Genomic DNA, 57,671 nt, shown 5'->3' with positions numbered 1-57,671 from the left:
CCTTTGCGAGGGGTACAGCGGTGGCCTTGGAGACGAACGGAACCGTCCGGCTCGCACGGGGATTGGCTTCCAGGACGTAGAGCACGTCGTCCTTGAGGGCGTACTGCACATTGAGCAGACCCTTGACGCCGATGCCCTTGGCGAGCGCGATGGTGGAGCGGCGCACGGCTTCGATGTCGCTGCGGCCCAAGGTGATCGGGGGCAGCGCGCAGGCGGAGTCACCGGAGTGGATGCCTGCTTCCTCGATGTGTTCCATCACGCCGCCGAGGTAGACCTCTTCGCCGTCGCACAGAGCGTCGACGTCGATCTCGATGGCGTCTTCCAGGAAGCGGTCGACCAGCACCGGATGGTCCGGGTTGAGTTCGGTGGCGCGGGAGATGTAGCCCTCGAGGGACTGCTCGTCGTAGACGATCTCCATGCCGCGCCCGCCCAGCACGTAGGACGGGCGGACCAGGACCGGGTAGCCGATCTCGTTGGCGATCTTCTTCGCCTGCGCGACCGTGGTTGCGGTGCCGTACTTGGGCGCGGGCAGTCCGGCGGCGACGAGCACGTCACCGAATTCGCCACGGTCCTCGGCCAGGTCGATCGCGGCCGCGGAGGTTCCGACCACCGGCACGCCTGCATCGGTGAGGCGCTGCGCCAGACCCAGCGGAGTCTGGCCGCCGAGCTGCACGATCACACCGGCGACGGTGCCCGACTCGGCTTCGGCGTTGTACACCTCGAGGACGTCCTCGAAGGTGAGCGGCTCGAAGTAGAGGCGATCGGCGGTGTCGTAGTCGGTCGACACGGTCTCGGGGTTGCAGTTGACCATCACGGTCTCGTACCCGGCAGCCGAAAGGGTCTGTGCCGCATGCACACACGAGTAGTCGAACTCGATGCCCTGACCGATGCGGTTCGGGCCCGAACCCAGGATGATGACCTTCTCGCGCTCGAGCTGCGGCGCGACCTCGGACTCCGCACCGGGGTCCAGCTCGTAGGTGCTGTAGTGGTACGGGGTCTTGGCCTCGAACTCCGCGGCGCAGGTGTCGACGGTCTTGTAGACCGGGCGCACCTGGAGACGGTGACGCAGCGAGCGCACGCCCGCCTCGCCCGCGAGCTCGGGACGCAGCGCCGCCAGCTGACGGTCGGACAGTCCGTAGTGCTTGGCGCGACGCAGCAGATCCTCGTCGAGGACGGGCGCGTCGAGGACTTCCTGACGCAGCTCGACCAGGCCGAGCACCTCGGCGACGAACCACGGGTCCACGCCGGAAGCCAGCGCGACCTCTTCGACGCTCGCGCCGTAGCGCAGCGCACGCTCGACCTGGTAGATGCGGCCCTCGGTCGGCACACGCAGGTCGGCGAGAATGGCTTCGATCGCCTCGCGCACCGACGCCGGATCACTCGGATCCTTCGGGGCCCACTGGCCGTCGTCGGTGGTCCAGAAGCTGGCGGCCTTGGTCTCGAGCGAACGCAGCACCTTGCCGAGGGCCTCGGAGAAGTTGCGGCCCATCGACATCGCCTCGCCCACCGACTTCATGGTGGTGGTCAGCGTGGCATCCGCGCCGGGGAACTTCTCGAAAGCGAACCGCGGAGCCTTGACGACGACGTAGTCGAGGGTCGGCTCGAAGGAAGCCGGGGTCTCGCCGGTGATGTCGTTGACGATCTCGTCGAGGGTGTAGCCGATGGCCAGCTTCGCGGCGATCTTGGCGATCGGAAAGCCCGTGGCCTTCGACGCCAGCGCCGACGAACGCGACACACGCGGGTTCATCTCGATGACGATCAGACGACCGTCCTTCGGATCCACCGCGAACTGGATGTTGCAGCCGCCGGTGTCGACGCCGACCTCGCGCAGAATGGCGATGCCGAGATCGCGCATCTTCTGGTACTCGCGGTCGGTCAGGGTCATCGCGGGGGCGACGGTGACCGAGTCACCGGTGTGCACACCCATCGGGTCGACGTTCTCGATCGAGCAGACGATGACCACATTGTCGTTGCGGTCACGCATGAGCTCGAGTTCGAACTCCTTCCAGCCGAGGATGGACTCCTCGATCAGAACGTTCGCGGTCGGCGACGCGGACAGGCCGCCACCGGCGATGCGGTCGAGGTCTTCCTCGTTGTAGGCCATGCCCGAGCCGAGGCCACCCATGGTGAACGACGGACGTACAACCACGGGGTAACCGAGTTCGGCGACGGTCGCGCGCACCTCGTCCATCGTGTAACAGACTGCGCTGCGGGCACTCTCACCGCCGACCTTGGCGACGATGTCCTTGAACTTCTGCCGGTCTTCACCGCGCTGGATGGCGTCGAAGTCGGCGCCGATCAGCTCGACGTTGTACTTCTGCAGCACACCGTTCTCGTGCAGCGCGACCGCGGTGTTGAGCGCGGTCTGCCCACCGAGGGTGGCCAGGATGGCGTCGGGGCGTTCCTTCTCGATGACCTTCTCGACGAACTCCGGGGTGATCGGCTCGACGTAGGTGGCGTCGGCGAACTCCGGGTCGGTCATGATGGTCGCCGGGTTGGAGTTCACCAGCGACACGCGCAGTCCCTCGGACCGCAGCACCCGGCACGCCTGGGTGCCGGAGTAGTCGAATTCGCACGCCTGGCCGATCACGATCGGGCCAGAGCCGATCACCAGAATGTGCTTCAGATCCTCGCGGCGAGGCATCAGGCTCCTTCCATGAGACCGGCGAAACGGTCGAACAGGTATGCGGCGTCGTGCGGGCCTGCGGCGGCCTCGGGGTGGTACTGCACCGAGAAGGCGCGGCCGTCGATCAGCCGGACCCCTTCGACGGTGCCGTCGTTGGCGCAGATGTGGGAGACCTCGGCCTTGCCGAACGGGGTGTCGAACACCTCGCCGCGCTCGCCCTCGAGGGCGAAGCCGTGGTTCTGGGCGGTGATGGACACGCGACCGGTGCCCTCTTCGATCACCGGGATGTTGATGCCGCGGTGGCCGAACTTCATCTTGTAGGTGCTGCGGCCCAGTGCCCGGCCCAGGATCTGGTTGCCGAAGCAGATGCCGAACAGCGGGATCCCGCGTTCCAGGACACCCTGGGTGAGCGCGATCGCGCCGGTCTGGGTGGCCGGGTCGCCGGGGCCGTTCGACAGGAACACGCCATTGGGGTTGAGCGCGAGGATGCCGTCGATCGAGGTGTTGGCCGGGACCACGTGGGTGCGCACGCCGCGCTCGGCGAACATGCGCGGGGTGTTGGTCTTGATGCCCAGGTCGACCGCGACGACAGTGAACTTGTGGTCGCCCACCGGTTCGATCGTGTACATCGCGTCGGTGCTGACCTCGTCGGCGAGGTCGGCGCCCAGCATCGAGGACTGGCCGTTGACCCGGGCGAGGAGTTCCTCATCGGTGGCCAGCGCGGCACCGGAGAAGATGCCCGCCTTCATCGAACCGCGGCTGCGCAGGTGGCGGACCACCGCGCGGGTGTCGATCCCCGCGATGCCGACGACGCTCTGCTTGTCCAGCTCTTCCTGCAGCGTGGTGGTCGCGCGCCAGTTGGAGCTGACCCGCGAGGGGTCGCGCACGGCGTAACCGGCGACCCAGATCTTGCCGGACTCGTCGTCCTCGTCGTTCCAGCCGGTGTTGCCGATCTGCGGGGCCGTGGCCACCACGATCTGGCGGGCGTAGCTGGGGTCGGTGAGGGTTTCCTGGTACCCGGTCATCGCCGTGCAGAACACGGCCTCACCGAGTGTCTGGCCCTGCGCGCCGAAGGCGGTTCCGCGGAATACGCGGCCGTCCTCGAGCACCAAGGCTGCCTTTGCTGCTGTGCTCATTCATCGTCTCCCGTCGTCACCCTGGTCGCATCCGCAGTCCATGCCGGGTACACCGTCTTGTCGTCGCCGCGGAAACCGGTATCGATCTCGGTTCCGCTCGGCAGTGTCCAGCGAATTACCAGCACACCATTTTCCGTCATCACTTTGCCCGCGTGGCCGCGCTCGGTACGCACCGCGCTCACGGATTCCTGCGGAATCCAGATCACCGTGGCGCCGTCGCGTTCGAGCAGAATTCCGCGTTCGAACCGCGTCAGTTCGGCGGTCGCCCGGAATCCCAGGTCACCGACCGCGATCCGGTCCTGCCAGCTGGGCGCGATGGTGCTGCCCAGGTACATGCCGGTGGTCGGTTCCAGTAGTTGTGCGCCCAGTTCGGCCGGCACCGTCGGCAGTTCGCCGATGCGTGCCTGCTGTCGCGTGGCCTTCTTCTGCCATGCCCGGTACATCAGCCACAGGCACACAATGAAAAATGCCAGCAGCCCGACTACCCACAGCGTTCTTTCCACGTCCTGGCCTCCCTAGATCCCGACCGCCTTGCCCTCGCGGGCAGTTACCCGGCCGCGCAGCACGGTGGCTGTGACCTCGGCCGGGAACGTCATGTCCTCGAACGGTGTGTTGTTCGAGATACTCGCCAGCTCGGCGCCGCGCACCGTCCACTCGGCGTCGGGGTCGATCAGCGTGAGGTTGGCCGGTTCACCGACGGCGATCGGACGGCCGTGGTCGTCGAGGCCGACGATCGCGGCGGGCTTCTCGCTCATCACCTTCGCGACACCGCGCCAGTCGAGCAGGCCCGGCTGCACCATCGTCTGCACGATGATCGACAGGGCGGTCTCGAGGCCGAGCATGCCGGGGCGGGCGGCCGCGAACTCGCAGCACTTGTCCTGCTCGGCATGCGGGGCGTGGTCGGTGGCGACGCAGTCGATGATGCCGTCGGCCAGCGCCTGACGCAGCGCGGCCACGTCGGAGGACTCGCGCAGCGGCGGGTTCACCTTGTTGACCGCGTCGTAGGTTTCCAGGCGCGAGTCGTCGAGGAGCAGGTGGTGCGGGGTGACCTCGGCGGTGATCGAGATGCCCTGGGACTTGGCCCATTTCACCAGTTCGACGGTGCCAGCGGTGGAGGCGTGGCAGATGTGCACGCGGGCGTTCGCATCGCGAGCGAGCAGTGCGTCGCGGGCGACGATCGACTCCTCGGCGGCGCGCGGCCAGCCCTGCAGGCCCAGGCGCGCGGCGTTGGGGCCTTCGTGCGCGATGGCGTTCTTGGTCAGGCGCGGCTCTTCCGCGTGCTGGGCGATGAGCACGCCCAGGGAGTTCGCGTATTCGAGGGCGCGGCGCATGATCAGCGGGTCGTCGACGCAGTGGCCGTCGTCGGAGAACATCCTGACCTGGCCGATACCGGCAGCCATCGTCCCCATCTCGGCGAGCTGCTTGCCCTGCAGGCCGACCGTGACGGCGCCGACCGGGAACACGTCGACGAGGCCGACTTCCTGGCCGCGACGCCACACGTGGTCGGTGATCACGACCGAGTCGGCGACCGGGCTGGTGTTGGCCATCGCGAACACCGCGGTGTAACCACCCAGTGCCGCTGCGGCGGAACCGGTTTCGATGGTCTCGGTGTCTTCGCGGCCGGGTTCACGCAGGTGCGTGTGCAGGTCGACGAAGCCGGGCAGCAGGATCTGGCCGTTGCCCTCGATCACCTCGGCGTCATCGGAAACCGTGATGCCGGTACCGATTTCGGCGATGATCGTGTCGCGCACCAGGACGTCGACGGGGTCGCCTTCGCCGTAGGGCTTGACGTTCTTGATCAGCAGCTCACTCATACCGTTTCCTCCTGACCGACGAGCAGCCGGAACAACACGGCCATCCGCATGTGCACACCGTTCGACACCTGCTGCAGCACAGCCGATTTCGGCGAATCAGCGACCGCCGAGGCGATTTCCATGCCGCGCAGCATCGGACCGGGGTGCAGCACCACGGCGTCGTCGTCGAGCAGTCCGAGCCTGCGCTCGGACAGTCCGTAGTTGATCGAATATTCGCGGGCCGACGGGAAGAACCCGCCGTTCATCCGCTCCGCCTGCACCCGCAGCATCATCACCGCGTCGGCACCGGGCAGCTCGGCATCGAGCGACGTCGAGACCCGGCAGGGCCACGCCTCCACGCCGATCGGCAGCAAGGTGCGCGGGGCTACCAGGACCACCTCGGCGCCGAGGGTGTTGAGCAGGGAGACGTTCGAGCGGGCGACCCGGCTGTGCAGGATGTCGCCGACCAGCACGATCCGCTTGCCCTCGATGTCGCCGAGGCGCTGACGCAGGGTGAGCGCGTCGAGCAGGGCCTGGGTGGGGTGCTGGTGGGTGCCGTCGCCGGCATTGATGATCGACGGGGCGACGCGGTTCTCCTCGCGCGCCCACTGCTCCATCCAGCGCGCGATCTGGTGCGCGGCACCCGAAGCCGGGTGGCGCACGATCAGCGCGTCGGCGCCTGCCGCGTGCAGGGTGAGCGCGGTGTCGCGCAGCGATTCACCTTTGGAGACAGACGAACTCGACGCGCTCACGTTGATCACGTCGGCGCTCATCCACTTGCCCGCGACCTCGAAGGACACGCGGGTGCGGGTGGAGTTCTCGTAGAACACCGTCATCACGGTGCGACCGCGCAGGGTCGGCAGCTTCTTCACCTCGCGGCCCAGCAGGGCCTGTTCGAAGCGCTCGGCTTCGTCGAGGAGTTCGGTGGCGGCGCCGCGATCAAGATCGGCGACCGTCAGCAGATGCTTCACTCTTGGCCCTCCTGATGCAGGTAGACACCGTCACGACCGTCGTGCTCGACCATCAGCACCGAGATGTCCTCGGCGCGCGAAGTCGGCACGTTCTTGCCCACGTAGTCGGCGCGGATCGGCAGCTCGCGGTGACCACGGTCGATGAGGACCGCCAGCTGCACGGCGCGGGGGCGGCCGAGGTCGCGCAGGCCGTCGAGGGCGGAGCGGACTGTGCGGCCGGAGAACAGCACGTCGTCGACGAGCACGACCAGGGAGTTCTCGATCCCGCCGTCGGGCACCGAGGTGCGCTCGAGCGGGCGATGCGGGCGACTGCGCAGGTCATCGCGATACAGGGTGATGTCGAGGGAGCCGAGCGCGGGACGCACGCCCGAGAACTCCTCGATCTTGGCCGCCAGCCGATTGGCCAGGGTGGTGCCGCGCGTCGGGATTCCCATGAGAACCACCCGCGGTGCGTCGGCGTCGCCGGAATCCAGGGCGGTCTTCTCGATGATCTGATGCGCCATCCGCGCTACCGTCCGCTGCACATCCGACGGGGACAACAGCTCGCGTCCGGCATCCACCCACTCCGGGGTGTGCCGCTGCGATGTCTCACTCGCGCCGGATCTGGCCGCCCGTTCGGGCACAGCCATGCCGACCTCCTTCCCCGCCTCACCGGACGGTCCGTTAAAGGATGTCTAACTCGCCCGCCAGCCTATCAGCGCCCCGAGGCGCCTTTGACCAGGTAGGCCCACCTGTGAGCACGACCACGGGCCACTCGCCGACGGGCGCCGGGGTGTCGGTGATCACATGCGCGCCGAAAGTCCAGTGAGCGCATGCATTTCACCGCCACGGCACGGCACGTCGACCGCCTCGACCCGAACCGATCCGTGATCGCATTCACGTCGACGACCATCCGGAATTACGTTGCCGGGCATCGCCGGATTCCGCCATCATCGGACATGGCCATCGACATGAGCCCGTGCCCCGCAGCGACACCGCCTGAGCGGATCGATCTGGGCGATGTCTTGCTGCGCCGGTGGCAGCCGAGCGACCTGGACCGCCAGTTCGCGGCGCTCACCGATTCGCATGCGCATCTGCGTCGGTGGATGCCGTGGGCGCAGGAGCCGCCGACGCTCGACGGGCAACGCCGATTCCTGCGGATCTGTGCCGCACACTGGCCGACGCCCAGCGGTGGCTACCTGTACGGGATCTTCACCGCAGCGGATGAGGTGGTGGGCGGTATCGGGCTGCACGACCGGATCGAACCCGGGGCGATCGAAATCGGTTACTGGGGCCATGTCGCTCATACCGGCCGCGGAATCATCACCCGCGCCGCCCGCGCCCTGACCGACGTGGCACTGACTCTCCCCCACATCGCGCGCGTCGAAATCCGTTGTGACGCAGAGAATGCTCGTAGCGCGGCAGTGCCCCAGCGGCTCGGATACGAACTGGTCAGTACCGCCCCACGGCCGCGGGCGGCGCCGGGTGACTCGGGTATCGGCATGGTCTGGGCAACAATGTCTCGACCGACCGGGTGGCTTGTCGAGGGGTAGGCCGCGGACTAGACTGTGACGCGCACCACATCGCGACGGCGGGTTCGTGCCGCCGCCCAGAGCGGTCGTGACCCGATCGGAGCGCCGGGTCACGATGTTCGATCACGACCCCCCGTTTGCCGGGCCGGGCCTTCAGACACTCCACCCCCGCTCGACCGCGCAAGGAGATGGCCGTCATGACGGTTGCCGTCGAACTCGAATTCACCGGCTCGACTCTCGAACAGTACGACCAGGCCCTCGCGAAAATGGGCTTCGTGCACGGCGGCTCCGGCGGCCCCGGCCTGCTGTTCCACCTGGTCAGAAAAACCGACACCGGATTCCACGTCACCGACGTCTGGGAATCCCCCGAGCAGTTCCAGAGCTTCGCCGAATCGACCCTCGGCCCCGTCGGCATGGAAGTGGGCATGCCCAACCAGCCCACCATCGAAGTCCACGAAATCTACAACTACCTGGCCCAGGACCGCAGTTGAGCGTGCACACCACACCGAAGTCTGCACGCAGCGCAGGATGCCGCTAGCGCTCCTGTTCCAATTCGACGAATTCGCCGGGAACCCGGTACCCGATCGCCCGTCCAGGGCCTTCGAATACCGCTACGAGCGGATGAGCGGCATCGTCGCCGATCAGCCCCTCGTCCACCAAAGTCAAGGCAATCCGCTGAGCCGGTAGCGAAAACCGCCGCAATGACCGCTCCTCGGAAAATCCGGCGCGCTCGTAGATTACAGCGCGTGCCACAAAGCCACCGCTCCCCGCCGCAAGCAAGATGACATCCGCCTGCAATTCATAGCCTCCCGTCCGCAGGTCGCTCAGCAACCGTTCGTATGCGGCGAGGTTCCAGTTACCTACACCATCCGAGCCGATGTCGGGCAACCGTGTACTTGCGGCAACAAGGGACTCCGAGGCCTCCTCGTCACCAAGTCTCGTCTTCGCCATCAGTCGGTAGAAGTCACTTTGAGTCAGCAGCACAAGCCGAGCGCCGGTTCTCTCGATTGCCTCTGCCACCAATTCCGGACGAACGCCCAATGTTCGCTTACTCGGCTTTTTGAGAACAATCCTCCAGTCTTCCTTGACATCATTGGTGACGAGAATGAACGCTTCACAACTAGACAGGCCCGAAACATGGCGGAGCGTCTGCTCCCACAGCAGAAAGTCGCCCGTGCCACGCTCCTGCAACTGATCCGCTTTATCTCGGACATCCATGTACCCAGGAGGAATCGACCGCTTGGACCTCTCCAAACCTTGGCCTATCATATCTTCTTCGTCATCACCGAGAGATTTTCCGATTCGATTGTCAAGAATGACCGACAATCTGGTAAGCACCGGATCCGCACTGGTATCATCCAAGATTTTGGTAATTTCCAGCGGCGCACCACGCGCTTTGCCGATCGCGTCTGAAAGCTCACCCAGTTGCCGTTCGATCATATCTCGTATCGACTGGATATCTTGCGGACGCTCACGGTCGGGGCGAAGAGAATTCACAATAGCGAGAAGCTCGTTGCGAACAGCGCCGATCGGCGATGCAGGCGGGCTTATATCTGCGATTACGGAATGACGATTACGCCAGAACTCACGCATCACCTGATGCGGAACCCACAAGCGGTCCCGCAACGATTCGAGCACGTCGAGAGCCAGACGGCGTGCCGATTCCTCGAAGGAATAGATATCAAGCAACACGTTCGTATCCACCACGACCGGCGCACTGGCCAGTAGAGCTAGCACTTCCGGCTCAGTCGGGTCGCGGTATCCTTCAAAACCTTCGTAGATGCTCACGCCTGCCCCGATAGCCTTTCCCGAAGTCGCACGCATTTGGTGAAGTCCGAACCCATTGTAGCCGAACAACATTGGGGCGTCGCCGCCGTCCGAGGATGGATGAGGACGGGGCCGAGCACACGCGAAGACCAGACCCATCGGCACCGCGTGTCGGCGTGAAAAACTAGGCCGACCAGCGAATCTCGCAACAGATCAGATTTTCACGATCTGCGGGTGCACCGCCCATCCACTCGCCGCAACATGCGGCATCGGCTGGTCAGCTAACGGCGATTCCCGGTCCGCTGTATTCGGTTGCGGCGACGGGCGTTTACCGGGTGCAATCGAGATCATGGAATCTACGGCGTTGAGTGGGCGGGTCGCGGTGGTGACCGGGGTGAGTCGGCGGGGCGGGATCGGGTTCGCGGTGGCGCGGCGGTTGGCGCGACAGGGGGCCACGTTGTTTCTCACGCATTGGGCGCCACATGATGCGGAGCAGCCTTGGGGTGCGCAGGACCCGGGGGATGTCTGCCGCGAACTGGGCGAGATCACGCGCGTTGCCGATATCGCCGTCGATCTCGCCGCGCCGACGGCCGCACAGGCGGTGATCGACGCGGCGGTCGACGCTTTCGGGCAGGTCGACATCTTGGTCGCCAATCATGCGCGCAGCGGCGGCGACGGGGATCTTTTCGAGATGGATGCCGAGATGCTCGACGGGCACTGGGCGATCGACGCGCGATCGGTGCTGTTGTTGACGAAGGCTTTCGCACAGCAATACCGGGCCGAGGCGCATCCCGTGCGCGACCGGGGGCGAGTCATCTGGATGAGTTCGGGTCAGCACCTCGGGCCGATGCGGTCGGAAATCGCTTATGCCGCAGCGAAATCGGTTCTGGCCGGGCTCACGAGCACCGTCGCGGCCGAGTTGATCGAGCGCGGGATCCTGCTCAATACGGTCAATCCGGGTCCGGTGGATACGGGGTATCTGACTGCGGCGACGGCGGATCGGGATCTCGCGGTGATCGAGGAAGTGCGGTCAGCGTTTCCGCGCGGTCGCGTCGGGGCGCCGGATGATCCGGCTCGGCTGATCGCCTGGCTCGTTTCCGATGAGGGGCGATGGCTGGTCGGGCAGGTGATCGACTCCGAGGGCGGGTTCCGGCGGTCACCGTGATCGGCGCTCGCGGTGTGTGCCACCCCATAGCCCCAGCTTCTATACGTAGCCGTATATCTGGCGATATTCTCGGACTTGTACGGTGCCGTATATCTGGTGGGAGTCAGCCATGGAACAGTCGAGTTCGAATCGGATGATCAGGTGGGGAGGCCGGTTGATCGCGCTCATCGGCATCGGGCATCTCACGCTCGGGATGCTGGCCAGCTGGTCCTATTTCGATGACTGGCTGTCGTTGGCACTATGGGGGCGCTGGTGGGAGGACACCGATGCGGCGCATGCGTTCTGGGGTAACCCCGCCGGTTTCGGCTGGCCGCTGTTCGTGGTCGGGGTGACGGTCGTCTGGATGGATCGCAACGGGATCGTTCCGCCGCCGTTCCTGGGCTGGATGGTGTTCGGCTGGGGCGTGTTCTGCTCAATCGTTGTCGAGCCGACTCCGGGACCGTTCGTGGTGGTCGGCGCTGCCCTGCTTCTGCGCGGAATCCGCAGTGCCAGTGCGCCTGTCGACGCGCCGTCGCCGGATCTGGCATCTCGAACGTGATCAGAGTGGCGCGGGCGGTTCCGGCGCGGCCTGACGGGTAGGTATCGCACTGATCGTCAAGGCCAGCATGACCAGTGCGATGCCCGCCAGTTCCAGCGCTGTGGGCCGCTGTGCGAGGGCGATCGCGCCGACGACGGTCGCGGTCGCCGGCAGCAAAGCGAGCAGCAGAGCGAAACGCGCACGGCCCACCGCGGTGAGAACCACCTGGTCCAGCGCGTAGGGCACCGCGCTCGACAGCACGCCGACGCCGAGTCCGAGCAGCCAGGTGCGTGGGTCGGCGAACACTCCGGCGTCGATCGCCAACTGCGGGATGAGCACGAACGGCGCCAGCAACACCGCTGCGGCCGCCATGCCGACCGCGAGGGAATCCTGGCCGTCACCGGTGTCGGCGACGCGCTTGCCGACCAGGATGTAGGCCGCCCACAGCACCGCCGAGGCGAGGGCGAACGCGACACCGACCGGCTCGACATCGAGTTGCACACCGGCCAGCAACACCACCCCGACCGCCACCAAGGCCACGGCGATCAGATCGCGAGCCCGTCGCGAACCGAGCGTCGCCACGGCGACCGGGCCGAGGAATTCGATGGCGACGGCGGTGCCGAGCGGAATCCGCGCGATCGCCTCGTAGAACACGATGTTCATCCCGACCGTGACGATGCCGAAGCCGGCCGCCGTCACGATCCCCCGCCGAGTCCAGCGGGTGCGCCACGGTCGTCGCCACGCCAGCAGTGCCACTCCCGCGGCGGCGGCGCGCAGCCAGGCGACGGTGGACGGTTCGGTGGTGTCGAACAGGAAGACACCGAGCGCCGCGCCCACATATTGCGAGGTCGCGGCGATGATGAACACCATCGGCACCGACCAGCCGGGCAGCGCGTGCTTCGTCGGCCCGCCGGTCGTCGAGATCGCATTCATCCCAGGATTAATCCACAGCCGATCGAGGATTTCAATGCGAACCCGGCCCGGCCCGAACGATCAAGGGCCGGACCGTGATTCGCCTGACGTTCCGTCACGTGGCGACCGGGTTCAGGCCGACCTACTTCGATCGCATCGATTCCGGAATGCCGAACCATTTCGCCAATGCCGTGCGCAGTTCGGATTTCGCGGTGTCGGAAGGTTCGTCGATCGTTGCGGCCCAGGCGAGATGACCGTCCGGGCGGATCAGCAGAACATCGGCCGGACGATCACCGGTCTTCGCCGTGTGGATCGCCACGCGCGGTGCCCACTCTTCGGCGACCTCACGCAGGTCCGTGCGATCGGCCAGATCGAGGAAGATCGGCCGTGCGACGTGCATGAGTTCGGCGACGTCGGTGACGCCATGATCGGTGTGCAGCGGCAGGTCGGGCACGAAAGTGCCGGTGAGAGAATGTGTTCCGGTATTCGGGTAGCGCAGGTCGGTGCCCGCGACGAGAGCTCCCATGCGGCGCAGCGCGGGTTCGTCGGAGAGCAGCTCGGTGAACACCGCGCGCAGCGCCTCGGCGGCGGGGTCCTGGCCTTGGCGAAGGGCCGCCTGGGCGCGGGTCTGCAGTAGCGCGCGACCACCGGCGAAGTGGCGTTCTTCGTGGTAGGTGTCGAGCAGGTCGGCCGGTGCCCAGCCGTGGATGTCGGCGGCGAGTTTCCAGGCGAGGTTCACCGAGTCGGTCATGCCGAGGTTCATCGCGGCACCGGTGGCGGGCAGCAGGTGAGCAGCATCGCCGGAGAGGAAAACCCTACCCACGCGGTAGTTTTCGGCCTGGCGGTCCTGGAACTGATAGCGCGACAGGCGCGTCGGTGCGCCCAGCGGAACCTCCGCGCCGAGCACGCGCCGGACGCTGTCGCCGAGTTCGGTCATGGTCAGCGGTTCGTCGTTGTCGTATTCGGTGTTGTCGTTCTCCGTGGTCTGGAAGAACATCACGCGCGACTCGGGGCTGACCGCGCCGAGCGCGAACACGCCGCAGTCGGTGTGGGTGAATCCCGGCGCGATCCGGCCGAATCCCGGCACCTCGATTCCGCCGTCGTCGAGCACGGTCACCGATTCGTGCACCGCCACCGCGGCCAACCGGTTGACCTCCGGATACGTGCTGCCAGGGAACTCGATGCCCGCGAGTTCGCGAATCCGGCTGCGCCCACCGTCGCAACCGACCAGGTAGCGAGCGCGCACTCGGTACGGCCCGGTGGGTCCGTTCACCTCCACGAGCACCGCGTCGTCGGTCTGCTCCAGCGCGACGACCTCGTGCCCACGGCGGATCTCGGCGCCCAGTTCGACGGCGTCCTCGGCCAGGAGTTGTTCGACCTGCGCCTGCGGAATCGCCATGGCGTGCAACGGGGTTTCGTCGAGGCCGGTGAAGTCCAGATACACCCCGCCGAACGGGAAAATCGGCTTCGGACTGGCGTCACCGCTGGCCGCGCTCATCCGATCGAGCAGCCCCCTGTGCCGCAGCACATCCAGAATCCGCCCACCGAGACCGCTGGCCTTCTGCGCCGTCCCCGGCCGCTCCCGACGTTCCAGCACCAGCGGCCGAACGCCAGCTCGCCCCAACTCCCCCGCGAGCATCAGCCCGGCGGGTCCAGCGCCGACAACGATCACGTCGGTGGTCATCTCTTGCATCGTGTGTTACTCCCGAATATCGCTGGTCCCTGTGTGGCCCAGCGATTCTGCAGTACTACCCGGGCCTTGCCGCAAGCCCCCAGGTCGGTTATAAGTTGGATACGGAAGTCAGTCGTGCCGCTCAGGGAGCGCGCAGAACCGAACGAACCAGTTCCTCGATCCCCGATCGCAAGCGGTCGACCTCCCCTGCCCTGGCCATCTGCTGAGCGAGTTCCCCGCCGACTGTCGACAGCAACAGCGCGCCCACGGTGTCGGCGTCGATGTCGGGGCGGACCTCACGCAAGAGCGCGCCGATGTGCTGCGCCCAGAACGTGTGGAATTCGGCGCTGCGGGGATGTGGCGGCATCGCCTGATAGGCCGCGATCAGTTCCACATCATCGGTGACCAGGCTCGTCATGGCGTCGAAGAAGGCGAGTAGCCGGTCGGTCGCCGGTGCACCCGGCCCCAGCGGCGGCGGACCGCTCGAGACCGCCGCCATCAACTCGACAGCGCCCTCGGCCACGAGCTCGTAGAGCAGGCCCGCGCGACTTCCGAACCGGTGGAAGATGGTGCCCTTCCCGACGCCCGCTGCTGCCGCTACCCGATCCATCGTCACCCCGGCCGCGCCGTGTTCGGCCAGCAACGCGGCGGTGGCATCGAGGATCGCTCGACGGTTGCGTGCGGCATCGGCGCGCTCGGCGGGACGTCGGTCGGTCATCGCACCGCTTTCTCGGCACCAGGCCGATCCGTTGACAAGTTGACCGGCGGTCCATATCGTTCGAGACATCTTGACCAGCAGTCAACTTATGGAGTTCTGATGCAGGCAATCGTAATGACCGAGACCGGCGCACCCGACGTTCTGGTGGCGCGCGAAGTCGACGAACCTCGCCCCGGCGACGGACAGGTCCTCGTCCGAGCGGAGGCGGTGCCGGTCCTATACCCGGAGACCAAGGTCCGGGCAGGCACGTTTCCCTTTCCCGCACCGCTGCCCGCAGTCTTCGGGTTCCAGGCAGCGGGCACGGTGGTCGAGGTCGGAGCGGGCGTCGATGCGGGGTTACTCGGCACACGAGTCGTCGCGTCAACGCCCGGCTTCGGCTCGTACGCTGAACTCGTTGTCGCCGAAGTGGATTCGCTAACGACTATTCCGGACAACCTGAGCACCGAACACGCTGCGGCGGTGCTGATGCCGGGTTCAGTGGCACTGGCTTTGATGCACACGGCAACAGTCGCCGTCGGCGAGACGGTCCTGATCGAGGCCGCCGCGACCGGTGTCGGCAGGTGCCTCACCCAACTGAGCGCCGCCGCGGGCGCGCGCGTGATCGGCACCGCGGGCGGGCCGAAAAAGGCCGAACTGGCACGCGACAACGGCGCGCACCATGTGCTCGACCACACCGCACACGACTGGGCCGCCGAACTGGCCGATATCCTCGCAGGCGACACGGTGGACGTCACGTTCGATTCCCTCGGCGGCGATTCGCTCTCCCCCCTGCTCGATCTCATCACGCCCCTTCGTGGCCGAATCCTCAGCTACGGCTGGCTGGACGGCGCACCGGCGCAACTCAGCGTTAGCGATCTGATCTTGCGCGGACTCACGTTGTCGGGTTGCGCGGGTACCGCTTGGCTCGACGAGGTCGCTCGTCAACGATCCGCCGCGTTGGAAGCTGTGGCGCAAGGCCTGCTGACACCCTTGGTCGACTCGGTTCTCCCCCTCGCCAACGCGGCGGCCGCGCACCGAATGCTCGAGGAGAGGATCGCATTCGGTGCCGTCCTGTTGCGGCCATAACGGATCTGTCGGCTCGTGGACGTGGATCGACACGGAGGCCGTGCCGCCTCGAGGTCTAGATGTCAGGCGGTGCCGAACGGGTTGTCGATGATGTAGCGCCAGTGGCCGTCGGCGTCGCGGCGGGCTACGTCGGTGGCGGTCCCTGTGAGGTGGATCGGGGTGCCGTCGGGGCCGGAGCCTTCTATTTCCCAGTCGACGATGAGCAGGGCGGTATCTCCCGCGACGTAGGTGTGGCGGGGGCTGACCCGGATCGGCAGGCCCAGAGCGAGAAAATCGGCGTTGGCTGCTCGTAGCGCGAGGCCGGCGACCTGGCTGCCCGGTTCGGGCACGAACACGGCGTCGTCGGTGTAGACCTCCGCGAGCGAGTCCGGGTCGCCGGTGTTGAAGCGGTTCGCGAATACCGCGGGGTGTTGCGTCGGGTCGGTGGTGAGGGCGAGGGTGGGTGGGTGGTGAGAACTGATATGGGTCATAGCGACAGCCAACTCGGGCCGCACGTAGGCAACCAAACGGTGACCGACGTGGACTGGGACGACGAGCTCGTGCCCGACGACGGTGGGCGGACTCGTGCGCCGGAACTCGACTGCCCGGTCGAGGTCGCGCTGGCGGCGATCTCCGGCCGCTGGACGACCTTGGTACTGCGCGAACTGATGAGCGGGCCGCTCTCGTTCGGCGAGCTTCGAGACCGGCTGCCCGCCCTGAGCGCCAAAGTGCTCACCGACCGTCTCCGCGAACTCGAGGCCCGCGACTTGCTCGAGCGACGGACACTGCGCGGCTTTCCCGTACGCACCAGCTATGACCTCACCGCATGCGGGCAGGCGCTGCGCCCCCTTCTGATCGAGCTGTATCGCACCGGCAACACCTTGGCTGTCCTGCGGCAAGATCTTGGCAGATGAGGTCGATCCGGTTGTCTCCCACTGCGTATGGCGCTAGGTGGTGATGTGTTCCGGGCGGAAACCCAGTCCGATGAACCTGCCCATGAGGTGGCGTAGGGGTGGGAGGGCACGAAAGCTTTGAAGGCGAACGGTGTGTGGTCGGCGGTGTTGTCGGCCAGGTCGGCGGGTAGAGGCCGCGCAGGATCTTGGTCCGGAATGCCTGGGTCACCTTGACCGGTAGTTCTTGCCTGGCCTGCACTGCGGCGAAATTGTCCTCACTCACCTCGACGCCGCGGCGCAGGACTGGAGCAGCAGGCGTCGCCGAGGCGGAGTTGCCCCGGCACCGAACGTCCACTCGTAGCCGATTACGTTACGTTTCGGAGTTGCCGGATCCGAGGAACGAGACCTGGCCGGCGTCGGCCTGGTCGAGGACACAAGCTGCCGGCGCCCCTTACAGGTAGCGAGGTGCGCGCATGATGTCCGATACGGCGTGGAGCAATGCAACTACAGCGTGAGCCCCGAGCTCAGGTCGGGCGTTGAGATCGGCGTACATCAGGGATTCAGGGCTGGCCGCTATCAGGCGTTTGGTCCGCAAGGCCTCGAACCCGAGCGTGATGCCGATGGTGTCCTCGGTCAGAGGATCACGAATATTGCCTTTGCTCCTAATCGCCCCAGGCTCGGGAACTGCGATCACTCCATCGCTGACCGCCCGCCGAAGCACCGCGTTGATCACCAACTCGAACCAAGGCTGGTCAGGGGCGTTCATGCCCAGGGCAGCACGCCACGGAAGATATGAATCCGCGTGCAGCGGAATCGTTGTCAGCTCCTCGTCCACCCACATTGCAGCCCACTGATGAGCATCCGCACCAACGGTGAATACACGCGGATCATCGAGCATCTTCTGCTCTTCGTGCTTACATCGCCGCGCTTCTTCGGCGTAACGACTCGACGGCCGGAAGGGTTGGAAGCGCACGACGCCAGGATACTCGGCGGGCCAACTGGGCTAGGCGCCATGGAACGCTCGTTCTTGGTGACAGATTTCCTGATCAGGTGACAGACAAGGTGGTCAGCCACAGCGCGCTCGGGCGGTATCTCCCGACTCCCCGGGGGCATGTATCGAACATACATTCGAACACCCGCTAGAATGGCGGTCATGTCGCTGCCCCTGCAAGGTTCACTGTTCGACGGTGATGCGGTTGCCCTGGGTGCGATCGGGGCGATTCGGCGCACCCAACTCGATGCGACGGCCTGGGTGGACGCGCTACCCGGGTGGTTGAGTGGCGCGAGCGAGCTGTTCGATCGGCTGGCGGAGCGGGTGCCGTGGCATGCGGAGCGCAGGCCCATGTACGACCGGGTAGTGGATGTGCCGCGGTTGGTGTCGTTCTTCGGGGAGAACGATCCGCTGCCGGATCGGATTCTGGTCGAGGCACGGGCGGCGCTGACCACGCATTACGAGACCGAACTGGGCGAACCGTTTCGGACTGCCGGGTTGTGTTTCTATCGCGACGGACGCGACAGCGTGGCCTGGCACGGCGACACCATCGGCCGCGGCGCCACCCACGACACGATGGTCGCGATCGTGTCGGTCGGAGCAGCGCGGTCCCTACTGCTGAGGCCTCGTGGCGGCGGGGCGAGCGTGCGATTCACGGCGGGGCACGGGGATCTGCTGGTGATGGGTGGCGCGTGTCAGCGCACCTGGGAACACGCGGTGCCGAAAACCGCGCGCCCGGTCGGACCCCGCATCAGCATCCAGTTCCGGCCGCGCGGCGTGCGGTGATCCGACCCACACCTCTTGACCTGAACCATTGTTGAGGGTCGAGAGTTGTTCACATGAGCGCGAACCTGATTCAGCCCCCGGTCATCGACGACGAGACCGTGGACCACACTGCCGATATCGCCGCGATTCACCGGATCATCACCGACACGCAAACTGCCTACAACACCAACGACGCCGAGCTCATGACCGCACAGTTCACCGCCAACGCCGTAGTGGGCAATGCCGTCGGCATGCTGATCAGCGGACGCGATGCGCTGCTCGAAGCGAACCGACGCGGGTTGGCCGGATTCCTGAAGGATGAATTCGTTCGGTACGACGTCGTCGACGTGGTCTTCTTGCGGCCCGACGTTGCCATCGCCCACAAAACAGCACGTGCCACTACCGCCGACGGCACCCTGATCGACACCGAACCCGCGATGGTCGCCCTCTACGTGCTGGTCAAGCAGGACGGGCAGTGGTGGACCGCAGCCCGACAGAACACGCTGGTGCCGTCAGCAGAGTGACCGAGGCGCCCGGTCGAGAACTGAGTCTTGTCGGTGCACCGCAATAGGATTCGTCGATCGGGGAGCCACGTATCTCGACTGCGCTAACGCAATGGGCCGCGACGTTCGGTGACAACAGGGCGGCGGGATAATGGCCGTTACTCGCAATACTCGCCGGGCCGCCGACGGAGCTCCCACGGCGAACTGGCTACGGCGGTAGGCGGATCGCTGCGAGTTAGCTGGCTGACCAGTGACATTCGCTGGTACGAGGAGTTCGTGGCGGTAACCGGAACCGGTGGTTGGGGGCGTCGGGTTTGCGGCGACGTGGCGGATTGTCGGTGGCTGGTCGTAGGATTCGGGGATGGGGAGTTCACTTGTGCCGCATGTGCGGGCATCGAATGCGTTGACGGGGCGATGGTGTGCGACGTTCGGGAACGAGGACGCGGTGGTGTCGGGGGCGGGGTTGTGGCCGTTGCTCGCGGTGTTGGCGGGGGCCGCTTCCGGGCGGGCGCGGGATGAGCTCAGTGCCGCGGTAGGGGTTTCCGCAGATCAGGCGCATGCGGCCGGGCTGGATATGTTGAAGTCGCTGGATACTTCGCGGGAGGTGTCGACGGCGATCGGGGCGTGGGTTCGGACCGGGTTGACTCTGCGGGAGGAGTGGGTTCGCAGTATGCCGGTGGGGACCGTTGGCGCGCTGGGCGATCAGGCGGCACTCGATGCGTGGGCACGTGAGCAGACCCGCGGGTTGATCGAAAAGTTTCCGGTGCCGATCGCGGAGGAGACCGTGCTCGCGCTGGCGACCGCGTTGCTGGCGCGTACCCGTTGGGCGACGCCGTTCGAAGAGGTCATGTACGCCCCCAAATCCGGTCCGTGGCAGGGACATCGGGGCCCCGGCCTGTACCGGACGAACCGTGCCGACGACAGTGTGTCGATCCTCGACGACGAAGTCACCCGGGTGATCGTCACCGGTAACGGCGAACTCGACGTACATCTGCTGGTCGGAACGGATCCACGTTACGGCCTCCCCGTCGGCCTCGCGGCCCTGGACGGGACCGCCGACGTACGCACCGAACTGCCGGTCGGCACGATCGCACCCTGTCTGTCGGTGAGTCGACGGGAAACCTACACTCGCGGCGATTCAGTGGTACTGACGCTGCCACCGTTCGAAGTCGAAAACTCCCACGACCTGCTTCACCACACTGCCCTGTTCGGGCTGCGCACCGCGACGACCGATCCCGGTTCGCATTTCGCCGGACTCGCCGAGGATCCGCTCACGCTGGACGCCGCAGGCCAGAATGTCATCGCGCGATTCGACGCGGGCGGTTTCGAAGCGGCCGCAGTGACCGCGGTGGCGATGACCCGGGGCGGCATGCCGCAGAAGACCTGGTCGACAATCACTTCGGTGGACATCGACCGACCCTTCGGCTTCCTCGCGGTGGACCGGCCGACGGGACTGGTCCTGGTGGCGGGTCAGGTCACGAAGCCACCGGCGGAATGGATTCGGCGGGTCAGAAAAGGACGGGCGGCAGGTCGAAACCCGGGGGCGCCGTGGTGAGTTCGGTAATCGACATTGCCGAAGCCGTTGCTCAGCAACAGGATTCGGTTTCGATGCGGCCAGTGGAGGCCGTATCCTGGTAGAAGTCCGCAGTCGGGTGCACAGGGGGTCGTGGTGATCGTCGTTGTCGCGGACGAGAGCGATCTCGAGGGCGCAGAGCAGATCGTCGGCGAAGCCGTCCGTGATCAGGCGTTTCAGGCAGGCGGCATTGTTGTTTTCCGCTGCCATGTGCCGGAGAGCCGGGGCGGATCGGTCGAGGTCGACGCGCTGGTGTGCACGCCGCAAAGTGTCACCATCGTGGAGGTGAAGGGGTTCACCGCCCGCCAAGAGGGCACCCTCGCCACGCCGCCGAACGGGCCGTGGACCATCGACGGCGAACCCGCCGCGCTCTATCACGCGGCGCGGGTACCGAATCCGTTCGTCCAGGTGCGCCGCCAGGTCTTCGCCGCGAAGAGTCTGCTGCAGCAGACCGGGATCTTCGGCTGGGTGAACGCGGTGATCGCGTTGGTCCCCCAGCCCGGCGCCGAGATCACCATCGAGGAGACCCGGATCGCCGACGGGTATCGCGCGGTACTGGTCGATCGAGATGATGCCTCGGCCCTGCACGACTACTTCCAGGCGGAGAGCGGGCGCACGGTCCGCCTCAGCGTCGAAGATGTCACCCGGGTGTTCGCGGCATTGAACCTGGACCATCAGCTGCCGTCGTCGAATGAGCTGATGGCACAGGGTTTTCCCGCCGCGCTCGATCCAGCCACCACGAGCCGTCCTGCTGCGCCGACAGCGATCGATCCCAGCGCAACCTCGGTATCCGGTTCGGGCGCAGGGGGTTCCGGCGCTGCGCCGAGTTCCGGTGCGTCGGGCAGTTCGTCGCGGGTCGGCCAGGCAGCTACCCCGGCGTTCCTCGCCGCTATCGATCGGCTTGCTCATCGGTCACCGGCGGCAGTCGCGACGTCATCGACCGGGCCGGACGAGTCACGGGAATCACCCACTCCGAGTGAAGAATCGAGCCGCGAGCACACCACCACCTCGGCCAGCATCCCAGCTTCGCTCACAACGGCAGGATCGGCACAGGAAACCACGGAACCCTCTGTCGCCGAGTATGATTCGCCGATTATGCAGCCCTCCACCGGACCGGACGAGCCTGCCCCGGACGAGGAAGGTCCCGGCGGCTCCGAGCGCCAGGAGCCGTCACCCGACGATCGTTCGGGCGACGAACCGGTCGGCGCTGCCTCGAGTCTTCCGACTGCCGCCGACGACATCGCTGACGAGTCGGCAGCGCATCAGGACGATGGTGCGGATCACTCACCGAGTACAGTCGTTCGCGCGACTTCACCTGAGGAGGGGCTCGACCCACCGCTCAGGAGCGAGCCCGAAAACGCTGTCTCGCTGAGCAAGTCCCCCGATCGGCCTGGACCACCACCGATCGACGATTCTCGAATCGATGACGACGAACCCGCGACGAGCGCTGACAGCACAGAGCATCACCACGAATCGTCACCGGAGGAATCCGCTGCGCCCGCGAAGGGATCAGGTGCCGCAGTCGGTGTCGGAACAGCGATCGGTGTCGGAACAGCGGTTGCCGCTGCGCGGTCGGCCTCCGAATCTTCCGGCACCGCCCCGCGGGTGAGCGCCACCCCGGTCAGCGCACCCGCCTATCACTCTTCTGAACAACAAGTGCCCCAGCAGAACTCGGAGCACTGGACCGATTGGGTCGAACGGGACCGAACGACTCGACCAACGCTGCTGCAAAGATGGCGAGCGAAGGGCTCGGCGCTGCGAAACGGCTGGCACAACCGCCCCGTTCAGGAGCGCCGTGCGCCGAGGCGGGGCATCCGGGTCGGACCCGGTGTCGGGTTGCTGCTGTTCATCGCACTGTTCGGCGCCGGCTTCTTCGCGATCACCGCCGTGCAGGCGAGCCAGTTCGAAATGTCGGACTACGACCGGATGTGCGGCGAGGACAAGAAACCGTTCCCGAATGCGGCGCCCTACGATCGCGACGGCGCAAGCCCTATCTATCTGTCGGGCCACCTCACCACCATGGTCAACCCAGGCGACCCCACCGCATGGAATCCGAGCGACCCGTCCACCGTGCAGCTCATCGCCTGCATGAAACAGCTGGAACTGCGCGACCTCGTCCAGACCTGCCAATACGGCCCCGGACCCGGCGCACCGATAGGGCGCACCGTCAATCTCTTCCGCGCGACCTACGAGATCGCCGTCTACGAACTCCACACCGGCCGAGAAGTCGCCAAGGCGACCATGCTCGGCGAACGCTATTCCGACAACCCGTCCAACACCGACCCGGACCGCTGCCGAGCCGCCGCCGACGCCCCCGACTACCTCGGCCGCCGCCTGGGCCAACCATCAACGGCCCAGCTCACCGGCTTCCTCGCCCCCCTGGTCCACGCCGATCGCACCACCCCTTGACCTGAACCCCACTCGAGGTAGCAAGATCACCTCGTGCCCAGCGCACACCCGACACCGCGCCCACCCAGCGCCGGTCGAGCCTCCGCCGGTTCCCTCGTACACCCACCGGCGGAGGCCGTCGGAGTCCCAGCAGCCCACCGGTCAGTGATGTGCGGGCCCGATTGCGACAGTGGCAAACTGACCGGGTGGAACAGCCGAACCTCCCGCGGGAACAACAGACCTGGCAGCCACCGCGACCAGGCGATCAGTGGCAGCCACCCCGCGGTCGTCGCAAACGCCCGGGTTATCGGGAACAACAAGCCCGCAACGCGCGCATGTTCGGCGGTAGGCGCAAATGGGTTCTGCTCGCGCTGGCCGCTGCCGTACCGATCAGTGCGGTCGGGCTCGTGGCGTGGGGTCTGCTCTTTCCGCGATCGGATGCGGAGCGGACCGGCGATTGCGGGTACTACACCCGTGCCGCACGAGGCGGCTGGGACTTCCATCGCCGCGCATGCACCGACCCCGACGCGGTGTTGCTGATCACCAACGGGTGGAGTACTCAGAAATGCGCGACGGGCGACATGCCCTTCGCCCGAAGTCGACAGAAGAACACGAGAAGTCCGACGAAATATCTCTGCACTCACCTCAATGCGAAAGTCGGTGAGTGCGTCAACGATCCGGGCAACGTGAACGCCCACCTCTACCGCATCCGCAAAGTCCCCTGTGGCACAGGGGTGTTCGAGGTCGACACCCGTATCGATGCCAATGATTCGAAGGTCTGCGACGCATCACGGAAGAGGTTTCGCGAGACGAAGGCGATTACACACGCCTCGCCTGCGGTCTCGTTCTGCCTGCACAAGATCTGACGTCACGCAGTAGGGGTATTCGGTTCCTCGGTCGGCTGTCCGCTGGTTCCCAACTCGAGGGCACGATTGACCTTCGTCTGGGCACGGAGCAGGTCCTCGGCCACGATCCGCAGAGTGTGCGGCTCCTCGAGGCCGCGGGCACGAATCAACTCCGTCACCGTTTCCAGACGCAGCAGCGAGGCGGCGATGTATCCCTGCAGGACCGCGATTCGGTCGGCGGGGATCGTCTGAATCGTCCTGCTCGCCAACGATTCCAAGTCGCGCTGGGCTTTGAGCGTATCGGAGGTGAGGACCGCGAAAACGCCCCAGAGGTCATCGACCGTTTCACCGGCGATCTGCGCGCGCAGCGACTCATAGGTTTCGTTGCGGCGCGCCGAGGCTTCTCTCACATCACGCAATGCGTCGCTGAGGTGCGATTTCATCCCCGGCGGTATGTGGTAAACAGGATTGATTTCAGCTGTCCCGATCCGCTCGGCGACCCCGCTCACGATCGCCAGCGCGTCGTCGAGATCGGTGAGCGCCACGCGCAGCAGCGGCGCTGTCGCGTGGAACCGGGGCTCCATCGCCTGCAGATCGTAGAACTCGTTGATCCGCTTGCCCGCCACTGCGATGTCGCGGCTCAGCAGCGCGATGTTCTCGTGCAGGCCCATCGCGTGTAGTCGCTGATCGACTGCGGCGTCCAGTGCGGCAACCACATTTGGATCTCGCGGTTCGTGGATGTGATGCACAGCCGAAGCGACACTCGACCGCGAGAATGCTTTGGTAAAGAAGATGCTGCTGAAGGACAAGGACATACCGAGTACGAACTCTTTGTCGACCTCGAAGATCTTTTGCACGCTCCCGCGAGCCATGATCAAGATGGCGAACACTACCGCCAAACCTAGTGCAGCCCATAGGTATTGCGCGCGCGTCATATGCATGCTGCTCAGCGTCTGGTTGTCGCTCATGATCTCCCCCACTGCTGCGGTCGAGCGGCGACCGCGACTATCTCCCTCGCATCATCCTGCACGCCACCGTGATTCGCACCGCCAATGCAAAAACCTCCGAAAAACGGCAACAGCCGCGCATCCGGGGGGGATGTGCGGCTGTTGGGCAACGGGATTCAGGCCGAGATGGTGATGTTCCATTCGTGGATCGTCAGTTCCGAGGCTCCGGTGGTGTGGAGCGGGTCGGAGTGGGCGATTGTTGTTGCGGTGGTGAGGGTTTCGGCCAGGATGACATAGGCGCCGCCGGTGCCGTCGGTGAAGCCACCGCTTTCCTGGAGGCGGCCCTCGGCGAGCAGGTTCTGGAGGAAGGTGCGGTGCGGTTCGATCACCGAGGTGTCGAACTTCGGGGTGCGCATCGCCATCACCAGGTACTTGTTCGCCACGTTCAGGACTCGGACTCGTCGCGGGCGGACTTGACCGCTGCCGTTGCCGCCGCGGCGGCGCGGACCTGGGGTGCCACCTGCACGACCTGGCCGAGCACGCCGTTCACGAACGACGGGGAGTCGTCGGTGGACAGTTCCTTGGCCAGCTCGACGGCCTCGTCGACCGCGACGACCGGGGGGACGTCGGTGGCGTGGAACAACTCCCACACCGCGATCCGCAGAATGGCCCGGTCGACGGCGGGTAGCCGCTGCAGGGTCCAATCCTGGAGGTAGCCCTCGATGGTGCCGTCGACCCGGTCGAGGTCGTCGGCGACGCCCTCGACGAGGGTGGTCGTGTAGGCGTGCACGGGGGCCACGCTCTGGTCGCGGGTCGCGAGGTCAGCGCGATCGGTGAGCAGCACGGAGACGTCGACATCGCGCGCCTCCGCCTCGAACAGCAGGTCAACGGCCCGGCGGCGCGCCTTGTGACGCGCGCCGAGCTTCTTGAACGAGCCCTTCTTGTCTGCCGGGGAGTCGGTCACGATCAGCCGTTGACGCGGCCGAGGTAGCTGCCGTCGCGCGAGTCGATTTTCAGCTTGTCACCGGTGTTGATGAACAGCGGGACATTGACCTCGGCGCCGGTTTCCAGCGTGGCGGGCTTGGTGCCGCCGGTGGAGCGGTCGCCCTGCAGACCGATGTCGGTGTGCTGCACGACCAGCTCGATGGTGACGGGGAGCTCCACGAACAGCGGCGCCTCCTCGTGCACGGCGACCTGCACGCCCATGTTCTCCAGCAGGAAGCGCGCACCGTCACCGATGGTGGCCTCCGGGATGGAGATCTGGTCGTAGGTGTCACCGTCCATGAAGATGTAGTCGGTGCCGTCGTGGTACAGGTAGGTCATGTCGCGACGGTCGACGGTCGCGGTCTCGACCTTGACGCCCGCGTTGAAGGTCTTGTCGACGACCTTGCCGGACACGACGTTCTTCAGCTTGGTCCGCACGAAGGCGGGGCCTTTGCCCGGCTTCACGTGCTGGAATTCGACGATCTGCTGAAGCTGACCGTCGATCTTCAGCACAAGGCCGTTCTTGAAGTCGCTGGTGTCCGCCACTGTCTTCGGATCTCCTCGTTCGTATTACTGCGTACTTGGGGGTTACTGCGTTCTGCGCGCCGACGTCAGTCGACGATGATCAAGTCCTTGCTGGTGCGGGTGAGCAGTTCCGGGCCCGCTTCGCGCACCACGAGCGTGTCCTCGATCCGGACCCCGCCGCGGCCGGGAAGGTAAACACCAGGTTCGACGGTCACCGCCACACCAGCAAGAAGTGTACCGGTACTCGTTTTCGCCACTCCGGGTGCTTCATGGATCTGCAGCCCGACGCCGTGTCCTAGTCCGTGCACGAACTGCGGACCGTACCCCGCGTCATCGATGATCATCCGGGCCGCGGCGTCGACGTCGCTGGTCTGCGCGCCCGGTTTCAGCGCTTCGGTTCCCGCGCGTTGCGAGCGGGCGACCAGTTCGTAGATCTCGCGCTGCCAGTCGGCGGGGGGCCCGAGGACCAACGTGCGGGTCATGTCGGAGTGGTAGCCGTTGACTGTTGCCCCGAAATCGAACTTCACGAAGTCGCCGGTGGCAAGGACGGCGCCGGTGGGGCGGTGGTGCGGGATCGCCGAGTTGGCGCCCGCGGCGACGATGGTCTCGAAGGAGATCGCGTCGGCGCCGTGCTCGAACATCGCCCATTCGAGGTCGCGGGCCACCTGCTTCTCGGTGCGGCCGGGACGCAGCAGCCCACGTTCGAGCAGGGTCGCCAGTGCCTTGTCGCCAGCTGCGCACGCGGCGCTGAGCTGGTCGACCTCGTAGGCGTCTTTGACCATGCGCAGCTGCTCGACCAGGCCCGAGGTGGGGACGAGCTGCAGGCCGGTGCGCAGTTCCCCGAACGTGGTGTGCTGATCGACGGTCACCACATGGCTTTCGAAGCCGACGCGGCCCAGCTGCCACTCCCCGGCCAGCTCGAGAATGCGGCGCGCGGTGGCCCGGCAGATCTCGGCCTGCAGATCGGGGACCTGCTCGGCGACCTGTGCGGAGTAGCGGCCGTCGGTGCCGATGACGGTGCGGTCCTCGGCGCCGCGCATGTCCCAGGAGTGCACCAGCACAACGGCATTGGATCCGGTGAAGCCGGTCAGGTAGCGGATGTTGACCAGGTCGGTGACCAGCAACGCGTCGACACCGTTTTCCACCAGCAGACTCCGCAGGGCGCCACGCCGGGCCGCGTAATCGGGAGCCGTGTATTCAGCACACATGTGTCAACGCTACCGCTGAACCCGCGACACGTCGGCACGTGCTGCTGTTGATTCCGTGTCGGCGGGCAACTGGATACGGCTTTGTTCACATGCGCGGAAGTTATCCACATTCTCTGGTGAGGCCCACTTTTGGTGGTCGCGGCGCAGCACGATCGATGGCATGACCACTGCCGCGTTCTGTTGCCTCATCGCCTGGTGCTTGTTGCTCGGCGTCATCGATATCCATGCCCGCCGCCTGCCCAACGCGCTGACCGGCGTCGGGGCGGCCGCGGTGTTCCTGTTCGCTCTCTCGACCGGGGAACTGGGGACCGCGGTGATCGGGGCCGCGCTGTTGACGATGCCGTATCTGGTGGCCCATCTACTCTCCCCTGCCGCGCTCGGGGCGGGTGATGTGAAGCTCGCGGTGGCGCTCGGTGCCGCCGCGGCGATCGCCGGGCCGCCCGCATGGGTGTGGGCTGCGATCGCCGCACCGGTGCTCACCGCGGCCGCCGCGGCCGTGCTGCTCGGCAGTGACCGATTGCGGGCAGCGCTCGGTCGTGATTCGGGGCGGGTGCGTGCGGCGCCGGCACGACGGCTGGTTCCGCACGGTCCGGCGATGTGCCTGGCCACGGTGACCGCGATGGCATTGGCATGATCGGCGATGCGACGCGCCGGGACGAGGTCGGTGACGCGATGTCGTCGACGGTCCGCAGCAGGCCGGTTCGGCCGGATCAGGGCGGTGGCCGCCACCGCGCGGCCGTGCGCGGCGAGGACGTGCCGCTCGTCACGTCGGCCCGCATTCCCGGTTACACGTGTCGACATGGGAAGATGGTCGGCGTGTTGCGCTGGATAACTGCCGGAGAATCCCATGGTCCCGCTCTCGTCGCCCTCCTGGAAGGGATGGTCGCCGGAGTCGAGGTGACATCGGACGATGTCTCCGCACAGCTCGCCCGCCGCCGGCTCGGTTACGGGCGCGGCGCCCGGATGAAGTTCGAGGCCGACAAGGTCACCCTGGTCGGTGGCGTGCGCCACGGCCGCACCATGGGTGGACCGGTCGCGATCGAGATCGCCAATTCCGAGTGGCCCAAGTGGACCGAAGTGATGTCGGCCGATCCGATCGACGAGACCGAACTGGCGGGCATGGCGCGCAATGCGCCGCTGACCCGGCCGCGCCCCGGTCACGCCGATTACTCCGGAATGCTCAAGTACGGCTTCGACGACGCCCGCCCGGTGCTCGAGCGCGCCAGCGCCCGCGAGACCGCGGCGCGGGTCGCCGCGGGCACCATCGCGCGTAACTTCCTGCGTCAGGCCTTCGGCGTCGAGGTGATCTCGCATGTGGTGTCGATCGGCACCGCGGCCAACACCACCGGTGTCACGCCCGGCGCGACCGATCTCGACGCGATCGATGCCAGCCCGGTGCGGGCGTTCGACGCCGACGCCGAGGCGGCGATGATCGCCGAGATCGAAGCGGCGAAGAAGGACGGCGACACGCTCGGTGGCGTCGTCGAGGTGATCGTGGACGGCCTGCCCATCGGGCTCGGCTCGTTCGTCAGCGGCGAGCAGCGCCTCGACTCGCGCCTGGCCGCCGCCCTCATGGGCATCCAGGCGATCAAGGGTGTCGAGGTAGGCGACGGGTTCGAGACCGCGCGTCGCCGCGGCAGCCTCGCCCATGACGAGATGCGTCCCGGCCCCGACGGTGTGCTGCGTTCGACCAACCGTGCGGGCGGCCTCGAAGGTGGCATGACCAACGGCGAAGCACTGCGGGTGCGTGCCGCGATGAAGCCGATCTCGACGGTGCCGCGTGCGCTGTCGACGGTCGATATGTCCAGTGGCGAGGAAGCCGTCGCCATTCACCAGCGCTCCGATGTGTGCGCGGTGCCCGCGGCGGCCGTTGTCGCCGAATCGATGGTGGCGCTGGTGCTGGCGCAGGCCGCGCTGGAGAAGTTCGGTGGCGACTCGCTGGCCGAGACCGTCGACAACATCACCAGTTACGTCAAGCGGATCGGCAGCCGCCCACACGTGCCCGCGGACAGCCGTACCCCGTGACCGAGCAGGGGCAGCAGGGGGCCGCGCCGGAGAGCGACGCGGACCCCTCACCGGCGACCGTCGAGCCGAGTGCTCCGACAACCGGGCAGGCCGTGGTGTCAGCGACCGAGCAGCCCGACGCGGCAGACGAAGCTCGAACACCCACGAAGGCTGACGTTCAGGCAAACATCGACGCCGACGCTGGGGCAACCGTCACGCCCGAAGCTCCTATGACCGTCGGCTCCGAAGCTCCGGGCACGGACGCCGGGCTCACACCGGTGGCGCGGGTGGTATTGGTGGGGCTGCCCGGCTCGGGGAAGTCGACGATCGGGCGCAAGCTGGCCAGGGAACTCGGGGTGCAGCTCTACGACACCGACGCGGGGATCGAGGCCGATACCGGGCGCACCATTCCCGATATCTTCGCCACCGACGGCGAGGTGGAGTTCCGCCGGATCGAGGAAGAGGTGGTGCGCCGCGCCGTGCTCGGGCACGACGGGGTGGTCTCCCTCGGTGGTGGCTCGGTGCTGTCCGCGCGGACCAGGGAGCTGCTGCGGGACGCGATGGTCGTCTACCTGGAAATCAGTGTGTCCGAAGGGGTTCGGCGCACCGGTGGCAGCAGTGCCCGGCCGCTGCTCAACGGTGTCGACCCGGCTGCGAAGTACCGGGATCTGATGCGTGAGCGGCGCCCGCTCTACCGGGAGATCGCGTCGGTGCGGGTGCGTACCGACGGGCGCAGTCCTGGTCGGGTGGTGCGGATGATCCTGGCCAAGCTCGGTCTGGAATCGGTGCGCACCGATCTGCAACCCCCGCGCGCCAACACTGGAAATACTTCTTCCGCTTCAGGTTCGGTCACGAGCAGGTCGGGAACGGGTAGTAATCGGTCCAAGAATCGGCGTCGCGCCAGAGCGCGCGCCGCCGCCGCACGCCGAGACGGTGTCGAGCACAGCGTGACGGCAGTCGAGCGGCGCGGCAGCACCGACAACCGGAACCGTTCGGCGACAACACAGTCCGCGACCGAGGGCGGCTCGGTCGACGACACCACGAGCGCCGCTCGCACCGCCGGTCCGGCGCAGAGCGAGGCGCGCGCGGCCGGGAGTAGACGATCCCGGCGTACCAGGTCGCGCCGGGGAGGCGCCCGGATCCGATCCGCGAGCAGCGCCGCCACCCGGGATACCGACGGCGCGTCGAGTGCGGTGTCCGAGAAACCGCAGAGCCACACAGGTTCGCGGGCGGACAGCCGAGCAGGCAACGCCGAGAACCAGCAGCGTAACCGTGTTGGCGCCGAGGCTCGGCCGAATACTCGCAGCACCGACGCCGACCAGAAGGCTGGTAGTCGAGCAGACGAGGGCAACGCGGCCACAGCAGGCCGAGCGGGTAACCGCAGCGGCGCCGCCGGAAGCCAAGCGCGTGATCGCAGCGCGGCCGCCGGCAGCCAGGCGAGCAATCGCAGCTCGACCGCAGGAGGCCAGGCGAGCAGTCGCCGGGCTGGTCGCGGGCGGCGGTCGGCCAGTCGGGCGGCAGGTGCGCCGGGACAGGTCGGTCGCCGTGGTGGCGAGCAGGCTGGGTCCTCGACCGCGGTGCCTGCGGAACCCTCGGTGGACAACCGGAACGGTGTGCCGCAGCAGGTTCAGCGGGGCGGGCCGTCCGGTGATGCGGAGCGCGGGGCGAATTCCAACGAACGCAGGCGGCGCGGGCAGCCGCGTCGGCGTGGCGGGCGACGTAATAACAGTGACCAGAAAGAATCGGAGCAGCGCACGTGACAGAGCCGAACATCATCCAGGTTCGCACCGCCGACCCGTACCCGGTGATCATCGGCCGCGGGCTGCTCGGCGATCTCGTCGAAGCGGTCAACGCGGGCGGTGCCGTGCGGACCGTGGCGATCTTCCATCAGCCGCCGCTGGCCGAAACCGCCGAGGCGGTGCGTAAAGCGCTGGCCGACACCGGGATCGACGCGCACCGCATCGAGATCCCCGACGCAGAGGACGGCAAGGAACTGGCCGTGGCCGGGTTCTGCTGGGAGGTGCTCGGCCGGATCGGCCTGACCCGCAACGATGCCATCGTGAGCCTCGGCGGTGGCGCGGCCACCGACCTGGCGGGCTTCGTCGCCGCCACCTGGATGCGCGGGGTGCGGATCGTGCATGTGCCGACCACGCTGCTGGCGATGGTCGACGCGGCGGTCGGCGGCAAGACCGGCATCAACACCGAGGCCGGCAAGAACCTCGTCGGTAGCTTCCACGAGCCCAGCGCGGTGCTGGTCGATCTCGCGACTCTGGAAACGGTGCCGCGCAACGAGATCGTCGCCGGCATGGCCGAGATCATCAAAGCCGGTTTCATCGCCGATCCGGTGATTCTCGACCTCATCGAAGCCGATCCCGAGGCCGCCCTCGACCCGACCGGCGAGGTGCTGCCCGAACTGATCCGCCGCGCCATCCAGGTGAAAGCCGACGTGGTCGCCGCCGACCTCAAGGAATCGAGCCTGCGCGAAATCCTGAACTACGGCCACACCCTCGGCCACGCCGTGGAGCGCCGCGAGCGCTACCGCTGGCGTCACGGGGCCGCGGTATCCGTCGGGCTGGTCTTCGCCGCCGAACTGGGTCGGCTGGCCGGACGCCTCGACGACGCCACCGCCGACCGGCACCGCACCATCCTGGAGAGCGTGGGCCTGCCCGTCAGCTACGACGGCGACGCCCTCCCCCACCTGATGGACGCCATGCAGACCGACAAGAAGACCCGCTCCGGGGTGCTGCGTTTCGTGGTCCTCGACGGCCTCGCCAAGCCCGGCCGCCTCGAGGGTCCTGACCCATCACTGCTGGCAGCGGCCTATTCGGCCATCGCCCGCGAAGCCACCCCTGGCGGTCCGATCCTGCTCTGATCGACTCGTGCGTGCCCGGCACTCGATGCCGGGCGCGCACGAGTCGACTCGGGTTCGGCCGACTGAGGAAGATCCGGCCGGTGAGCGCGGCCGGGGTTGTCCACCCGCACAGCGGAACTCACGGTGCTCGGCAGGAAACCGGTTGGTACAGTCCGCGACATGAGGGACGTTCGTTTCACACGTAGGACGGCGCTGCGCGCAGCCGGAGCCGGGATAGCGGCAGGCGCGTTGGGGATCGGGTCCGCGGGCGCGGATCAGGGCAAGACCGCTGTCGTGATCGGCAGCGGGTTCGGCGGCGCGGTCGCCGCGTACCGCCTGGGGACGGCGGGTATCAAGACGATCGTGTTCGAGCGCGGTCGGCGGTGGCCGATCACCGCGGCGGGCGACACGTTCTGTTCCAGCGCCGCGCCCGATCGCCGCGCCGCCTGGTTCAGCGACTCCCCCGTGTTGTCGCCGGTGCAGCAGACCACACGGATCGAACGCTATGCCGGCGTCCTCGACGCGGTCCGTGGCAACGGCCTGGTGTCGCAGTACGGCGCCGGAGTCGGTGGTGGTTCCCTGGTTTTCGGCGGGTTCCTCGCCCAGCCGCGCCGCCGCGATTTCGAGGCCACCTTTCCTCGCGAGCTCGATTACACCGAACTGGCCGACGTCTACTACTCGCGCGCGCGCAAGAACCTGGGCGGTAGTCCTCTGCCCGCCGACATCCTCGCCACCCCGGAGTACCAGGGTGCCCGGTCCTGGCTACAGGACGTCGCCGACGCGGGTATGGAGCCGCACTTCTTCGACTTCTGTATCGACTGGGACATCGTGCGCGCCGAACTCGCTGGCGAACGGATCCGCTCCATCGCGATCGCCGAGATGAACAACGGCACGAATTCGGGCGCCAAGAACAGCGTCGACCGCAACTACCTGCTGTGGGCCGAGCAGACCGGCAACGTCACGGTCAACCCCCTCCACGAGGTCACCGAAATCCGGGAATCCGGGCGGCAGTTCACGATCTCGGTCCGCCAGATCGACGAATTCGGCACCACGTTGGGGAACACGCAGGTCGTCGCCGACTACCTGTTCATGGCGGCGGGCTCGTATTACACGCCCGCGCTGCTGGTGTCGGCGAAGGCCAAGGGGCACCTGCGCAACCTCAACCAGCATGTCGGCCAGGGCTACGGCACCAATGGCGACTTCCTGTTCAACCGTCTCAACAATCGACGCCCGTACGGCGCGACCCACGGTGGCCCCGGTGTCGCGCTGGTCTACGACGACACCCATGAGCGCGGCTCGATCTCGATGGCGTGGCAGGCGGTGCCGCCGGTCAGCGGAATCGACCTGAACAGTCTCACCACCCACCTCGTCATCACCGACCCGCACCACCGCGGTTCCATCGACTACAACGCCGCGCTCGGTCGAGCCGAATTGAACTACCCCTGGCCGGAAGGCAATGAGGCAGACCTCCGTTCGCAGTGGATGGCGAGCAAGTTCAAACAGCTCGCCGATGATCGCAACGGCTTCGCCGCCAACGGCATTCCGGTGTGGCCCCGCCAGATCGGGATGGGCAGCTACTCCAGCTACCACGGCCTCGGCGGCATGGTGATGGGCAAGGCCTGCACGACCGAGGGCGCGGTGCACGGGTACGACAATCTGTTCGTCGTCGACGGCTCGTTGTTGCCGGGCTCGGCTGCCCTGGTCAACCCGTCGCTGACCGTGGCCGCGTTCGCCGAGCGCTGCATGGACAAATTCCTGGCAGCAGCCCGCTGATTCAGTGAGAAGGGGCCGCGCGGCACAAAAGCGCGGCCCCGGCCCTACGCAGCCGACAGGCAAACCTGAAGCGAGAGAACCGAACTCAGCTCAACTCGCCGAGGCGAGCTCCGGTTCGCTTGCGGCAGAGGTGGATTCGGTCGAACGCCGCGAGTGGCCGAAAGCGATTCCGGCCATCGCGGGCAGGAACACCAACAGCAGGATGAACGAGGCCGCGGAGGTCACCTCATAGAGCAGACCAGCATCGCCGAGTTCGATTCCGGGCACCTGGTCGAGCACCCAGCTCACTGCCGAACTCGCAAGGCCCGCACCGAAACCGGCGGCCAACCAGCGGACAGTGAGGCCGTCGTCGCCCGCGCGGCCGTCACGCACGCCCCAGGCGACAACCACCGCGATGATCGCGATCAGGCAGGCAGCGCGCCAGAAGGTGCCGTAGGTGGGCCACGAGGCCATGGCGAAACCGAGCAGCACGCGCAGGGCGACGACCAGCGCGCCGAGGACGGTGGCCCGTAACACCCAAGCGGTCATGGACAACACCTTAGCGACACAAAACTAGAACCGGTATCAATTCCTGTGAATCGGACCGTGCCCACCCTGCTCCCGCAGCGCCTAAGCGACCGCGGCGGCCATCGCGGCGCGCGGCGCGGGTCGGCCGGTGAACTGCTCGACCTGTCCGTATGCCTGGTTCAGCAGCATCTGAAAGCCGCTGACCACGGTATTTCCGGCGGCCTCGACAGCGGTCGCGAGGGGGGTCGGCCATGGGTTGTAGATCGCGTCGAGCACAACCGGCGCGACGGCGACGGACGAGGCGATCAGCGCGGCCGCCTCGGCCGGCACCGTGCTGACCACTGCGCCGGCCGACTCGCACACCGCACGAACCCGCACGGCGTCGAGCGGGGCGACCGTCGCCCGCATTCCCAGCTGGTCGGCCAACTCGAGCGCACTGCGCGCCCGTCCGGCATCGCGTGCGATCACGGTCACCGATTTCGCGCCCAGTTCCGACAGTGCCAGCAACGCCGGCCTGGCCGTGCCGCCGGCACCGAGCACAACGGCCTCGTCGATCCTCGACACACCACCGCCGCGGAGCGCACCGAGGACGCCGTCGACGTCGGTGCAGTCCGCGCGCCACCCGGTGTCGGTGCGGACGAGGGTGTTGGCCGAGCCGACCAGCACGGCGCGGTCGGTGCGCTCGGACGCGTACGCCAGCGCGGCTTCCTTGCCCGGCATCGTCACCGACAGCCCGACCCATTCCGGGCCGAGACCGTCGACCAGGGCGGGCAACTGCTCGCCGGTGCACTCGATGCGATCGTAGGTCCAGTTCAAGCCGAGCGTGCGGTACGCGGCCAGGTGCAGTTGGGGCGAACGTGAGTGCGCGATCGGTTTACCGAGCACCGCCGCTCTGCGCGTGTCAGCCACCGTAGGGCTTCGAGCTGTCGAGGATTCCGCTGTTCTGGGCCTGAGTGACCAAGCGCAGATGTTCCTGGTAGCTGTCGGTGAACCGCGTCGTGCCGTTCTTGTCGACGGTGACGAAGTACAACCACGGCCCCGGCTCCGGGGTCTCCATCGCACGCAGCGCGCCCACCGACGGCGCGGCGATCGGCGTTTTGGGCAGGCCGGTCATCGCATAGGTGTTCCAGGCGTTCTTCGCGGCGCGGTCGGCGTTCGTGGTCGCCACCTCGGTGCTGTCGAGTGTGTAGTTCACCGTCGAATCGAATTGCAGCATCTGGTCGACGTGCAGTCGGTTCACGATCACCCGTGCCACCTTGCCCATGTCCTGCGGTTTCGCCTCACGTTCCACCAGCGAAGCCGCGACCAGGATCTCGTAGGGCGTCAGCTTCGTGTCGCCGCCCGCCTGCAGCAATCCGGTCGCCTCGTAGCTCTGCACGCTCGTGGTCACCAATTGCCGCAGGATTTGTTCCGGGGTTCCGCTCGGATCGAAATCCCACGTGCCCGCCGCGATGAGCCCTTCCAACTGCCGTGTCCGGTCGGGGCAATCGCGGACCGACTGCATCGCCCAGGCAGGCACTCCGAGGGCGGCCAGGTCCAGACTCGCGCCCGCGGCGTCGAGCTGTTCGTAGGTCACGCACCGGGGTTCGGGGCCGATGCAGCTGGCTTCGGCGATCTTGCGGTAGATGCCGTCATATCGACCACCGGTGGCGTAGTCGTGCTTGTCGTGGAGCAGACGCCCCTCCGAGACGGTGACATTGCCGACCCGCGACTTGCCACCGACCAGCGCGGTGACCGCACTGGCGGCCGGGCTGTTCGCACCGATCGCGTAGAAACCGGGCTGCACGCTGTTCATCGCCGAATTGCGCACTGCCGCTTCGTAGAAGGCTTCGGAGCTGGCGACCACACCCTTGTCGTGCATGGCATCGGCGATCTGCGTCGCCGTGTCGCCGGAGTGCACCTGGACCACCACGGGCGCACCGGGCGGCCCCGCGAAATCCTCGGCGGGAGTGAGGCTGCCCATCAGCTTGTAACCCGCAAAACCGGCAGCCGAGACAACCAGCACAACGAAAACCGCGGCGATCACCCACATATTGCGGCGGCGCTTCTTGCGCTCGGCCGCCTTGCGCGAGGCGATCCGAGACTTGGCACGTCCGGACTGTTTGCGTCCGGCCGGTTTCCGTCCCGATGCCGGGCGCGCACGCTCGGCCGCGGCGGCGCGCTGGCCGATCCGGCGCGGCGCGACGACCGGCTCGGGTTCCGGTTCCGGCTCGAGCGCTTCCTCGACGACCTGGTCGTCGTAGACCTCGTCCTCGTAGCGCGGGATGACGTCGGTGCCGTCCTCGTCCCACTCGCCGCGGTCGGGCGCGGGGCGCTCGTCGCCGCGCACCGTGCGGGCGTCGATGCCCCAGTCGTCGCGGCGCGGGTAGCGCCGGTCAGCTTCTCGCGCTCGGTAGCGCTCCTCGGCCCTGGTCCATCGGTCGGTCATACATCGTCTCCGACCGCGTTCGCCGGGCCTGTTGCGTCCTTCAACATCGAACTCCGCTCGTCCAACCATCCTTGCAGGATCGACACGGCTGCCGCCTGGTCGATCATCTGCCGCTGGCCACGTGCGCGAACTCCACTGTCGCGCAGCGCACGTGCAGCAGACACCGTAGTCAAACGTTCGTCGGAAAGGCGTATCGGAATCGGGTCGATCACCCGGCGCAACTGCTTGGCAAACTTGCGCGCGATAGCGGCCGCGGTGCCGTTTTCGCCGCGCAGCGTGCGCGGCAGGCCGATGATCACCTCGACCGCTTCGTACTCCCGCACAATGTCGGCAATCTTTGCGATGTCGGCCGGTGGACCGCCCGAGCGCCCACCGGACTTGGCGCGCGGGACGGTCTCGACGGGGGTGGCGAGGATGCCGTCGGGGTCGCTCGAGGCGACCCCGATGCGCACGCTACCGACGTCGATCGCGATCCGGCGGCCCCGTCCGGGGTCGGTGTCCGGGTGCGGTCGATCGGCTTGCTCGTCGGGCGAACCAGGGGTGGTCATCAGCCGGCGAGTTCGGCCACCCGAGCGCGGACGGCGGTCAAACCGGCCGGGATGCCCGACGGGTCAGAACCGGCGCCCTGCGCCATCTCCGGCTTGCCGCCACCACGCCCGGAAATACTGGGCCCGAAGGCGGCCACCAGGTCACCGGACTTGAAGCCGAGATCCTGGGCGGCCTTGTTGACGGTCACCACGAACGGCGCCTTGCCGTCGACATTGCCGAGCAGCACGACCACAGCGGCATCGGTGCCGAGACGGCCACGGATATCGGTGGCCAGGGTCCGCAGGTCACCGGCCGACACGCCCTCGGGCGCCGCGGCGGCCACCAGGCGCACCGCACCGACCCGCTCGGCCTGCTCGGCGAAGGTGCCCGCCGAAGAGAGCACCGCGGCGATCTTGGTGCGCTCGAGTTCCTTCTCGGCCACCTTGAGTCGCTCCACGAGCTGCTCCACGCGCGCGGGCACCTCGTCCGAGGGCACCTTCAGCGAGGACGCGACACCGGCCAGCAGCGCACGCTCCTTGGCCAGGTACTTGTAGGAATCGAGGCCGACGAAGGCTTCGACGCGGCGCACGCCGGAACCGACCGAGGACTCACCAAGCAGGGTGATCGGGCCGATCTGCGAGGAGTGCTCCACGTGGGTGCCGCCGCACAGTTCCATCGAGAACGGGCCGCCGATCTCCACGACGCGCACCTCGTCGCCGTAGTTCTCGCCGAACAGCGCCATCGCGCCCATCTCCTTGGCCTTGGGCAGATCGGTGACGAAGGTGTTCACCGGGAAGTCCGCGCCGACAGCGTCATTGGAGACGACCTCGATATCGGCCTTCTGCTGCTCGGACAGCGCGCCCTGCCAGTTGAAGTCGAACCGCAGGTAGCCGGGCTTGTTCAGCGAACCGGCCTGCACGGCGTTGGGGCCCAGGATCTGACGCAGCGCGGCGTGCACCATGTGCGTGCCGGAGTGGCCCTGGGTGGCGCCGCGACGCCAAGCCGGATCGGCTTGCGCGAGCACGACGTCGCCCTCGGTGATCTGGCCAGCCTCGACGGTGGCCTTGTGCACCCAGACCTTCTTGGCGATCTTCTGCACGTCGTTGACCTGCAGTTTCAGGCCGTTGGCCGTGATGGTGCCGCGGTCGGCGATCTGACCGCCGGACTCGGCGTACATGGGGCTGCGATCGAGGATGACCTCGATGTCCTGACCCGCGGTGGCCACCGGGACGCGGACGCCGTCGGCGATCAGCGCGAGGACATTGGCCTCGGAGGTGAGCTCGTCGAAACCGGTGAACTCGGTGGCGCCGCGGTCGACCAGTTCCTTGTAGACGGTGAGGTCGGCGTGGGCGTGCTTGCGGGCCTGGGCGTCGTCCTTGGCGCGCTTGCGCTGCTCGGCCATGAGCGAGCGGAAACCGTCCTCGTCCACGGAAAGGCCTGCCTCGGCGGCCATTTCGAGGGTGAGGTCGATCGGGAAGCCGTAGGTGTCGTGCAGGGCGAAGGCATCGGAGCCGGTGATCTGCTTGCCGCCCTTGGACTTCACCGCGGTGGCGGCGTTGTCGAACAGGGTCTCGCCGGTGTTGAGGGTCTTGAGGAAGGCCATCTCCTCGCCGACCGACACCGTCTCGATGCGCGAGAAATCGGTGGCCAGTTCGGGGTAGGACGGTGCCATCAGGTCGGTGACGACCTTGATCAGCTCGGCCATCACCGGCTTCTCGGCGCCCAGCAGGCGCGCCGAACGCACGATGCGGCGCAGCAGGCGGCGCAGCACGTAACCGCGGCCGTCGTTGCCGGGGTTCACGCCGTCGGCGATGAGCATCGCGGCGGTGCGGGCGTGGTCGGCGATCACGCGGAAGCGCACGTCGTCGGTGTGATCGACGCCGTAGGAGCGGCCGGTGAGTTCCTCGGCCTTGTCGATGATCGGGCGCATGAGGTCGGTCTCGTAGACGTTGTCCACGCCCTGGAGCAGGAACGCGACGCGCTCGACGCCCATGCCGGTGTCGATGTTCTGCTTGGGCAGCGGGCCGAGGATCTCGAAGTTGTCCTTGCCGATGCCCGCGCCGCGCTCGTTCTGCATGAACACGAGATTCCAGATCTCGATGTAGCGGTCCTCGTCGGCCTCGGGGCCGCCCTCGACGCCGTATTCGGGGCCACGGTCGAAGTAGATCTCCGAACACGGGCCGCACGGGCCGGGGATGCCCATCGACCAGTAGTTGTCGGCCATGCCGCGACGCTGGATGCGGTCGGCGGGCACGCCCAGCTCGAGCCACATCCGCTCGGCCTCGTCGTCGTCGAGGTAGACGGTGACCCACAGGCGCTCGGGGTCGAAACCGTAGCCGCCGTCTTCGACACTGTTGGTGAGCAGCGTCCAGGCCAGGGTGATGGCCTCACGCTTGAAGTAGTCGCCGAAGCTGAAGTTGCCCGCCATCTGAAAGAACGTGTTGTGGCGGGTGGTGATGCCGACGTTCTCGATGTCGAGGGTGCGCACGCACTTCTGCACGCTGGTCGCGGTGGCCCACGGCGGGGTCTGCTGACCCAGGAAATACGGAACGAACTGGACCATGCCCGCATTGACGAACAGCAGGTTGGGGTCGGCCAGGATCAGCGAAGCACTTCCGACCTCGGTGTGTCCGGCACGGACGAAGTGGTCCAGGAACCGTCGTCGAATCTCGTGGGTCTGCACGAAGACCCAGCCTACCGGGCCGGTGCAGCTGCTTTTTCATCGACCGGGGTGGTCTGGGCCACGCCGGTGACGCCGCGGTTCGACGACAATCGTGTTGTGACGAAAACCGAGCGGCTCTACGCACTCGCCGAGGAACTGCGGGCCTACAGCCCTCGGCCGCGGACCGCCCGTCAGCTCGCGGCCCGCTTCGAGGTGTCGACCCGCACGATCGAACGCGATCTGGCCGCGTTGGCCCAGGCCGGGGTGCCGATCATGACAGTGCCGGGGCGCGCAGGCGGGTACGCCCTCGATCGGCATCGCACACTCGCGCCGGTGAGCCTGACCGCGGCCGAGGCCACGGCCCTCGCGGTGGCGTTGCCCCGGTTAGCGGGCACGCCGTTCGCCGAGGCGGCGGCGTCGGCGGTGGCCAAGGTCGTCGCGGTGTTGCCCGAGGCCGATCGCGCGCGGGCTCGCACGCTGGTCGACCGGGTCAGGTTGTTTCCGGCGCCGGTCGCCGCGGCGGTGTCGCCGCAGATCCTGGAATCGGTGGTCAGCGGTCGGGTGCTGCGGCTGCACTATCTCGACCGCGACGGCAACCCCACCGAGCGCGACGTGGAGCCGCTCGCGTTCGTCGCGGGCACGCACTGGTTTCTCTACGCCTGGTGCCGGATGCGGTCGGGATTGCGGGGATTCCGGCTCGACCGCGTAGTGCGGGCGCAGGTGCTCGACGACCTCGCACCCGACCGAGGGGTCGACCTGTCGACGATTCCGACGAGCGACGGCAGGCTCATCGATGTGATGTCGATCACCGACACACCGTTGTCGCGGTCGGACTGAACACTGGCGGCACGGACCACACCGGTCCGGCCCGACGCCAGGAGCAGCTCATGACCACCGCCGCCGTTACCGCCGATCAGCTCGCCGCCGACTGGACCGAGCTCTGGAATACCGACCCCGACATCGCCCACCGTCTGCTCACCGACGACTTCCGTCTGCGCTTCGCCTCCGAGCAGACTCGTGAGTCGACCGATCCGCTACGTGGTCCCGCCGAGCTGGCGGCCTTCGTGACCGGTTTCCGCGCGCAACGGTCCGGGGTGCGTTTCGTCGTCGACTCGGCCGCGGTCGGCGCGCTCGACGCCGCGGGCAACGGAATGTTCGCGGTGCGCTGGCATTCCGAGGATGCCGGGGTTCCGGCGCACGGTGGCATCGACCTGTTCGACGCCGTCGATGGTCGGCTGCGTCAGATCTGGTCGGTCGGCGGAACGGCCCCGTTCGCGCTGGACTGACCCGGCGTGGGGATCATTGCCCGCGAACGATCTTGCGTAACTTCTCCACGCGTGGGGCGATCGTGCGTTCGTTGCCGTGGTCGGTGGGCAGGTAGTAGTCGGTACCGACCAGTTCGTCGGGTGGGTACTGCTGTGTGACGACACCCTCGCGGTACTTGTGCGGAAACTTGTAGCCCTGGGCGTTGCCGAGCAGGGCTGCGCCCGCGTAGTGGCCGTCACGCAGATACGGCGGGACGGCGCCTGCCTTGCCGCCGGAGATGTCGGCCATGGCCGTGCCGATGGCGGTGGTCACCGCACCTGATTTGGGGGCGGTCGCGAGGTGGATGGTGGCTTGCGCGAGCGCGAGTTTGCACTCGGGCAGGCCGACCAGTTGGACGACCTGGGCGGCGGCGGTGGCGGTCTGCAGGGCCATCGGGTCGGCCATGCCGATGTCCTCGCTCGCGTGGATCATCAAGCGGCGGGCGATGAATCGGGGGTCCTCGCCCGCGGCGAGCATGCGGGCCAGGTAGTGCACGGCCGCGTCGACATCGGAGCCGCGAATGGACTTGATGAAGGCGCTGATCACGTCGTAGTGCTGGTCGCCCGCACGGTCGTAGCGCACGGCGGCCTTGTCGACGGTGGCCTCGACCGTTTCCAGCTCGACCGCACCCTCGGTGGCGGATTCGGCCGACGCCTCCAAAGCGGTGAGCGCACGACGGGCATCGCCGCCCGCGATCCGGACGATGTGTTCGATCGCCTCGTCGCTGACGGTGAAGGCCCCTGCCAGTCCGCGCGGGTCGCTGATCGCCCGAGCGAGGACGGCGCGGATGTCGTCGGGGGTGAGCGGTTGCAACTGCAGGACCAGCGAGCGCGACAGTAGCGGGGAGACCACCGAGAACGACGGGTTCTCCGTGGTCGCGCCGACCAGCAGCACGATCCGGTTCTCCACGGCGGCCAGCAGCGCGTCCTGCTGGGTCTTGGAGAAACGGTGGATCTCGTCGATGAACAGCACGGTCTGCTCGCCCGCGGTGAGCCGGCGCCGGGCCAGGTCGATCACCGCCCGCACCTCCTTGACCCCGGCCGACAGCGCCGACAGCGCTTCGAACCGGCGCCCGGTGGCCTGCGAGAGCAGTGAGGCCAGGGTGGTCTTCCCGGTACCGGGCGGGCCGTAGAGCAGCACCGATGCCGCACCAGAGCCTTCGACGAGCCTGCGCAACGGCGAACCCGGACCCAGCAGATGACCCTGACCGATTACCTCGTCCAGGTTCGCGGGGCGCATGCGAACGGCGAGCGGGGCGCCCGAATCGCGACGGAACACCGCGTCGCCTGGTTCGGCGGACGCGTGTTCGCCGGGCACGTCGAAAAGGCTGTCGCTCACGTTCTGCAGGGTACCGACGCCCTCGGACATGTTCTGCGAGGAGCGGCGCCCGACCGTCGCTCGCGAACCCGGAGGTTCCGACAAAATAGACAATTGACCAACACTTGTCGCGAGAACTTGCGCTCGCGTGATCCGTGGGATGAGATCGCTGATCGTGGCCGAAATCGCCGAAGTCCCCGCCGTTGCCGAGTCCGCCTTCGCGCGGCGGACCTTGTTCAAGGGCAGCGGCGTCGTCGCCGTCGCCGCGCTGACCACCGTCGCGACCACCGCACAGGCCACCGCGGCAGGCGGGGTGTTCCGGCACGGTGTCGCCTCGGGCGACCCGCTGCCGACCGCCGTCATCCTCTGGACCAGGGTCACCGTCGCCGACGACGCCACACCGGGCTCCGGCCTCGGCGACTCGATCGCGGTGCGTTGGGAGATCGCCACCGACGTCGGTTTCGGCGCGCTCGCCGCATCGGGCACCGTCACGGCGTCGATCGATTCCGACCATACCGTCAAGGTCGACGCGACCGGCCTCACGCCCGGTCAGGACTACTTCTACCGCTTCACCGTTGGCGGCGAGACCTCCCCCGTCGGCCGCACAAGAACCGCACCCGCACCCGACAGCGACATCGACCGCCTTCGCCTCGGCATGGTCTCCTGTGCCAACTGGGAAGCGGGCTGGTTCGGCGCATACCGCCACCTGGCCGCCCGCACCGATCTCGATGCGATCGTGCACCTCGGCGACTACATCTACGAGTACGCCCGTGGCCGCTACACCGGCCGCAACGGCGCGGTCCGCGCCCACGACCCGGTGACCGAGATCGTCACCCTCACCGACTACCGCACCCGCCACGGCCAGTACAAGACCGATCCTGACCTGATGGCCCTGCACGCCGCCGTACCGTTCATCTGCACCTGGGACGACCACGAGTCGGCCGACAACTCGTGGCGCGACGGCGCGGAGAACCACGACCCGGCCACCGAAGGCCCCTGGGTCGACCGCAAGGCTGCCTCGGCCCGCGCCTATCTCGAGTGGATGCCGGTGCGCGCGACCCGCGCCGACGGCCAGGTGCAGATCTACCGACGACTGCGGTTCGGCACCCTGGCGGAGCTGTCGATGCTGGATCTGCGCACCTACCGCGACGAGGAGGCGGGGCCGGTCGCGGGTTGGCGCCACGCCGACGACCCGTCGCGGACGATCACCGGCCGCACCCAAATGGATTGGCTCACCGCGGGACTCACCTCCTCCCCCACCCGTTGGAAGCTGATCGGCAACTCGGTGATGATCGCGCCGCTGGTGTTCCCGCCGCTGGAACCGGCGACGACCCAGGCGATCACCGAGGCGCTCGGCATCCCGCAGGGCGGCATCACCGTCAACGGCGACCAGTGGGACGGCTACACCGCCGACCGCACCACCCTGTTCCGCGCGATCGCCGACAACAAAGTGGGTGAAGTCGTGTTTCTCACCGGCGACATCCACACCTCGTGGGCGGCGGACCTGCCGGTCGACGCCGCGAACTACCCGGGCGGTCCGACCGTCGGCGCGGAATTCGTCATCCCGTCGGTCACCTCCTCCAGCGTCGGCGACCTGCTGAAGATGCCTCCCCGGACCGCCTCGGTCCCGGCGGAAGAAGCCATCAAGGCAGCCAATCGCCACCTGCGCTACACCGAACTCGACTCCCACGGTTTCGGGGTGCTCGAGGTGACCGCGACGCAGACCCAGATGGACTGGTTCTACGTCGCCGATGTCACCGATCCGGCGACCGGCGTCCGGCACGGCGCATCCTTCGCCGTTCCGGTGGGCGGACGGCTCGAGCAGCGACCGACGCCGGTGCTCTGACCGCGGATCACGCTCCTTCGGAGGCCAGTTCCCGCTTCCATTCGCGGAAGCCCTCCTCGGTGCGGCCGCGCCGCCAATATCCCGACACCGACTGCCATTTCGGCGCGACACCGCGTTCCTTGCGCAGGTAGGGGCGCAGGTGACGCATCACGGACTCGGCCTCGCCGTGCACGAACGCCTGGACCTGTCCTGGCAGCCACTCGGCCGCGCGCACCGCAGCCACCAGTGGCGAGTGCGCCCCGGCGAGGTCGTCGGTGATCCGGTCCGAGGACACACCGCGATGCACCCAGCGCAGGCGTAGGTCCGCAGGCGAGTCGAGGGCGATCTCGTCCTCGGTGCCACCCACCTCGACGAACACGACAGCGGGCGCACCAGCGGGCACCGCCTCGAGCGCCGCCGCGATGGCGGGTAGCGCCGATTCGTCGCCGACGAACAGATACCAGTCGGCCGCGGGGTCTGGTGCGAACGCGCCGCCCGGCCCGTTCAACCAGAACCGTGCGCCCGGCTCCACCGACCGCGCCCAGGGACCGGCAATGCCCTCGTCACCGTGCACCACGAAGTCGATGCTGATCTCGCGCCGCGCGGCGTCGAAGGAGCGCACGGTGTAGGTGCGCACCACCGGCTGACTCTCCGGGCCGAGCGTGGCGCGGACTTCGTCCGGATCGAACGGCTCGGGGTAGTCGACCCCGGGCGCCGGGAAGATCAACTTCACATAGGCGTCGGTGAACTCGTTCGAGGTGAAGTCGTCCGGCACAGTGCCGACCACCCGCACCAGATGCGGGGTCAACCACTGCTTGCGAACGACGGTGACAGGTTTCGGCACGACAGCTCCCACTTCCTCAGATCCCTGACGACGGTACGCCCGTCACGGCGGGAAGTGGGGTGCCAGCTACTCCGACCAGCGCTCCTCGAGCATCGCCGAGACTTGCTCGGCGAAGTCGCCGACCGCGTCGTCGCCGGTCATCCTGGCGTCTTCGGCCAGCGCCGACCACCGGTTGATCAACGCTTCCGAGCGTGGCACCGACAGCCCGTGTTCGCGCGCGGTGGCGATGCGGGTGTGGTCGGCGGGCAGGAACCAGTAGGTCGACAGCCAGACCCAGATCAGCCGGGCCTCGAGGATCCGTTCGGCCAGCACGGTGTCGTCGGCCAGCGACGGCCAGACACCGACCACGACCGAGCGCCAGGCCTCGACCATTTCCTTGGCGCGGCTGCGCGAGAGTTCGAAATCGCACAGGCAACCGGGGAACGAGACCAGCGCGTAGGCGATGTCGAGGGTGGCGTCGCGGAAACCGCCCCACTCGTAGTCGAGGAACCGCGCGCCTTCGTCGTTCATGATCACGTTGTCGGGGCACAGGTCCGACGGACTGAACGCGCGATAGCGACCACCGGTGAACAGGCGGTTGCCCGCCACGATGCGTTCGGCGATCTCGCCGGGCACCTCGATGCCGAATTCGGCCTGGAGCAGACCGGGAACATCGGCGATGGCGGAGTGGGCCTGCTGGGCGATCCCGTCGACACGATGCGCCGAGTCGACCCGCCGCATCAGGGCGACGAAGTCGGGTTCGCGGCCGACAGTCGCGGCATGCATCCGGCCCAGCGCCTGCGCGAACGCCATCAGCGAGTTGCGGGTGCCCGGCTCGACACGCGCCTGCAGCACCGAGGTGAGCAGCGCGTTGTCGCCGAGATCCGACAGCACCAACAGCCGGTCGGGGACGCTGTGGGCGATGAGGAAGGCACCGGGACGCTGTTCGCGGCTCAGCGCGGTGGTGAACTGGTAGGACACCGCCTCACGCAGGAACGCGGCGTCGATACTGGCGACGCCGGGCGCCATTCCACCGATGCGGCGGTCAGGACTGGAACCGCGCACCTGTTTCACGATCAGCGTGCGCGGCAACGAGAATGCGTTTTCCGCAACACGCACGCGTAGGACTGTCGTCCTACCACTGCCGCTGAGCTCCATCGGATCACTCAGCTTTACCGGAGCACCCATTCGCTTTGTGAGCAACTGTTGTGCTGCGGACACGACGTCGGCGGCGCGTTCGGCCAATAGTGCGGTCATCGCCTCTCAAGCTACTCGTACCCGGTCACTTCTAGCGAGCGGTTGGACAACCTTTCCGCGTCGTTCGGCGTGTTGGCGCCGAGGTTGCGCGTGTGTGCCTGTTCGCTTGACACATCAGCCGGTCTTCGGGTTTTCTCATCGTGAACTGCTGTGCGCCACACCGCAAACCGGTTGAGTCGAAAGGTCTATCACAATGACCGACACTCCGTACGCCGCATCGAGCGATTCGCCGGGCGGGTCGCCTGTTCCGGGCGGTGGCGGACAGTTCGCCGGCCCCTCGGGCAGACACGAGAGCGCGGGGCCCGCGCAGACCTCCGGCGCTGGACCGGGCAGGCACGGAATGGCCGGTGGCGCAGGCTATCCGCAATTCGAAGGCCCCGGCGCCGCACAGTACGGGCAGGAGCCGGTGGAGCCGCCACCGCCGATTGCCGGCCACGGCGGGCGGACTCCGCACTACGGGCCGACGGGCACGGGGCCCGGTTACGCCGTCCCCCAGGCGAAACCGGAGAATCCGACCTACCCGGCCGCCCCCGCAACCGGCGTGTCGCCGGTCGGTGCCGGGCAGACGCCCGGTTACCTCCATTCGGGAGCACAGGCCCTCGATATCGGCCGTTCGCTGAGCTATGGCTGGGAACGCTTCCGGGTCAATCCGGGTCCGTGGCTCGGCGTCACCGCGGTGGGGGTGCTGATCTACCTCGGATTCGTCGCCGTGGTCCAACTCGTCGAGCCGACGTCGGCACTGGGCGTGCTGTTGCTGTTCCTGTTGGTGATCGTCGGGCTGTGGCTGCTGCAGGCGGCGATGGTGCGTGGCGCGCTCTACGAAACCGACGGGTACCCACCGGCTTTCGGGTCGTTCTTCCGGTTCGTGAACGCGGGCAATGTCCTGCTGACCTCGCTGCTCGCCTTCACCATCACGCTGGTGTTGTCGGCGCTGTGCCTGGCGCCGGGGCTGATCGCCGGGTTCCTGTGCATGTTCTCGTTGCACTTCGTGATCGATCAGGACTACGGCCCGGTGGAGGCGATCAAGGCGAGCGCGCAGCTGGTGCTGGCGAACCTGTGGGCGGCGCTGCTGCTGGCGCTGACCGTCATGCTGGTCACCCTCGTCGGCCTCGCCCTGTGCGGGCTCGGCCTGTTCGTCGCGGGGCCGGTGTGTGTGATCGCGGTGACCTACTCGTACCGGATGCTGACCGCGGGACCCGTCGCGCGCATCTAGCGTTCGAGCGCGGACCGCATGCCGATGGCCCGCTTGAACCGGCCGAGCGGGCCGTTCGCGTCGCCCGCCTTCGGCCGCAGCTCGAGCACGAGAACACCGGCGATCACGATGCCGACCAGGTTCACCGCCAGCTGACCGACCGACTCGAACGCCCGATGCCACTGCCCGAGCGTCGCCGCCACCACCGCGTACCCGGCGGCGGGCACGGTCGTCACCGAGATGAACACCCCGATCAGCGCCGCCGACTTGGCGGTGACCAGCGACAGCATGCCCGCTGCGCCGGCGAGCAACGCCACGACCAGTGAGAACGGACCGACCTCGTAGATGAAGTCGACGCTGTGCGCGTCGATCACGCCCGCGGTGGTGATCCAGCCGAGCTTCTCCCACACGATCGTCGCGCCGAGCGTGATCACCATGGCGATCGGGAACGCCACCGCCAGCGCGATCATCGAGCGCCGCGCCAGCCGCCAGTTGCGGCGCACCAGCGCCACCGACAACGCCGCCAGTGGACCGAACTCCGGGCCCACCACCATCGCGCCGACGATGGTCACCGGCGAGTCGGTCGCCACACCGATCGCGGCAAGCAGGCAGGCGATGGTCAGGAACGCGACGAAGGTGGCGTTGAGCGAGGCTTCCTCGTGGGTTTCCTTGAGCAGTTGCTCCCAGATCACCGCGTCACTCGGATCACCGGGCGCCGCCCGCACCGCGCGATCCGCGGCATCGGAGAGCACCGCGGTGACCGGGCCGAGGGTGATCCCGCCGTGCTCGACGATGCCGAGCGACTTCACCTGGGCGAGAACCTTGTTGCCCGCCTCGCGCGCCACATCGGCCTGCACGAGATCGCCCGCGGGCTCGAGCGCGATGCCGCGGGCCACCGTGAGATGGGTGACGCCGGCATCGGCTTCGAGGATCCGCACCAACTCATCGGTCTGGTCGGGCGGGCAGATCACTCGAAGATGTAGCACCGGTGTCCTCCTGGTCGGTATCGCCGTGGCGATACGGGAACTGACCAGAAGGTACCGGGCTACCCTCGATGACCGCTATTTCTCGGCCGCAACAACTTTCGGCGCGTCGGCGGCGGCCTTGACCACCGGCTTGGCGTCGATGCCGGCTTCCTTGCGCTGCTGCGCGGTGATCTGCGCGGGCGCGTCGGTGAGCGGGTCGACGCCGCCACCGGTCTTGGGGAACGCGATCACCTCACGGATCGAGTCCTCACCGGCCAGCAGCGCGGTGATGCGGTCCCAGCCGAAGGCGATGCCGCCCATGGGCGGGGCGCCGTAGGAGAAGGCGTCGAGCAGGAAGCCGAACTTCTCCTGGGCCTCGTCGTGGTCGATACCCATCACCTTGAACACGCGTTCCTGCACGTCGCGGCGGTGGATACGGATGGAACCGCCACCGATCTCGTTGCCGTTGCAGACGATGTCGTAGGCGTAGGCCAGCGCCGAACCGGGGTCGGTGTCGAAGGTGTCGATCGAATCCGGCTTGGGCGAGGTGAACGCGTGGTGCACCGCGGTCCAGGCCGAGTGACCCAGTGCCACGTCACCGCTGGCGGTGGCCTCGGCGGCGGGCTCGAACATCGGGGCGTCGACGATCCAGACGAAGGCCCAGGCGTTCGGGTCGATGAGGTCGCACTTGCGGGCGATCTCGCCGCGCGCGGCACCGAGCAGGGCGCGCTGCGCCTTGGTCGGGCCTGCCGCGAAGAACACGCAGTCGCCGGGTTCGGCGCCGACATGCTTGGCCAGGCCGTCACGCTCGGCATCAGTCAGGTTCTTGGCGACCGGGCCGCCGAGGGTGCCGTCTTCGTTGATCAGGATGTAGGCGAGGCCCTTGGCGCCGCGCTGCTTGGCCCATTCCTGCCACGCATCGAGCTGACGTCGCGGCTGGCTCGCGCCACCCGGCATCACGACCGCGCCGACGTACTCCGCCTGGAACACCCGGAACGGTGTGTCCTTGAAGTACTCGGCGCATTCGGTGATCTCGATCCCGAAGCGCAGGTCGGGCTTGTCGGAGCCGTAGCGCCGCATCGCCTCCGCGTAGGTCATGTGCGGGATCGGCGTGACGATGTCGTGGCCGATCAGCTTCCACAGCGCGGTGAGGATGTCCTCGGCCAGCAGGATCACGTCGTCCTGGCGGACGAAGCTCATCTCGATGTCGAGCTGGGTGAACTCCGGCTGACGGTCGGCGCGGAAGTCCTCGTCGCGGTAGCAGCGCGCGATCTGGTAGTAGCGCTCGATGCCGCCGACCATGAGCAGCTGCTTGAACAGCTGCGGGCTCTGCGGCAGGGCGTAGAAGCTGCCCGGCTGCAGGCGCGCGGGGACAAGGAAGTCGCGGGCGCCCTCGGGGGTGGAGCGGGTGAGCGTGGGGGTCTCGACCTCGATGAAGTCGTGGCTCGCCAGCACGTCGCGGGCGGCGGCGTTGACCTTGGACCGCAGGCGGATGGCGTGGCCGGGTCCTTCGCGGCGCAGGTCGAGGTAGCGGTACTTGAGGCGGGCCTCGTCGCCGGGGGTCTCGTCGAGCTGGAACGGCAGCGGCGCGCTCTCGTTGAGCACGACCAGTTCCTTGGCGTCGACCTCGATCTGCCCGGTCGGCAGCTCCGGGTTCTCGTTGCCGTCGGGACGCCGTTCCACCACACCGGTGACCTGCACACAGAATTCCGCGCGGAGCTTGTGGGCCTGTTCGGCCGCCTCGCCCTCGCGGAAAACCACCTGCGAGACGCCCGAGGCATCGCGCAGATCGATGAAGGTCACACCACCGTGGTCACGACGCCTCGCCACCCAGCCGGTGAGGGTGACGGTCTGACCGGCGTGCTCGCCTCGCAGCGAACCAGCCAAGTGGGTGCGCAGCACGGTATTCCTTTCGACAGACTTTCGCGGACTCGACGCACCGCGACGAAGGCGGTGCACTGCCATCGTAGTGAGACACGGTGCCGGGATGAAAACCGATATCTTCCCTACCGTGTCAAGCTTGTGACACTGTCCACCGCCTGCCGCCCTCGCAGGCGGTGAATCATGCTGTGAGGCAGCTGGACAACCGAGCGAAGGCGAGTACCGCGATGACCTTCAACGAAGGTATGCAGATCGATCCCGGCCGGGCATCGTCCGGCGGCGGGCCAGGCATGGGTGGCAAACTCGCCGTCGGTGGCGGCGCGGGCGGTCTGATCCTGTTGGTGATCACACTGCTGCTCGGTGGCGATCCGGGGTCGGTGCTCGGCAACTTCACCGGCGCGCAGTCCGACCAGCAGGGCCAGCCCGGTACCGCGGGCACGCCGTCGCACTGCAAAACCGGTGCCGACGCGAACAAGTACGTCGACTGCCGGGTGGTCGCGACCGCGCAGAGCCTGGACGCCGTGTGGTCGGTGCAGTTGCCCAAGCAGACCGGCAAGCAGTACGTGGAGCCGAAGCTGGTGCTGTTCACCGGTGGCGTGAGCACCGGCTGCGGCAATGCCACCAGTGACGTCGGCCCGTTCTACTGCCCCGCCGACCAGACCGCCTATTTCGACACCGCGTTCTTCCAGGAACTCACCGACCGCTTCGGTGCGAGCGCGGGACCGCTGGCGCAGGAGTACGTGGTCGCGCACGAGGTCGGCCACCACATCCAGAACCAGCTCGGCGATATCGGCAAGGCCCAGCGCGATCCGCAGGGCGCGACCTCCGGTGCGGTGCGCACCGAGCTGCAGGCCGACTGCTACGCCGGGATCTGGGCCAACTTCGCCGACAAGCAGCCCTCGCCAGGCGGCGGTCAACCGTTCCTGAAGCCCTTGTCGGACACCGATATTCGTGATGCGCTTTCTGCTGCCAATGCCGTAGGCGACGACCGAATCCAGCGGTCCGCCGGGCGCGGCGTGAACCCCGAATCGTGGACCCACGGGTCCTCGGATCAGCGGCAGAAATGGTTCCTCGTCGGGTATCGAACCGGGTCGGTGCAGGCCTGCGACACCTATTCCGCACGTGACCTCGACAACCCGCCCGGGCTACGCTGACCCGAACGCGAAACCCGCACACTGTCTTTCGATCGAGGGGAACCCATGCGCCCGACCATGACCGGACTGCTCGTCTGCGCTCTCGCTCTCAGCGGCGCGAGCGCCGTCGCTCACGCCGATCCGGCGCCACTACCGCTGGTGAGCCTGACCACCATCCCCGACGGCTGGTCTCAGCGCACGGACCTGCGCCCGGTCCTGCAGATCTTCGCCGACGGCAAGGCCGTCCACATGCCCGACGCGGCGAGCAAGGACCGCAAGCCAGAGACCGCGCCCAAGAAGGTGACCGGAAAGGTTGCCGCCGACGTGATCTCGGCCGCGCGCGAGGAGATCAACGCGCTGAAGGACACCGATTTCGGCATCCCGGCCGGTGACAACAGGGGCACGCAGATCATCGACCTGATGCCCGACGATCCGGACGGCGAAGCCCACCTGGTCATCTACTCCCCCGAGGCGTCCGACGGCCTCAACCCGGAGCAGAAGGATGCCCGCAAGCGCTTCACCGATCTCTACAAGAAGCTGGTCGACGCCTTCAAGAGCTGATCGCCGAACGACAAGGGGCTCACCGGTTTTCCACCGGTGAGCCCCTTGTCGTTCAGTAGCGCCTCGATCAGAAGCGATCCGCGGTCTCGTCCGCATCGCGCTCGTCCTCGTGGACGGCACCGATGACGTCAGGCGTGGATTCGCCCAGCGGACCGGTGAGATCGTCGTTGCCGGTGCGGCTCTGGTAGGGCTGCACGGTACGACCGTGTTCTTCCTCGTTGTTGCCACGGCCTGCGCCCGCGCCCGCGCCGCCGCCCATCATGCCGGAGCTGCCGCTGGTGCCCGCCGCGGTGGTACTCGCGCCCATTCCGCCCGGGGTCATGGCACGGCCACCCGCGCCAGGCACAGCCGCACCCGGCACGGCCGCGGTGCTCTTCGGCGTTCCCGCACTCGGGGTGCCCCCGGTGCTGCCACCGGCGCCGCCGCCTCGTGCGGTACCGAGTGCGCCGAGCGAAGCGCCACCGCCGCCACCGCCGCCCGAACCGCCCGTACCGAGGCTCGACGGAGTGGTCGAACCGGGAGTCGTGGTGGTACCGGGAGTGGTGCTCGCCGCGGTGGTGGAGGCATCGCCGCCGAGCGCTTCCTGCGCCTGGGTGAGCAGCGGTTCGCCGATGTTCTCCGAGGCCGCGGTCAGGACGTCCTCCGGCGAGGGCAGACCACTCTGACTGGCGAGCTGCCCGACGACGCCGCTGAGTTCGCCGGTGTACCCCATCAACTGCCCACGGGTGACGTTGACGACCGACACCGCTTCACCGAGATGCGTTGTGGCCAAACCGATCAGCGTGGCCTGGGTGGGCGGCAGCATGATCGTCGGCGCGAGCGCGGTGGCCTGCGCGGCGAAGGTGGTGGCGATGGTGGTGAGCTGCGCGTTGCCCGTCTGGACGACGGCCGCCGCCTGCTGGGTGAGCGCCGAGATGTCGATGCCGCGCTGGCTGGTTTCCTGGCCCTGGGTCTGGGCCTGCTGGCTGGCAGTGGTCGCCGAGTCGGCAGCCTGGCCTTCCCACACCTGCTGGACGGTCTTCACGCCACCTTGGGCCAGGCTCATCGCCTGCTCGATGACGGCCGAGGAGTTGCTCAGGATCGCGGTCGGGTCCAGCGAGCTGAAAATGCCGGTGCCGAAGCTGCTGAGCAGGTCGAGGAACGGCTGGAACAGGGTTTCGATACCGGGCAGCGCGGGCAGCGACAGCCCGCTCATCAGCGCGGCGACCGGATCGTCGGTCAGCGTCGTGGCCGCGGCGGACGGGCTCGCGCCGGTAGCGCCCGACGCACCGGCGCCTGACGTGCCGGTGAGCGCGGACTTGGCCTGGTCGAACGCGGTCAGCGCGGCAGCCGAGGCGGGCGCCGCCATCTGCGCCACCGTGCCCTGCAGACCGCTGAGCGCGGACGACGCGTCCTCCGAGACACCGGACAGGATGTCCTGGGGCTCCATGCCGGTGCCGAGGCCACCGAGCCCACCCAATCCGGCCGGCGACATGGTGCCGCCCTGCGCCTCGTCGGTGACTTTCTGCGCGAGGGCGAAGACCGCTTCTTCGGTTTCGGCCGCGTCGTCGGGCACCTGCATCAGCGGCACATCCAGGATGGCCTGCGAATCCACGGGCACCGCGCCCATCACCGATGCCGTGGCGGCGTCGGCGGTGGCCATGGCGGCCTCGGGCGCGATGACGCCCGCGTCGGAGCTCAACGGCTTCATACCGCGCCGCCGATTCCGGCAGCTTGACGCGCGAGCTCGGCGGCATTGTCGATATCGGTGGTCTCGAAGGTCACCGACGACTTGAAGGCCGCGTCGGACAGCGAGCTGAACTTCGACGACAGGTCGTTGATGTCCTTGGCCTGCAACGCTTGTGCGGCCGCGAACATCGCCAGGTAGTCGGCGCCGATGAGGCCGAACACCGGCGTCGCAGCCGACACGCTGGCCACCAGGTCGATATTGCCCGCCGCGGCGACCTGTGCCGCCACCCCGCCATTGGTCGCCGCGAACGCAGCGACGTCTGCGGGTTGCACCGAAACATGATTCATGCGAAATCCCCCCAACTCGTCGTCAAAAGTCTGCACTACAGGAGCGATCGGCGGACGCGAAACTCCCGACGCGACCACCCAACTGCGGTTGGCGCCAAATATAGCCGAACTCCCCGACAGTTTTCGAGTCGTGCCACCAACTGTGCGCGCGACCCCACTAGGAAAACTAGAACATGTTCTATATCCTCGGGCACATGAAGGTCGCAGTGACCGGCGCAGCCGGCTACCTCGGTACCAACCTGATCCCCCTGCTCGTCGAGCGCGGCCACGAGGTCGTCGCGATCGACCGCGTGGCCCCGACCATTGCCGACCCGGCCGTGACCTGGATCGACGGCGATGTGCTCGACCCGGTGTCGATGCGTGCGGCGCTGGCGGGCACCGAGGTGGTCTACCACCTGGTCGCGTTGATCACCCTCGCCGAACGCAACGATCTGGCGTGGCGGGTGAACACCGAGGGCGTGCGAGTCACCGCCGAGGCGGCGCTGGACTCGGGGGTGCGCCGGTTCGTGCACACCAGTTCCATCCACGCCTTCGATCAATATCGCGCGGGCGGGCACATCGACGAGACCTCCGGCCGCTCCGACGATCCCGGCCTGCCGGTCTACGACCGGTCCAAGTGGTCCGGCGAGCTGGCCTTGCGTCCGGTGATCGAGCGCGGGCTCGACGCGGTGATCGTGAATCCGACCGGCGTCTACGGCCCGGTCGACCACCCCGAGCGCCTGTCTCGGCTCAACTCCACCGTCGCCCAGGCCATGCGCGGCCGGATTCCGGTGATGATCGGCGGCGGCTTCGACCTGGTCGATGTGCGCGATGTCGCCCATGGCCTGATCCTCGCGGGCGAGAAGGGCCGCACCGGCGAGAACTACCTACTCGGCGGCGAGATGACCACGATGATCGACCTGTGCCGGATGGCCGCGGCCCGCACCGGCGCCAAGGGTCCACGCTTCGCGATCCCGGCGAAGGCGCTCGGCGCGCTGCTGCCGGTACTCGAACCGATCAGCAGGCGCCTGGGCTCCGACATCCTGTCCAAAGCCGCACTCGGCGCGCTGATCTCGGCGCCGATCGTCGATCACGACAAGGCCGAACGCGAACTCGGCTACCACCCTCGCCCGACCGCGGAGACCGTCAACGACCTCGTCGACTTCCTGCGGGCGTCCCGTCAGGCTTGACAGTTGTTCGAACAAATGTTCGACTCGTGGGATGCGGTGGCAAGCCCAGACCCTGGACGCCGATGACGGCGCGTTGCCCGGCCTGACCAGGGCCGGGCTGGTTCGATCCGTGCGGACACCGGAGTTCGAGGGCATCACCTTTCACGAGGTGCTGTGCAAGAGCGCGCTGAACAAGATGCCAGAGAGCTCCGCGCTGCCGTTCCGCTGGACGATCAACCCGATGCGCGGCTGCTCGCACGCCTGCCGCTACTGCTTCGCGCGGGGCAGCCACGAATATCTCGGCCTGGACGCGGGCGAGGATTTCGATTCCGAGATCGTGGTGAAAACCAATATCGGCGCGGTGCTGCGCCGCGAACTCATGCGTCGTTCCTGGCGGCGCGAGGCGGTGGCGCTGGGCACCAACACCGACCCGTATCAGCGCGCCGAGGGCCGATACCGCTTGATGCCCGACATCATTCGCGCGCTCTCCGACTCGGGCACACCCTTCTCGATCCTCACCAAGGGTCCGCTGCTGCGCCGCGATCTGCCGCTGCTCACGGAGGCGGCACGGCAGGTCGAAGTGAGTGTCGCGGTGTCGATCGCCATCCTCGATCCCGACCTGCACCACCGCCTCGAACCCGGCACTCCCGAACCGCGCGCCCGCCTCGACCTGGTCCGCGCCCTGGCCGACGCCGGTTTCACCGTCCATGTCATGGCCGCGCCGATCATCCCCTGCCTCACCGACAGCCGAGCCCACCTCGAGGCCCTGTTCGCCGCGATCGCCGATGCGGGCGCATCCAGCGCCATGGCCTTCCCGATGCATCTGCGCGGTCCCACCCGCGATTGGTTTCTCACCTGGCTCGGCACCGAGCACCCCGCCCTCATGCGCCGCTACCGCCAGCTCTATGCCCGCGGCGGCAACGTCACGCCCCTCTATCGCGACTGGCTACGCGACCGAGTGAACCCCCTCCTCACCCACCACGGTTTGCGCACCACCCAAGGCCGCACCACCCCACTCGCGCCTTCACCCCCACCGCAAGACACCCAACTCGCTCTCTTCGGCTGACGGCGCCGCAGCGACCAGCCACCCACCGTTACAGAGCTCCGCGGCCCACCCACCATCGATCAACTGCTCGGCGATGCCACTGGCCGTGCACGCGCAGTGCCGGCGAGCCGGTTTCCGACGGAGTTGATGATCGGCCGACTCCCACGACCACCGCGTTCTACGGGCGCGTCGAACGACGCTCAACCCAGCGCGGCGACTTCGGAATCGGTGAGGACCACCGGCGAAACGCTGTCCTTGCCGCGCACCGACTGCACCGCGCGATACAGCGGGCGTTCGTCGAGGCCTGCGTCGCGGGCCTCCGCGCGCAGTTGCTGGACGAGCACTTCCGAGATCGCGACCGCGGCGACGAGTTCGCTGGAGGCGAGGGCGTCGGCGAGTTTGCGCAGGCCGAGCAGGTGCAGTTCGCGGCCGCTGCCGACATCGGTGTACATCGCCAATGGGACCAGTTGGGTGTCGGCCCCGACCGTTGCCTTCAGCACGATGCGACTGAGCCTGCCCGGGTAGACGAGCAGTTGCACGCCCGTGGCGTCGGCGAGGTCGACGGTGTACTCGCCGAACAGCCGATGGGCGCGGATCACGGTGCCGCTCAACCACATTCGCCGACGCTTGAACGCGAACACGTAGCCGACGGTCGGGACCGCGACGACCAGACCGATCAGGATCGCGTACGGCCAGCTCAGCCACACCGCCGACAGCAACGTCGCCCCCACGCCGACGCCGAACGCGGCCAGCGCGAGCCTGCGCAACATCGGTGCGAACACCTCGGGCGCCACCAGGTCGATACCGACCGCTTCCGTCGCCGCCTGCCCGGACTGCCCGTCCACGATTACCTCTCCACCCCCACCGGCCCGCCCGGCGTGGGGGGGGGGGGGGTTAAAGGGGGGCCCCCCCCCCCGCCCGCCGGGGGGGGGGGGGGGGGGGCGGACCCCCCCCCCCGGGGGGGGGCGCCCCCAACAGGGCCCGACAAACCCCCCG

General features: G+C 67.6%; 53 protein-coding genes and 1 pseudogene (1 of these 54 running past the window's edge). 24 read left to right on the top strand and 30 right to left on the bottom strand.

Translation table 11 applies throughout. From position 1 onward, the window contains the following. The 6 genes in view from carB to pyrR are tightly spaced (at most 12 nt apart) and all read right to left on the bottom strand, a layout consistent with a single transcriptional unit that may run on beyond the window. Positions 1–2,644, bottom strand: the 5' portion of a protein-coding gene (gene carB / locus ACFW6D_RS05715; protein WP_379325150.1) for a carbamoyl-phosphate synthase large subunit. The gene continues 719 nt to the left of window position 1, outside the view; only the first 2,644 of its 3,363 coding nucleotides appear in the window; it begins with the start codon at positions 2,642–2,644; the stop codon falls past the left edge of the window. Next, positions 2,644–3,762 (bottom strand): glutamine-hydrolyzing carbamoyl-phosphate synthase small subunit, encoded by a 1,119-nt coding sequence (gene carA, locus ACFW6D_RS05710; protein WP_379325148.1) that lies wholly within the window; start codon positions 3,760–3,762, stop codon positions 2,644–2,646. The genes carB and carA overlap by 1 nt, the downstream gene beginning before the upstream one ends. Then, on the bottom strand, positions 3,759–4,265 hold the full coding sequence (locus ACFW6D_RS05705; protein WP_379238760.1) for a transporter: 507 nt from the start codon (positions 4,263–4,265) through the stop codon (positions 3,759–3,761). The genes carA and ACFW6D_RS05705 overlap by 4 nt, the downstream gene beginning before the upstream one ends. Positions 4,266–4,277: 12 nt before the next feature. Continuing rightward, complete coding sequence (locus ACFW6D_RS05700; RefSeq protein WP_379325146.1) at positions 4,278–5,576, bottom strand: dihydroorotase; 1,299 nt, start codon at positions 5,574–5,576, stop codon at positions 4,278–4,280. Beyond that, positions 5,573–6,526: an aspartate carbamoyltransferase catalytic subunit gene (locus ACFW6D_RS05695; RefSeq protein ID WP_379325144.1), complete on the bottom strand. Its 954-nt coding sequence runs from the start codon at positions 6,524–6,526 to the stop codon at positions 5,573–5,575. Before ACFW6D_RS05695 ends, ACFW6D_RS05700 begins: the two co-directional genes overlap by 4 nt. Continuing rightward, positions 6,523–7,155: a bifunctional pyr operon transcriptional regulator/uracil phosphoribosyltransferase PyrR gene (gene pyrR / locus ACFW6D_RS05690; protein WP_379325142.1), complete on the bottom strand. Its 633-nt coding sequence runs from the start codon at positions 7,153–7,155 to the stop codon at positions 6,523–6,525. The genes ACFW6D_RS05695 and pyrR overlap by 4 nt, the downstream gene beginning before the upstream one ends. A 183-nt stretch (positions 7,156–7,338) precedes the next feature. On the opposite strand from pyrR, the gene ACFW6D_RS05685 reads away from it, so the two are divergent. Further along, on the top strand, positions 7,339–8,058 hold the full coding sequence (locus ACFW6D_RS05685) for a GNAT family N-acetyltransferase (RefSeq protein ID WP_379325140.1): 720 nt from the start codon (positions 7,339–7,341) through the stop codon (positions 8,056–8,058). A 176-nt stretch (positions 8,059–8,234) separates the two neighbouring features. Beyond that, the gene (locus ACFW6D_RS05680) at positions 8,235–8,528 is read left to right on the top strand and encodes a hypothetical protein (protein ID WP_379325138.1); all 294 of its coding nucleotides are present in this window, start codon (positions 8,235–8,237) and stop codon (positions 8,526–8,528) included. A gap of 43 nt (positions 8,529–8,571) precedes the next feature. Here the strand turns inward: ACFW6D_RS05680 and ACFW6D_RS05675 are convergent, their stop codons facing one another. Then, a complete protein-coding gene (locus ACFW6D_RS05675) occupies positions 8,572–9,825 on the bottom strand; it encodes a PIN-like domain-containing protein (RefSeq protein ID WP_379325136.1) in 1,254 nt (417 codons plus the stop codon). Between the two features lie 328 nt (positions 9,826–10,153). On the opposite strand from ACFW6D_RS05675, the gene ACFW6D_RS05670 reads away from it, so the two are divergent. Then, a complete protein-coding gene (locus ACFW6D_RS05670) occupies positions 10,154–10,969 on the top strand; it encodes an SDR family oxidoreductase (protein ID WP_379325134.1) in 816 nt (271 codons plus the stop codon). A gap of 109 nt (positions 10,970–11,078) precedes the next feature. Then, positions 11,079–11,507 (top strand): DUF6463 family protein, encoded by a 429-nt coding sequence (locus ACFW6D_RS05665; protein ID WP_379325132.1) that lies wholly within the window; start codon positions 11,079–11,081, stop codon positions 11,505–11,507. Here ACFW6D_RS05665 and ACFW6D_RS05660 read toward each other — a convergent pair whose 3' ends face one another. The 3 genes from ACFW6D_RS05660 to ACFW6D_RS05650 form a co-directional block, all read right to left on the bottom strand. Next, on the bottom strand, positions 11,508–12,419 hold the full coding sequence (locus tag ACFW6D_RS05660) for a DMT family transporter (RefSeq protein ID WP_379325130.1): 912 nt from the start codon (positions 12,417–12,419) through the stop codon (positions 11,508–11,510). It lies immediately after the preceding gene. A gap of 121 nt (positions 12,420–12,540) precedes the next feature. Next, the gene (locus ACFW6D_RS05655) at positions 12,541–14,082 is read right to left on the bottom strand and encodes an FAD-dependent monooxygenase (protein WP_379325128.1); all 1,542 of its coding nucleotides are present in this window, start codon (positions 14,080–14,082) and stop codon (positions 12,541–12,543) included. A gap of 130 nt (positions 14,083–14,212) precedes the next feature. Then, positions 14,213–14,788 carry a TetR/AcrR family transcriptional regulator gene (locus tag ACFW6D_RS05650; RefSeq protein WP_379325126.1) on the bottom strand — a complete coding sequence of 192 codons (576 nt, stop codon included), beginning with the start codon at positions 14,786–14,788 and terminating at the stop codon, positions 14,213–14,215. Between the two features lie 99 nt (positions 14,789–14,887). Here ACFW6D_RS05650 and ACFW6D_RS05645 point away from each other — a divergent pair, with 99 nt between their 5' ends. After that, the gene (locus ACFW6D_RS05645) at positions 14,888–15,853 is read left to right on the top strand and encodes a zinc-binding alcohol dehydrogenase family protein (RefSeq protein ID WP_379325124.1); all 966 of its coding nucleotides are present in this window, start codon (positions 14,888–14,890) and stop codon (positions 15,851–15,853) included. Between the two features lie 62 nt (positions 15,854–15,915). Here the strand turns inward: ACFW6D_RS05645 and ACFW6D_RS05640 are convergent, their stop codons facing one another. Continuing rightward, on the bottom strand, positions 15,916–16,323 hold the full coding sequence (locus ACFW6D_RS05640) for a YybH family protein (RefSeq protein WP_379325122.1): 408 nt from the start codon (positions 16,321–16,323) through the stop codon (positions 15,916–15,918). 39 nt (positions 16,324–16,362) lie between these two features. Between ACFW6D_RS05640 and ACFW6D_RS05635 the strand changes: the two genes are divergently transcribed. After that, a complete protein-coding gene (locus ACFW6D_RS05635) occupies positions 16,363–16,746 on the top strand; it encodes a winged helix-turn-helix transcriptional regulator (protein ID WP_379325121.1) in 384 nt (127 codons plus the stop codon). Between the two features lie 430 nt (positions 16,747–17,176). On the opposite strand, the gene ACFW6D_RS05630 is transcribed toward ACFW6D_RS05635, so the two are convergent. After that, the gene (locus tag ACFW6D_RS05630) at positions 17,177–17,698 is read right to left on the bottom strand and encodes a hypothetical protein (RefSeq protein WP_379325119.1); all 522 of its coding nucleotides are present in this window, start codon (positions 17,696–17,698) and stop codon (positions 17,177–17,179) included. A gap of 180 nt (positions 17,699–17,878) precedes the next feature. Between ACFW6D_RS05630 and ACFW6D_RS05625 the strand changes: the two genes are divergently transcribed. The 5 genes from ACFW6D_RS05625 (at position 17,879) to ACFW6D_RS05605 (ending at position 23,811) form a co-directional block, all read left to right on the top strand. After that, positions 17,879–18,502, top strand: coding sequence for an alpha-ketoglutarate-dependent dioxygenase AlkB (locus ACFW6D_RS05625; protein ID WP_379325117.1), 624 nt, complete (start codon positions 17,879–17,881; stop codon positions 18,500–18,502). 53 nt (positions 18,503–18,555) lie between these two features. Beyond that, positions 18,556–19,005 carry an SgcJ/EcaC family oxidoreductase gene (locus ACFW6D_RS05620; RefSeq protein ID WP_379325115.1) on the top strand — a complete coding sequence of 150 codons (450 nt, stop codon included), beginning with the start codon at positions 18,556–18,558 and terminating at the stop codon, positions 19,003–19,005. A 340-nt stretch (positions 19,006–19,345) separates the two neighbouring features. Continuing rightward, entirely contained in the window at positions 19,346–20,539 is a 1,194-nt protein-coding gene (locus tag ACFW6D_RS05615) for a serpin family protein (protein WP_379325113.1), read from the top strand. 114 nt (positions 20,540–20,653) lie between these two features. Beyond that, positions 20,654–22,966: an NERD domain-containing protein gene (locus tag ACFW6D_RS05610; RefSeq protein WP_379325111.1), complete on the top strand. Its 2,313-nt coding sequence runs from the start codon at positions 20,654–20,656 to the stop codon at positions 22,964–22,966. 185 nt (positions 22,967–23,151) lie between these two features. After that, complete coding sequence (locus ACFW6D_RS05605; RefSeq protein WP_379325109.1) at positions 23,152–23,811, top strand: hypothetical protein; 660 nt, start codon at positions 23,152–23,154, stop codon at positions 23,809–23,811. A gap of 2 nt (positions 23,812–23,813) precedes the next feature. On the opposite strand, the gene ACFW6D_RS05600 is transcribed toward ACFW6D_RS05605, so the two are convergent. The 5 genes from ACFW6D_RS05600 to ACFW6D_RS05580 form a co-directional block, all read right to left on the bottom strand. Further along, positions 23,814–24,758, bottom strand: a complete 945-nt coding sequence (locus ACFW6D_RS05600; RefSeq protein ID WP_379325107.1) for a hypothetical protein — start codon at positions 24,756–24,758, stop codon at positions 23,814–23,816. 155 nt (positions 24,759–24,913) lie between these two features. Continuing rightward, entirely contained in the window at positions 24,914–25,180 is a 267-nt protein-coding gene (locus ACFW6D_RS05595; protein ID WP_379325105.1) for a YciI family protein, read from the bottom strand. 2 nt (positions 25,181–25,182) lie between these two features. Continuing rightward, a complete protein-coding gene (gene nusB, locus ACFW6D_RS05590; protein ID WP_379238739.1) occupies positions 25,183–25,701 on the bottom strand; it encodes a transcription antitermination factor NusB in 519 nt (172 codons plus the stop codon). Positions 25,702–25,703: 2 nt separating this feature from the next. Beyond that, positions 25,704–26,267: an elongation factor P gene (efp, locus tag ACFW6D_RS05585; protein ID WP_379325103.1), complete on the bottom strand. Its 564-nt coding sequence runs from the start codon at positions 26,265–26,267 to the stop codon at positions 25,704–25,706. 65 nt (positions 26,268–26,332) lie between these two features. Then, on the bottom strand, positions 26,333–27,454 hold the full coding sequence (locus ACFW6D_RS05580) for a M24 family metallopeptidase (protein WP_379325101.1): 1,122 nt from the start codon (positions 27,452–27,454) through the stop codon (positions 26,333–26,335). A 160-nt stretch (positions 27,455–27,614) separates the two neighbouring features. On the opposite strand from ACFW6D_RS05580, the gene ACFW6D_RS05575 reads away from it, so the two are divergent. From ACFW6D_RS05575 to ACFW6D_RS05555, 5 genes and pseudogenes are all read left to right on the top strand, one after another. Then, positions 27,615–28,088, top strand: a complete 474-nt coding sequence (locus ACFW6D_RS05575; RefSeq protein WP_379325099.1) for a prepilin peptidase — start codon at positions 27,615–27,617, stop codon at positions 28,086–28,088. Positions 28,089–28,270: 182 nt separating this feature from the next. Beyond that, positions 28,271–29,479, top strand: a complete 1,209-nt coding sequence (gene aroC / locus ACFW6D_RS05570) for a chorismate synthase (protein ID WP_379325721.1) — start codon at positions 28,271–28,273, stop codon at positions 29,477–29,479. A 209-nt stretch (positions 29,480–29,688) separates the two neighbouring features. Then, positions 29,689–30,231, top strand: a pseudogene (locus tag ACFW6D_RS05565) (shikimate kinase); the annotation flags it as partial. A gap of 983 nt (positions 30,232–31,214) precedes the next feature. Continuing rightward, on the top strand, positions 31,215–32,330 hold the full coding sequence (gene aroB / locus ACFW6D_RS05560; RefSeq protein WP_379325097.1) for a 3-dehydroquinate synthase: 1,116 nt from the start codon (positions 31,215–31,217) through the stop codon (positions 32,328–32,330). Between the two features lie 159 nt (positions 32,331–32,489). Further along, on the top strand, positions 32,490–34,082 hold the full coding sequence (locus ACFW6D_RS05555; protein ID WP_379325095.1) for a GMC oxidoreductase: 1,593 nt from the start codon (positions 32,490–32,492) through the stop codon (positions 34,080–34,082). A gap of 90 nt (positions 34,083–34,172) precedes the next feature. On the opposite strand, the gene ACFW6D_RS05550 is transcribed toward ACFW6D_RS05555, so the two are convergent. From ACFW6D_RS05550 to alaS, 5 genes are all read right to left on the bottom strand, one after another. After that, on the bottom strand, positions 34,173–34,610 hold the full coding sequence (locus ACFW6D_RS05550; RefSeq protein ID WP_379325093.1) for a B-4DMT family transporter: 438 nt from the start codon (positions 34,608–34,610) through the stop codon (positions 34,173–34,175). An 81-nt stretch (positions 34,611–34,691) separates the two neighbouring features. Further along, positions 34,692–35,498, bottom strand: a complete 807-nt coding sequence (locus tag ACFW6D_RS05545; RefSeq protein WP_379325091.1) for a shikimate dehydrogenase — start codon at positions 35,496–35,498, stop codon at positions 34,692–34,694. Continuing rightward, on the bottom strand, positions 35,491–37,017 hold the full coding sequence (locus ACFW6D_RS05540) for an endolytic transglycosylase MltG (RefSeq protein ID WP_379325089.1): 1,527 nt from the start codon (positions 37,015–37,017) through the stop codon (positions 35,491–35,493). The genes ACFW6D_RS05545 and ACFW6D_RS05540 overlap by 8 nt, the downstream gene beginning before the upstream one ends. Then, the gene (gene ruvX, locus ACFW6D_RS05535; protein WP_379325087.1) at positions 37,014–37,565 is read right to left on the bottom strand and encodes a Holliday junction resolvase RuvX; all 552 of its coding nucleotides are present in this window, start codon (positions 37,563–37,565) and stop codon (positions 37,014–37,016) included. Before ruvX ends, ACFW6D_RS05540 begins: the two co-directional genes overlap by 4 nt. Beyond that, on the bottom strand, positions 37,565–40,228 hold the full coding sequence (gene alaS / locus ACFW6D_RS05530; protein ID WP_379325085.1) for an alanine--tRNA ligase: 2,664 nt from the start codon (positions 40,226–40,228) through the stop codon (positions 37,565–37,567). Before alaS ends, ruvX begins: the two co-directional genes overlap by 1 nt. A gap of 96 nt (positions 40,229–40,324) precedes the next feature. On the opposite strand from alaS, the gene ACFW6D_RS05525 reads away from it, so the two are divergent. Together ACFW6D_RS05525 and ACFW6D_RS05520 are read left to right on the top strand one after the other, a co-directional pair. Further along, on the top strand, positions 40,325–41,044 hold the full coding sequence (locus ACFW6D_RS05525; RefSeq protein WP_379325083.1) for a helix-turn-helix transcriptional regulator: 720 nt from the start codon (positions 40,325–40,327) through the stop codon (positions 41,042–41,044). Positions 41,045–41,094: 50 nt separating this feature from the next. Beyond that, positions 41,095–41,493, top strand: coding sequence for a nuclear transport factor 2 family protein (locus ACFW6D_RS05520; protein WP_379325081.1), 399 nt, complete (start codon positions 41,095–41,097; stop codon positions 41,491–41,493). A gap of 13 nt (positions 41,494–41,506) precedes the next feature. Here ACFW6D_RS05520 and ACFW6D_RS05515 read toward each other — a convergent pair whose 3' ends face one another. Then, positions 41,507–42,880 (bottom strand): replication-associated recombination protein A, encoded by a 1,374-nt coding sequence (locus ACFW6D_RS05515; protein WP_379325719.1) that lies wholly within the window; start codon positions 42,878–42,880, stop codon positions 41,507–41,509. A gap of 109 nt (positions 42,881–42,989) precedes the next feature. On the opposite strand from ACFW6D_RS05515, the gene ACFW6D_RS05510 reads away from it, so the two are divergent. Next, complete coding sequence (locus ACFW6D_RS05510) at positions 42,990–44,675, top strand: alkaline phosphatase D family protein (protein WP_379325079.1); 1,686 nt, start codon at positions 42,990–42,992, stop codon at positions 44,673–44,675. 7 nt (positions 44,676–44,682) lie between these two features. On the opposite strand, the gene ACFW6D_RS05505 is transcribed toward ACFW6D_RS05510, so the two are convergent. Next, complete coding sequence (locus tag ACFW6D_RS05505) at positions 44,683–45,498, bottom strand: siderophore-interacting protein (RefSeq protein ID WP_379325078.1); 816 nt, start codon at positions 45,496–45,498, stop codon at positions 44,683–44,685. 66 nt (positions 45,499–45,564) lie between these two features. Continuing rightward, the gene (locus ACFW6D_RS05500; protein ID WP_379325076.1) at positions 45,565–46,734 is read right to left on the bottom strand and encodes a phosphotransferase family protein; all 1,170 of its coding nucleotides are present in this window, start codon (positions 46,732–46,734) and stop codon (positions 45,565–45,567) included. A gap of 193 nt (positions 46,735–46,927) precedes the next feature. Between ACFW6D_RS05500 and ACFW6D_RS05495 the strand changes: the two genes are divergently transcribed. Then, positions 46,928–47,947 carry a hypothetical protein gene (locus ACFW6D_RS05495; RefSeq protein ID WP_379325074.1) on the top strand — a complete coding sequence of 340 codons (1,020 nt, stop codon included), beginning with the start codon at positions 46,928–46,930 and terminating at the stop codon, positions 47,945–47,947. Here ACFW6D_RS05495 and ACFW6D_RS05490 read toward each other — a convergent pair. Beyond that, positions 47,944–48,912, bottom strand: coding sequence for a DUF389 domain-containing protein (locus ACFW6D_RS05490; RefSeq protein WP_379325072.1), 969 nt, complete (start codon positions 48,910–48,912; stop codon positions 47,944–47,946). The two genes, ACFW6D_RS05495 and ACFW6D_RS05490, sit on opposite strands and share 4 nt — an antisense overlap. A gap of 75 nt (positions 48,913–48,987) precedes the next feature. Then, positions 48,988–50,793, bottom strand: coding sequence for an aspartate--tRNA ligase (gene aspS, locus ACFW6D_RS05485; RefSeq protein ID WP_379325070.1), 1,806 nt, complete (start codon positions 50,791–50,793; stop codon positions 48,988–48,990). Between the two features lie 206 nt (positions 50,794–50,999). On the opposite strand from aspS, the gene ACFW6D_RS05480 reads away from it, so the two are divergent. Beyond that, the gene (locus ACFW6D_RS05480) at positions 51,000–51,926 is read left to right on the top strand and encodes a neutral zinc metallopeptidase (protein WP_379325068.1); all 927 of its coding nucleotides are present in this window, start codon (positions 51,000–51,002) and stop codon (positions 51,924–51,926) included. A 45-nt stretch (positions 51,927–51,971) separates the two neighbouring features. After that, entirely contained in the window at positions 51,972–52,466 is a 495-nt protein-coding gene (locus tag ACFW6D_RS05475; protein ID WP_379325066.1) for a hypothetical protein, read from the top strand. Between the two features lie 67 nt (positions 52,467–52,533). On the opposite strand, the gene ACFW6D_RS05470 is transcribed toward ACFW6D_RS05475, so the two are convergent. Then, complete coding sequence (locus ACFW6D_RS05470; RefSeq protein ID WP_379325064.1) at positions 52,534–54,156, bottom strand: hypothetical protein; 1,623 nt, start codon at positions 54,154–54,156, stop codon at positions 52,534–52,536. Further along, a complete protein-coding gene (locus tag ACFW6D_RS05465; RefSeq protein ID WP_379325062.1) occupies positions 54,153–54,467 on the bottom strand; it encodes a type VII secretion target in 315 nt (104 codons plus the stop codon). The genes ACFW6D_RS05470 and ACFW6D_RS05465 overlap by 4 nt, the downstream gene beginning before the upstream one ends. A gap of 209 nt (positions 54,468–54,676) precedes the next feature. On the opposite strand from ACFW6D_RS05465, the gene ACFW6D_RS05460 reads away from it, so the two are divergent. Then, complete coding sequence (locus ACFW6D_RS05460) at positions 54,677–55,651, top strand: NAD-dependent epimerase/dehydratase family protein (protein ID WP_379325060.1); 975 nt, start codon at positions 54,677–54,679, stop codon at positions 55,649–55,651. A gap of 31 nt (positions 55,652–55,682) precedes the next feature. Beyond that, positions 55,683–56,696, top strand: coding sequence for an Rv2578c family radical SAM protein (locus ACFW6D_RS05455; protein ID WP_379325058.1), 1,014 nt, complete (start codon positions 55,683–55,685; stop codon positions 56,694–56,696). A 179-nt stretch (positions 56,697–56,875) separates the two neighbouring features. On the opposite strand, the gene ACFW6D_RS05450 is transcribed toward ACFW6D_RS05455, so the two are convergent. Beyond that, the gene (locus ACFW6D_RS05450; RefSeq protein WP_379325056.1) at positions 56,876–57,520 is read right to left on the bottom strand and encodes a hypothetical protein; all 645 of its coding nucleotides are present in this window, start codon (positions 57,518–57,520) and stop codon (positions 56,876–56,878) included. Positions 57,521–57,671: the final 151 nt, after the last annotated feature.

Origin of the sequence: Nocardia sp. NPDC058705 (genome assembly GCF_042749305.1) — a bacterium.
In the GTDB taxonomy this organism is placed as follows: domain Bacteria; phylum Actinomycetota; class Actinomycetes; order Mycobacteriales; family Mycobacteriaceae; genus Nocardia.
Note: the sequence above shows the minus strand (reverse complement) of the source record. Positions and strands in the feature narration are given on the sequence as shown.

Bases quoted from the DNA above. Each gene is read 5' to 3' on its own strand.
- ACFW6D_RS05625 (WP_379325117.1), top strand. From the start codon at position 17,879: ATGTCGCTGCCCCTGCAAGGTTCACTGTTCGACGGTGATGCGGTTGCC.
- ACFW6D_RS05510 (WP_379325079.1), top strand. From the start codon at position 42,990: ATGAGATCGCTGATCGTGGCCGAAATCGCCGAAGTCCCCGCCGTTGCC.
- ACFW6D_RS05645 (WP_379325124.1), top strand. From the start codon at position 14,888: ATGCAGGCAATCGTAATGACCGAGACCGGCGCACCCGACGTTCTGGTG.
- ACFW6D_RS05620 (WP_379325115.1), top strand. From the start codon at position 18,556: ATGAGCGCGAACCTGATTCAGCCCCCGGTCATCGACGACGAGACCGTG.
- ACFW6D_RS05575 (WP_379325099.1), top strand. From the start codon at position 27,615: ATGACCACTGCCGCGTTCTGTTGCCTCATCGCCTGGTGCTTGTTGCTC.
- ACFW6D_RS05555 (WP_379325095.1), top strand. From the start codon at position 32,490: ATGAGGGACGTTCGTTTCACACGTAGGACGGCGCTGCGCGCAGCCGGA.
- ACFW6D_RS05685 (WP_379325140.1), top strand. From the start codon at position 7,339: ATGCATTTCACCGCCACGGCACGGCACGTCGACCGCCTCGACCCGAAC.
- ACFW6D_RS05480 (WP_379325068.1), top strand. From the start codon at position 51,000: ATGACCTTCAACGAAGGTATGCAGATCGATCCCGGCCGGGCATCGTCC.
- carA (WP_379325148.1), bottom strand. From the start codon at position 3,762: ATGAGCACAGCAGCAAAGGCAGCCTTGGTGCTCGAGGACGGCCGCGTA.
- ACFW6D_RS05660 (WP_379325130.1), bottom strand. From the start codon at position 12,419: ATGAATGCGATCTCGACGACCGGCGGGCCGACGAAGCACGCGCTGCCC.
- ACFW6D_RS05500 (WP_379325076.1), bottom strand. From the start codon at position 46,734: ATGACCGCACTATTGGCCGAACGCGCCGCCGACGTCGTGTCCGCAGCA.
- ACFW6D_RS05540 (WP_379325089.1), bottom strand. From the start codon at position 37,017: ATGACCGACCGATGGACCAGGGCCGAGGAGCGCTACCGAGCGCGAGAA.
- ACFW6D_RS05680 (WP_379325138.1), top strand. From the start codon at position 8,235: ATGACGGTTGCCGTCGAACTCGAATTCACCGGCTCGACTCTCGAACAG.
- ACFW6D_RS05600 (WP_379325107.1), bottom strand. From the start codon at position 24,758: ATGAGCGACAACCAGACGCTGAGCAGCATGCATATGACGCGCGCGCAA.
- ACFW6D_RS05515 (WP_379325719.1), bottom strand. From the start codon at position 42,880: ATGTCCGAGGGCGTCGGTACCCTGCAGAACGTGAGCGACAGCCTTTTC.
- ACFW6D_RS05670 (WP_379325134.1), top strand. From the start codon at position 10,154: ATGGAATCTACGGCGTTGAGTGGGCGGGTCGCGGTGGTGACCGGGGTG.
- ACFW6D_RS05495 (WP_379325074.1), top strand. From the start codon at position 46,928: ATGACCGACACTCCGTACGCCGCATCGAGCGATTCGCCGGGCGGGTCG.
- ACFW6D_RS05580 (WP_379325101.1), bottom strand. From the start codon at position 27,454: ATGTGTGCTGAATACACGGCTCCCGATTACGCGGCCCGGCGTGGCGCC.
- ACFW6D_RS05475 (WP_379325066.1), top strand. From the start codon at position 51,972: ATGCGCCCGACCATGACCGGACTGCTCGTCTGCGCTCTCGCTCTCAGC.
- ACFW6D_RS05650 (WP_379325126.1), bottom strand. From the start codon at position 14,788: ATGACCGACCGACGTCCCGCCGAGCGCGCCGATGCCGCACGCAACCGT.
- ACFW6D_RS05700 (WP_379325146.1), bottom strand. From the start codon at position 5,576: ATGAGTGAGCTGCTGATCAAGAACGTCAAGCCCTACGGCGAAGGCGAC.
- ACFW6D_RS05460 (WP_379325060.1), top strand. From the start codon at position 54,677: ATGAAGGTCGCAGTGACCGGCGCAGCCGGCTACCTCGGTACCAACCTG.
- ACFW6D_RS05455 (WP_379325058.1), top strand. From the start codon at position 55,683: ATGCGGTGGCAAGCCCAGACCCTGGACGCCGATGACGGCGCGTTGCCC.
- ACFW6D_RS05470 (WP_379325064.1), bottom strand. From the start codon at position 54,156: ATGAAGCCGTTGAGCTCCGACGCGGGCGTCATCGCGCCCGAGGCCGCC.
- ACFW6D_RS05520 (WP_379325081.1), top strand. From the start codon at position 41,095: ATGACCACCGCCGCCGTTACCGCCGATCAGCTCGCCGCCGACTGGACC.
- ruvX (WP_379325087.1), bottom strand. From the start codon at position 37,565: ATGACCACCCCTGGTTCGCCCGACGAGCAAGCCGATCGACCGCACCCG.
- ACFW6D_RS05640 (WP_379325122.1), bottom strand. From the start codon at position 16,323: ATGACCCATATCAGTTCTCACCACCCACCCACCCTCGCCCTCACCACC.
- ACFW6D_RS05615 (WP_379325113.1), top strand. From the start codon at position 19,346: ATGGGGAGTTCACTTGTGCCGCATGTGCGGGCATCGAATGCGTTGACG.
- ACFW6D_RS05665 (WP_379325132.1), top strand. From the start codon at position 11,079: ATGGAACAGTCGAGTTCGAATCGGATGATCAGGTGGGGAGGCCGGTTG.
- pyrR (WP_379325142.1), bottom strand. From the start codon at position 7,155: ATGGCTGTGCCCGAACGGGCGGCCAGATCCGGCGCGAGTGAGACATCG.
- ACFW6D_RS05655 (WP_379325128.1), bottom strand. From the start codon at position 14,082: ATGACCACCGACGTGATCGTTGTCGGCGCTGGACCCGCCGGGCTGATG.
- ACFW6D_RS05550 (WP_379325093.1), bottom strand. From the start codon at position 34,610: ATGACCGCTTGGGTGTTACGGGCCACCGTCCTCGGCGCGCTGGTCGTC.